This is a genomic window from Enterobacter sp. MGH 16 (assembly GCF_000493175.1).
In the GTDB taxonomy this organism is placed as follows: domain Bacteria; phylum Pseudomonadota; class Gammaproteobacteria; order Enterobacterales; family Enterobacteriaceae; genus Enterobacter; species Enterobacter roggenkampii.
Genome location: NZ_KI535695.1, coordinates 1081944 through 1138158 on the forward strand (window position 1 = coordinate 1081944; position 56215 = coordinate 1138158).

Genomic DNA, 56215 nt, shown 5'->3' on the forward strand with positions numbered 1-56215 from the left:
TAAGGGCGGTGCGCGCGCGCAGATCGTTCAGAAGGTCGAAAAGCAGCTGTTCGATTTGTATAAAGACCCGAACCTGAACGTCAAACCGAAAGAGCTGGAGCAGCGCGGCGGGGCCTACTACTCCGATGCGGCGTGCGAAGTGATAAACGCCATCTACAACGACAAGCAGGCTGAGCACTATGTTAACGTCCCGCATCACGGCCATGTCGACAATATTCCGGCTGACTGGGCCGTTGAAATGACCTGCATCCTGGGGCGCGAGGGGGCTAAACCGCATCCGCGTATCACCCGCTTCGATGACAAGGTCATGGGGCTGATTCATACCATCAAAGGCTTTGAAGTGGCAGCAAGCAACGCGGCGCTGAGCGGGGAACTCAATGACGTGCTGCTGGCCCTGAACCTCAGCCCGCTGGTGCATTCTGACCGCGACGCGGAGCAGCTGGCCAGCGAGATGATCCTGGCGCATGAAAAATGGTTGCCGAACTTTGCCGCCACGATCGAGAAGCTGAAGTTCAAACAGCAATAAGAGGACGCACAATGGAAAACCTGCTGATCGTTAATGCTGATGATTTTGGTCTCTCGAAAGGTCAGAACTACGGCATTATTGAAGCCTGTCGCCGGGGGGTTGTGACCTCTACAACGGCCCTGGTTAACGCTGAGGCGGTTGAACACGCGGCGCAGCTGAGCCGCGAGGTGCCAGAGCTGGGCGTCGGCATGCATTTTGTGCTGACGCTCGGGATGCCGCTTTCGCCAATGCCGGGCCTGACGCGCGACGGCCAGCTGGGTAAATGGATTTGGGAACGGGCGGAGCAGGGTGCTCTGCCGCTCGAAGAGATTGCCCGCGAGCTGGAGTGCCAGTTCAACCGCTTCGTTGATGTGTTTGGTCAGGCGCCGACGCACATCGACAGCCATCACCACGTGCATATGATCCCGGCGATTTTCCCGCTTGTCGCCGGGTTTGCACAGCGCAAAGGCGTGGCGATGCGCGTGGATCGCAATGTGCACGGATTGCCGGACTGCGCTGTTAGATCCACTGAGGGGTTCAGTAGCGCGTTTTACGGAGAAGAGATCAGCGAAGCGCTGTTCCTGAAGGTGCTGGATGATTCCGCTGCCCGCGGTGAAACGTCGGTAGAAGTGATGGCGCATCCTGCCTTTGTCGATAACACCGTGCGTAAAAGTGCCTACTGCTGGCCGCGGCTGGCGGAGCTGGACGTGCTGACGTCGGCCTCGCTGAAATACGCGATTGCCGAATGCGGGTATCGGTTGGGGACGTTCAGGGAGCTGTAAGAGTTGCCGGGTGGCGGCTTCGCCTTACCCGGCCTACGAACGACCTGCTAACTCTTGTAGGCCCGGTAAGGCGAAGCCGCCACCGGGCTTTTTTTACGCCGGAATCTGATCGACCTTGCTGCTTCGCGACCAGACGCGGTGCGCGGCGAGCAAATCAAACAGCTTCGTCATGAAGGCATCGTCAACGTTATCGCCCTCGACAATGCCGTCCTCACCCTGATCGGCCACCTTCAGCTGCGCTTTAAACTGTCGCGCATCGCCGGACAGCGCGATCGGTTTCAGGTGCTTATAGGCTTCCAGCAGATAATAGACGGCGTCGCCGTTGGTCAGCAGACTGGCAAGATCTCCGCCTGGCACAATCACCGCATCGACGGTGAGCGATGGCGCACCGGCAAAGGTCGCCGCGACCGGCAGCACAGAACCATCGTCGGCCGTCACCTCACCCATGCGGGAATAGAGCAGTTTGGCATGCACGCCCTGGGTTTTTAGCGCCTGCATGATCCCCAGCACGTCGCTGGCGCGGGTTTTGTCGTTCAGCAGAATGGCAACCACGCGGCCTTTAATCGAGCCGCCCGGCAACGCATACAGGCTCAGCGACGGATCTTTCTTCACGCCGTTAACCTCTTTCGGCGGAGCGAGGTTACGCTGCTCGTCGGTCAGCGTAATGCCCAGGTTGTCCGCGACGCTCTGGGCAAGCTGAACATCAATATGCGCCAGCTGATCGACCACGCGCTCGCGGATGTAGGTGCGCACCACTTTACTCAGCTCAAAGCTGAAGCCGCCGATGATGTGCTGTTGCTCAATCGGCGTCTGGCTGTTCCAGAACAGGCGAGGGTGGGCGTAATACTCGCCGAACGAGGGGCTGCGCTCGCGAATTTTATTGCCATCGATACGCTCCTGATAGGATTCGAATCCACCGCGTTTCGGTCCGGGAGGCGTTTCACGCGGCCAGTTATCGTTGATGGAGTTCGGCTCATAGTTCGCCGGGTTGGTATCAATATCCTGACGGTGCATCCCGTCGCGCTGGAAGTTGTGGTACGGGCAGGTTGGGCGGTTAATCGGAATTTCGTGGAAGTTCGGCCCGCCCAGACGGCTAATCTGCGTATCGGTATAGGAGAACAGGCGTCCCTGCAGGAGCGGATCGTTGGTGAAGTCCAGCCCCGGCACGATATGCCCCGGGTGGAACGCGGCCTGCTCGTTTTCGGCAAAGAAGTTATCCGGGTTGCGGTTGAGCACCATTTTACCCACCAGCTGCACCGGCACCAGCTCTTCCGGGATCAGCTTCGTCGGGTCCAGAAGGTCGAAATCGAACTTAAATTCGTCCTCTTCCGGGATGAGCTGCAGGCCCAGCTCGTATTCCGGGAAGTCGCCCGCTTCAATGGATTCCCAGAGCTCGCGGCGATGGAAGTCCGGATCGCGCCCGGTCAGCTTCTGCGCCTCGTCCCACACCAGCGAGGCTTTACCCGCCACCGGCTTCCAGTGGAAACGGACAAACGTGGCTTTCCCCTCGGCGTTGATCATTCGGAAGGTATGGATGCCGAACCCCTCCATGGTGCGGTAGCTGCGGGGGATCCCGCGGTCTGACATCGCCCACATCACGTTGTGTAAGGTTTCAGGCTGCAGGGAGACATAGTCCCAGAAGGTGTCGTGCGCACTTTGTCCCTGCGGTATGGCCCAGTGGGGCTCCGGTTTTACCGCATGGACAAAGTCAGGAAATTTATGCGCGTCCTGAATGAAAAACACCGGGGTGTTATTGCCCACCAGATCGAAAATGCCCTCTTCGGTATAAAACTTGGTGGCAAAGCCGCGGATATCACGCACCGTGTCTGCCGAACCTGCGCCACCCTGCACGGTGGAGAAACGCACAAAGACCGGGGTAATTTTATCCGGGTCGGAGAGGAAGTCCGCTTTGGTGATCGCCTTCAGGCTCTTGTAGGGCTGAAAATAGCCGTGCGCAGCGGAACCGCGTGCGTGGACGATGCGTTCCGGTATCCGCTCGTGGTCAAAATGGGTGATTTTTTCCCGCAGAATGAAGTCTTCCAGCAGGGTTGGCCCGCGCGAGCCTGCGCGAAGGGAGTTCTGATCGTCAGCAATGCGCACGCCCTGATTGGTGGTGAGCGCAAAACCTTCGCCGCCTTTACGGTGTGGCTCAAGCGATTTCAGCTTCTCGTTTCCCGTATCCGGGGATTTCATGCTTCCCGGTGCGGTAGGCTGTTCGCCAGGGGCTGATGGGCCCGGCGAGGGGCGGTGAGAGCCGTCAGAAGGGGCGAGAGAGTCCATGCCCGGTTGAGATTCTTCAGTGCCATGAATCGGTGATTGATGTGTTTTATCTTTGTTCGACATTGCACGCTTCTCCTTTATCCATTGCTAAAAACCCTATTAAGGATAGAACAATGTCGTGAGATGGCTCGCGAACTAAGAGTTTTCACATGCCAGCATTAACGAAAGGAGCCATCTCACCCACTCGGAGCGCGACGGAAGGCAGCAGGATCGGCTATCATAGAATTTTCCTGCTTCAAGAATTTGCTTTAGTGAATCCGTCGCTTATGAAACCTCTTCGTCAACAAAACCGCCAGGTTATTAGCTATGTGCCCCGCGTTGAGCCCGCGCCGCCAGACCATGCCCTGAAAGTGGATGGTTTTCGCGATGTGTGGCAGTTACGGGGGAAATTCGTGGCCTTTGTGCTGATCGGCGAGCATTTCCGTCGCTCTCCCACCTTTACGGTGCCGGAGTCCGCACAGCGGTGGGCGATGCAGATCCGCCAGGATGAAGAGGTTGAAGAATAACAGCCATAAAAAAACCGCCTGTTGGCGGTTTTTTTATATCTACAGCGATTAACGATGCGCCAGTTCGGCGTCGTCTTCACTTTCCAGAATCGCTTTGTCGGTCTGCTTCAGCCACTGGCTGGTCAGCGTACCGGCGGTCATGGAGCCGCTGACGTTCAGCGCGGTACGGCCCATGTCGATCAGCGGCTCAACGGAGATCAGCAGCGCGACAAGCGTCACAGGCAGGCCCAGCGCAGGCAGCACAATCAGCGCGGCGAAGGTTGCACCGCCGCCAACACCCGCAACGCCTGCGGAGCTTACGGTAACAATCCCGACCAGCGTGGCGATCCAGACTGGATCCAGCGGGTTAATGCCGACTGTAGGAGCAACCATTACCGCCAGCATCGCCGGATACAGACCCGCACAGCCGTTCTGACCAATAGTGGCACCAAAGGAGGCAGAGAAGCTGGCGATGGATTCAGGCACGCCCAGACGACGAGTCTGTGCTTCAACGTTCAGCGGAATAGACGCGGCGCTGGAACGGCTGGTGAAGGCAAAGGTCAGTACCGGCCAGACCTTACGGAAGTATTTCAGCGGGCTGACGCCGTTCACGCCCAGCAGGATGCCGTGCACCACGAACATAATGCCAAGGCCCAGGTAAGAGGCGACAACGAAGCTGCCCAGCTTAATGATGTCCTGCAGGTTAGAGCCGGCAACCACTTTGGTCATCAGCGCCAGCACGCCGTAAGGGGTGAGCTGCATGACCAGACGAACCAGCTTCATCACCCAGCTTTGCAGGGTATCAATCGCGGTCAGCACGCGTTCGCCTTTTGGCGCATCGTCTTTCAGCAGCTTCAGCGCCGCCACGCCCAGGAACGCGGCGAAAATAACCACGCTGATGATGGAGGTTGGGCTCGCACCGGTCAGGTCAGCAAACGGGTTCTTCGGAATGAAGGAGAGCACCATCTGCGGCACGGTCAGGTCAGCTACTTTACCCACGTAGTTGGTCTGAATCGCAGTCAGACGCGCCGTTTCAGCGGTCCCCTGAACCAGACCCTCTGCGGTCAGGCCAAACAGGTTAGTGACCAGCACACCCACCAGCGCGGCAATCAGCGTGGTGAACAGTAGCGTACCAATGGTCAGGAAACTGATTTTTCCCAACTGGGTCGCGTTATGCAGGCGGGCAACGGCGCTCAGAATAGAGGCGAACACCAGCGGCATAACGATCATCTGCAGCAGCTGAACATAGCCGTTACCGACAATGTTGAACCACTGAATGGAATCTTTCAGTACTGGATTATCGGAGCCATAAATAGCCTGTAATGCCAGACCAAATACGACACCCATGGCCAGACCAACCAGCACCTTTTTCGCCAGGCTCCACTGTTTATGGCGAGCCTGCGCGAGAAGCAATAGCAATACAACGAACACAACGACGTTCGCGATGAGTGGAAAATTCATCCCCGTTCTCCTGATTTATTATCGGGTCGGTTTTTACCGATCCTGTTGGCGGAAGGTTAGCAGAAGTGTGATGTCGCGCTTATATCCAAATGGAATGGGTTATGACAAATGGGATAGTTTTGTTGGTTTACTGTTCAATCTGGTGGTGAATAAAGCGATTGAACTGAAATTGTAGCGAATTAATCATCTGGGAAGACCAGCGGACTGCACTGTTTTCGGGCAACGTTTGCGGCATCCAGACGGCGTAAGCAAACAGCGCCATGCACAAGACGCGCTCAAGCTGGTTCCCTTTCTGCGGTGCCAGGATAGGAAAACGGAAGCGCCAGCGGCAGGGCCACAGCAGAGGTACGCCCGCGGGCGTCAGCATATCGGCCAGAATATGGCTCAGATAGCCCAGCACCATCCCCTGAATGGCATCGGCGGGGACGATCCAGCTTTCGGGCACTTTTAAATAGAAAAGCGTCAGCAGGCCAAACACGGCCAGCAGGCTGTGCGTAAACCCCCGGTGGCCGAACGCGCGGGCGATGGGTTTTGACACCCACTTCAGGCGCTGACCGAGGAAGGACTTGGGATGGTCAATATCGGGCAGCAGACAGGTCAAAACGGCGGAAGGGACGATATGCCACCAGTCCCCCTGTGCCAGCACGGGGGTGAGTTCAGCGTTTTTGGCAAATACTGCGCACGCGATAGAAAAAAGCAGGTGGCCTTCCGCCGTCATGATAAAACCCATAAAACTGTCAATTCATACAGTATAGGGTTTTTGTACAGTAGGCGGAAGAGGTGACGGTGTAACTGTTTGTCACAAACCGGAGGAGGGGCTTAACCGCCCCGCAGGTGATGCGCCGTGAGTTCTGCCAGTGAAATCAGCTTCGCATCGGCAAGGGCAAACCGGGGATCGTGGCGGCCTTCTTCCGCAGGCACCACAATGGAGCGCATCCGCGCGGCTTTAGACGCTATCATGCCGTTAACGGAATCTTCCAGCGCAACGCAGTTGAGGGGATCCACGCCGAGCTTAGCGGCACAGTCGAGATAGACCTGCGGGTGCGGCTTGCTGTAAGGCAATTTCTCAGCGGACGCCAGCGCGTCGAAACTGTCGCGCAGTTCAAACATGATGAGCACTTTTTCCAGCATATGCAGCGGTGACGCCGAGGCCAGGCCGACCTTGAGCCCCTGGGCTTTACACAGCGCGACGGCCTCACGTACGCCGGGCAGCAGCGGCTTGCTCTCTTCTACCAGCGAAATGGCGCGGCTGATAATGCGCGCGGTCACTTCATCACGACCCGGTCCAGCCCACGGCTGTTGGGCAAACCACAGGTCAACCACCATATCGATGCGCAGGCCCAGCGTATCGGGAAGTTCATTACGGCGGCTGATGTCCACGCCCAGGCTGGCCATGACCTCCAGTTCGGCGCGATCCCACAACGGTTCGGAATCGATCAGTAATCCATCCATGTCAAAAATTGCGGCAAGAATTTGGCGCGGTGTCGACATCACAACGTCTCCTTATCCAGGGTGTTCGACAGACGATAAGTGCTAAGCACACTCTGCAATTTAGCATATTGCTTTTAAAGAGCGGGCGAAATTGATGACCAGCAGGTAGACTTAGGCACAAATAACGCGTCTTTATGAAGAGGAACTGATGACGTATCAACAAGCTGGACGCATTGCGGTCTTAAAACGTATTGCTGGCTGGGTGATTTTTATTCCTGCCGTCATTTCTACGCTGATTTCTGTACTCAAATTTATGTACGATCACAGCGAAAAACAGCCGGGTATCAATGCAGTTATGCTTGATTTTGCGCATGTGATGATTGAGATGATGCGTTTTAATACGCCATTCTTGAATGTCTTCTGGTTTAACTCACCGACCCCGGATTTTCAGCATCAGCTGAATATCGGCTTTTGGGTGATCTACGCCCTGATCTTTGTTGCGCTGGCGCTGCAGGCCTCTGGCGCGCGAATGAGCCGTCAGACGCGCTTCTTACGCGAGGGCGTTGAGGACCAGCTCATTCTGGAACAGGCCAAAGGCCCGGAAGGCATGAGCCGGGAGCAGATTGAATCCCGCATTGTTGTGCCGCGCCACACTATTTTCCTGCAAATTTTTCCGCTCTATATCCTTCCCGTGATTATCATTGTGGCAGGATACTTCTTCTTCTCACTGCTCGGTTTTCTGTAACCGATACGGGTGGCGGCAAAGCCACCCGTTCGCGTCTCAGGCGGCAAGCATGCGCTCAAGCGCCCGCTGGGCGTTAACCAGGTGTTCCCCACCAAAAAGTATGGCGCGGTTCATCAGCGTATAAAGCTGATACACCGGTTGACGATCGAGGAAGCCGGGCGGCAGGGGCGAAACCGACTGATACCCGTCGTATATCTGCGGCGGTTGTTCAGGATGCAGCGGCAGCATGGCAAGATCGCACTCACGGTCGCCCCAGTAGCAGGCCGGGTCGAAGATATAGGGGCCGTTGGGCCCCAGCGCGCAGTTATCGGACCACAAATCACCGTGGAGCAGAGACGCCTGAGGCTGGTGGGAGGCCAGGCGCTGCTGCACGTGCTCGACGATGGCATCAATATTGCCAAACTCCAGCCCTTTCTCGGCGGCAAGCTCAAGCTGCCAGCCAATGCGCTGCTCGGCAAAAAACGTCGACCAGCGACGCTGCCAGGCATTGGGCTGTGGCGTGGTGGAGAGATCGTTGTCAAAATCAAGGCCAAACTGCGGCTGGTCGCTCCACTGATGGAGGCGCGCTAGCTGCTGGCCAAGAATGAAAGCGTTATGGGCATCCAGCGGACGGGCGGGGAGATATTCCATGACCAGAAAACTGTAATCGCGGTCGCTACCGACGGCCAGAACCTGCGGGACCGTCACCGTTTTACTGCGCGACAACAGCTCCAGCTGATCGGCTTCGGCGGTAAAAATCGGAAGCAGCTCGCGTTCATCGCATTTTACGAAGAGATCGCGCCCTGCGTAGCGTAAATGCCACGCGGCGTGGATCTCTCCGCCTGGCAGTTCGTTACGCAGTTCAATTTCACCTTCACCCAGCTGCTCACTTAAAAGATGACTGATAGCCTGCCACATGTTGACTCTCCCATGTTGTCTGCCAGATCATAAAGTTAGCGCATTATTGCGGTAAAAAAATACGAACTAACGCACACCTGAGCGGTTTAATTTCATACAGGGCACTTATTGTTCTTTTTTCTGCCAGCTTTCCCAGGTGTCGACGTCAATTTCGGCTGGCTTGTCGGTCCCACTTTCCACCAGGCTGGCGGCCAGCGCATGGACCTCTTCTTTATTCAGCGCGCCGATCAGGCCAAATGTCAGAGTGCCTAAATCATGAATATTGCCTTCGTCATCCGTCAGGGTAAGGAGAAAATTAGCCCGGGTGAAGGCATTGTTGAGCTCATTTAGCTCGGTAAGCGATGCCTCATGAAGGTTGACGGTTACGACATAACGAGTGATGTCACCACTGCTCATAATTCACCTCATTGTTATCATGGAAGTTTTCTTAGCATAGTCGATAGTTTGCGTTTGGCGACTCGGGGATGACGTTCCCCTTCATGCAGATGAAGGGGAACAGACGTTAATTTCGGGACAGGTAATCGACGATTTTTTGCGTATCGGCCAGCGAACAGAGGCGCGTGCCCTGGTTGATGGTGGCGGCGCTACCCGCCGCCACGCCGTAGCGCGTCATCTCCAGCAGTGACGCACCCTGCGCAAGCTTAAGCGTCATCGCACCCACCATGCTGTCACCCGCGCCAACCGTGCTCTGGCTCTTCATCGGCGGTGGAACAACCTGAACGGACGACGTTTCATCGACGGCCAGCGCCCCCTGCGGACCGAGGGAAACCACCACGCGTCGCGCTTTGCCGCTGCGTACCAGCTCCTGCGCGGCGGTGCGCACATCGTCAGGCTGCGTCAGTTCGCGGTTGACCAGCGCGCTTAGCTCTTTCTGGTTGGGTTTGACCAGCTCAAGATTGCCCGGCACTAAGGCCGCATGCAGGGCCTCGCCGCTGCTGTCGACGATGCAGCGGATACCGCGTTGCTGCGCCGCCTGAATCAGCGCGGTTAATTTTTCCGTGCTGACGCCGGGCGGCAGGCTGCCGCTGACCACCAGCAGCGCGCCGCTTTCTATCGTCAGCACTTTCTCTTCAAGCTGACGAAACTCGTCATCGGTGAGTTTCGCGCCCGGCATGACAAACCGGTACTGCTCGCCGCTGGATTCCACGTGAACATGCAGGTTTTGCCGCGTCCAGTCTTTCGCCTCGACGGTCTCTACGGCCACCTGTTCATCTGCCAGCAGGGAGACCAGGTGTTCACCGGTAGCACCGCCTGCGGGGAAAATGGCCGTGGCTTTGCCGCCGAGGTGGGTAATGGCGCGCGCCACGTTGATACCGCCACCGCCGGGCTCAAAGACCGGGGCGCTACAGCGCAATTTACCTTCCGGATAAATCTGCGGCGTCAGGGTGGCGGAATCAAGGGAAGGGGAGAGCGTCAGGGTGTAGATAGGAACCATCATTACCTCCTTTTAGCATGGGTTCCTTTTAGTCTGGCACCATTTGACAGGAAGGCAATGTAAATAACAGTATGATTTTAAATATGAATAGTGAATAAAAGTGAGGCCGGAGACATATAAAATAAAACGCTTTTTGGGATCGTTCTTATTCAAAAAATGAAATAAGAAAACATTGCTATGTTATTTGCGGCTTTTTATAATTTGTTACCTTTCTCTGGACGCCTTGTCATTGATCCTCAAGAAAGATTCCGGGACCGTGTGGTCTCTTTTTTTGTTGTACGGACTCCTTAATAAAATGAAGCTTTTAAAGACAGTGCCCGCTGCACTGATGCTGGCGGGTGGCGTGTTTGCGGCTATGAACGCGACCGCCGATGATTCCGTTTTTACTGTCATGGACGATCCCTCCACCGCGAAAAAACCGTTTGAAGGTAACCTGAACGCGGGGTACCTGGCACAATCCGGTAACACCAAAAGCTCTTCTCTGACGGCGGACAGTACGCTTACCTGGTACGGTAATACCACCGCCTGGTCTCTGTGGGGTAATGCCAGCAATACGTCCGCTAATGACGAACGCTCTTCCGAGAAATATGCGGTAGGCGGACGTAGCCGTTACAACATGACCGACTATGACTACCTGTTTGGTCAGGCAAGCTGGTTAACCGACCGTTACAACGGTTATCGCCAGCGTGATGTGTTCACCGCGGGTTATGGTCGTCAGTTCCTGAACGGTCCGGTACACAGCCTCCGTTTTGAATTTGGTCCCGGTGTGCGTTATGACGAGTACACCAATGGCGATACCAAAACCCAACCGCTCGGTTACGCTTCTGGTACCTATGCCTGGCAGATGACTGATAACACCAAATTTACACAGGGTGTTTCTGTATTTGGTGCCGACGACACGACGCTGAACTCTGAGACGGCGCTCAACGTGGCCATCAACGAACACTTTGGTCTGAAAGTCGCCTACAACGTGACCTGGAACTCTTCACCACCAGAGTCTGCGCCGGATCATACCGACCGCAGAACCACGGTTTCACTGGGTTATAGAATGTAATAAAGACGGGCCGATGATAATGTCGGCCCGTTTATTCTCTCTGATCTTGTGACGTCCCTTCTGATGAGCTCTACTCGCCCCTAACCCCAAATCATCGCCGCCCAACGGAGTAACAGCATTGCGCCGCAGATGGCAATCAGCACCAGCACCATTTTCCAGTGTTTTACGGCAAATCGTTTTGTTGGCATAACCTAATCCTTGTTCGTTGATATCCACAGTCTACCAAACAGGGCCTGAAGATGCCCCTTCGCAGGAACGATTGGGTTATGCCAGCGTAGGGGGCGGTTCAGAACCAGTGGAATCGTTCGGCGAGAATCAACAATAAACCTGTGGCGGAAAGGATGTTCAATATCACAACCGTTCTACTGGATACGTTCATGGTATGCACCTTTGGGTTTAAAGACCTGTTCAAGAGTAGCCCTGCATTTCTAAATTGCGAGCGCCGGGAATATGCAACCTGCAAATTCATGCGAAAGTGCCAGCACATCAATCTGCCAGCAGAGGGTGCAATCTCCCTTTTGTTAGTGTTAACATTGCAAGGCTTGCCGTATATCCGGCGTTGTCTGATTTTCCGGCAGGTGAATGATGACGAACCAATTTGACGATTGTTGGTCAGATGGTGTCGTAATCTATTGTCAAATCACGATTATTTTCTTTGTATATGCTCTTATGTGTGGGGCATCACTGCAAATAAGGATATAAAATGCCTGTAATTACTCTTCCTGATGGCAGCCAACGCCATTTCGACCGCGCAGTTAGCCCAATGGATGTTGCCCTGGACATCGGTCCTGGTCTCGCGAAAGCGACCATCGCCGGCCGTGTCAACGGTGAGCTGGTGGATGCCTCCGATCTGATCGAAAACGATGCGACACTGGCCATCATCACCGCAAAAGATGAAGAAGGTCTGGAGATCATTCGTCACTCATGCGCGCACCTGTTGGGCCATGCCATCAAACAGCTGTGGCCAAACACCAAAATGGCGATCGGTCCGGTTATCGATAATGGTTTCTACTACGACGTTGACCTTGACCATACCCTGACTCAGGAAGATATCGACGCGCTCGAAAAACGTATGCACGAGCTCGCCGAAACGAACTATGACGTCATCAAGAAGAAAGTCAGCTGGCACGAAGCGCGTGAAACCTTCGTGAAGCGCGGCGAGAGCTATAAGGTCTCGATTCTTGACGAAAACATTTCGCATGATGACAAGCCTGGCTTGTACCATCACGAAGAATACGTCGACATGTGCCGTGGACCGCACGTGCCGAACATGCGCTTCTGTCATCACTTTAAGCTGATGAAGATCGCAGGCGCCTACTGGCGCGGCGACAGCAACAACAAGATGTTGCAGCGTATCTATGGTACCGCATGGGCCGATAAAAAAGCCCTGAACGCTTACCTGCTGCGTCTGGAAGAGGCGGCGAAGCGTGACCACCGTAAAATCGGCAAGCAGCTTGACCTGTACCACATGCAGGAAGAAGCGCCGGGTATGGTGTTCTGGCATAACGACGGCTGGACCATCTTCCGTGAACTGGAAACCTTCGTACGCTCCAAGCTGAAAGAGTACCAGTATCAGGAAGTGAAAGGCCCGTTCATGATGGACCGTGTGCTGTGGGAAAAAACCGGCCACTGGGACAACTACAAGGATGCGATGTTCACCACCTCCTCTGAGAACCGTGAATACTGCATCAAGCCAATGAACTGCCCGGGCCACGTTCAGATCTTCAATCAGGGTCTGAAATCCTACCGTGACCTGCCGCTGCGTATGGCGGAGTTCGGTAGCTGCCACCGTAACGAGCCATCAGGTGCGCTGCACGGTCTGATGCGCGTGCGTGGCTTTACGCAGGATGATGCGCATATCTTCTGTACCGAAGATCAGGTCCGTGACGAAGTTAACGCCTGTATTCGTATGGTCTACGATATGTACAGCACTTTTGGCTTCGAGAAGATCGTGGTCAAACTCTCAACGCGTCCGGAAAAACGTATCGGTAGCGATGAGACCTGGGATCGCGCAGAAGCGGATCTCGCCGTGGCGCTGGAAGAGAACGGTATTCCGTTCGAATACCAGCTGGGCGAGGGCGCATTCTACGGTCCGAAAATTGAATTTACCCTGTATGACTGCCTCGATCGCGCATGGCAGTGCGGTACTGTACAGCTGGACTTCTCCCTGCCGCAGCGTTTAAGCGCCTCTTATGTTGGCGAAGACAACGAGCGTCAGGTGCCGGTAATGATTCACCGTGCCATTCTCGGTTCTCTGGAACGCTTCATCGGCATCCTGACCGAAGAGTTCGCCGGCTTCTTCCCAACCTGGCTTGCGCCGGTGCAGGTGGTGGTGATGAACATTACCGATTCTCAGGCAGATTACGTTAAAGAATTGACGCAGAAACTACAAAATGCGGGCATTCGCGTAAAAGCAGACTTGAGAAATGAGAAGATTGGCTTTAAAATCCGCGAGCACACTTTACGTCGTGTCCCGTATATGTTGGTCTGTGGTGATAAAGAGGTGGAAGCAGGCAAAGTTGCCGTTCGCACCCGCCGTGGTAAAGACCTGGGCAGCCTGGACGTAAGTGAAGTGATTGAGAAGCTGCAACAAGAGATTCGCAGCCGCAGTCTTCAACAACTGGAGGAATAAGGTATTAAAGGCGGAAAACGAGTTCAAACGGCACGTCCGAATCGTATCAATGGCGAGATTCGCGCCCAGGAAGTTCGCTTAACAGGTCTGGAAGGCGAGCAGCTGGGGATTGTGAGTCTGAGAGAAGCAATCGAAAAGGCTGAAGAAGCTGGAGTAGATTTAGTTGAAATCAGCCCTAACGCCGAACCGCCAGTTTGTCGTATCATGGACTACGGCAAGTTCCTTTATGAAAAGAGTAAGTCTTCTAAGGAACAGAAGAAGAAGCAAAAAGTTATCCAGGTTAAGGAAATCAAATTCCGTCCTGGTACCGACGATGGCGATTATCAGGTAAAACTCCGCAGCCTGATTCGCTTTCTGGAAGATGGCGATAAGGCCAAGATCACACTGCGTTTCCGCGGTCGTGAGATGGCCCACCAACAGATTGGTATGGAAGTGCTTAACCGCGTCCGTGACGATCTGAGTGAACTGGCAGTAGTCGAATCCTTCCCAACGAAGATCGAAGGCCGCCAGATGATCATGGTGCTCGCTCCTAAGAAGAAACAGTAAGGCCTTCAAGCAGCAAAATCTGTGGAGCCTTCGGGTTTCATAGGTTTTGTTCGCCTATGTTTCGTTTATTTAACAATGCGAAGTGGAAGTTATTAAAATGCCAAAAATTAAGACCGTACGCGGTGCTGCTAAGCGCTTCAAAAAAACCGGTAAAGGTGGTTTTAAGCACAAGCACGCTAACCTGCGTCACATTCTGACTAAGAAAGCTACCAAGCGTAAACGTCACCTGCGTCCAAAAGCCATGGTTTCTAAAGGCGATCTGGGCCTGGTCATCGCGTGCCTGCCGTACGCATAAGTCGTTTCGTTTAACTTTTTTAACTTAGAATAGATACAGGAGAGCACACATGGCTCGCGTAAAACGTGGTGTAATTGCACGTGCACGTCACAAGAAAATTTTGAAACAAGCTAAAGGCTACTACGGTGCGCGTTCACGCGTATACCGCGTTGCCTTCCAGGCTGTTATCAAAGCAGGTCAGTACGCTTACCGTGACCGTCGTCAGCGTAAGCGTCAGTTCCGTCAACTGTGGATTGCGCGTATCAACGCAGCAGCACGTCAGAACGGTATTTCTTACAGCAAATTCATCAACGGCCTGAAAAAAGCCTCTGTTGAAATCGACCGTAAGATCCTGGCTGACATCGCAGTATTCGACAAAGTAGCGTTCACCGCTCTGGTCGAAAAAGCGAAAGCAGCACTGGCATAAGCCAGTTGAGAGAGGGGGCCTGGCTCCCTCTTTTCATATAACCCTGTAAGAAGATTGACATTTACCCGTGCAGGCTTTTCAATAAGGTCTCAACGGTTTTTACCCAACAAGGTAACGCAAGCATGAATGCTGCTATTTTCCGCTTCTTCTTTTACTTTAGCACCTGACTTCAGGAGGCTAGCGCGTGAAAGATGAAACGAAAAACAGCGCCAGATAAGCCTCCCGATGGAGGCTTTTTTTGTGCCTGAATTTGAGAGAATAACTCCACCAAATCGGTGTCTGCACCGACATAATGAGGAAAATCATGTCACATCTCGCAGAGCTGGTTGCCAGTGCAACAGCCGCCATTAATCAGGCCTCAGATGTTGCCGCGTTAGACAATGTCCGCGTCGAATATCTTGGGAAGAAAGGGCACCTGACCCTTCAAATGACAACCCTGCGTGAGCTGCCGCCAGAAGAGCGCCCGGCAGCGGGGGCGGTGATTAACGAAGCCAAAGAGCAGGTACAGCAGGCGCTGAACGCACGCAAAGCCGAGCTGGAAAGCGCGGTGCTGAATGCGCGTCTGGCCGCAGAGACGATCGACGTTTCTCTGCCGGGTCGCCGCATCGAGAACGGCGGTCTGCACCCGGTTACCCGCACCATCGATCGCATTGAAAGTTTCTTCGGTGAGCTCGGCTTTACCGTGGCGACTGGCCCGGAAATCGAAGATGATTACCACAACTTCGATGCTCTGAACATTCCTGGCCATCATCCGGCACGCGCTGACCACGACACTTTCTGGTTCGACGCGACGCGTCTGCTGCGTACCCAGACCTCCGGCGTTCAGATCCGTACCATGAAGGATCAGGCGCCGCCAATCCGTATTATCGCGCCGGGCCGCGTCTATCGTAACGACTACGATCAGACCCACACCCCAATGTTCCACCAGATGGAAGGCCTGATTGTTGATAAAAACATCAGCTTCACCAACCTGAAAGGCACGCTGCACGATTTCCTGAACAACTTCTTTGAGGAAGATCTGCAGGTTCGTTTCCGTCCGTCCTACTTCCCGTTCACCGAACCGTCTGCGGAAGTTGACGTGATGGGCAAAAACGGCAAATGGCTGGAAGTGCTGGGCTGCGGCATGGTGCATCCAAACGTCCTGCGCAACGTGGGTATCGATCCGGAAGTTTACTCCGGCTTCGCCTTCGGTATGGGCATGGAGCGTCTGACCATGCTGCGCTATGGCGTCACCGACTTACGTGCATTCTTCGAAAACGATCTGCGTTTCCTCAAACAGTTTAAATAAGGGCAGGACAGAACAATGAAATTCAGTGAACTGTGGTTACGCGAGTGGGTGAACACCACGCTGGACAGCGACGCGCTTTCTAATCAGATTACCATGGCGGGCCTGGAAGTGGACGGCGTTGAGCCGGTTTCAGGGGCATTCAACGGCGTGGTCGTCGGTGAAGTGGTAGAGTGCGGTCAGCACCCTAACGCGGACAAACTGCGCGTAACAAAAGTAAACGTAGGCGGTGACCGTCTGCTGGATATCGTCTGCGGTGCGCCAAACTGCCGCCAGGGACTGAAAGTGGCCGTGGCGACCGTCGGTGCGGTACTGCCGGGCGATTTCAAAATCAAAGCGGCTAAGCTGCGCGGCGAGCCGTCTGAAGGCATGCTGTGTTCCTTCTCCGAGCTGGGTATTTCCGACGATCACAACGGCATCATTGAGCTGCCGCTGGATGCGCCAATCGGCACCGACATCCGCGAATACCTGAAGCTTGATGACAACACCATCGAAATTAGCGTCACGCCAAACCGCGCTGACTGCTTAGGGATCATCGGCGTGGCGCGCGACGTTGCCGTGCTGAACCAGACCGAGCTGAACGCGCCGGAGATTGCCCCGGTTGAAGCGACCATCAGTGACGTGCTGCCTATCCAGGTTGACGCTGCGGATGCCTGCCCGCGCTATCTCGGTCGCGTGGTGAAAGACATCAACGTGAAAGCGCCAACCCCGCTGTGGATGAAAGAGAAGCTGCGCCGCTGCGGTATCCGCTCTATCGACGCCGTGGTTGACGTGACTAACTACGTTCTGCTGGAACTGGGCCAGCCAATGCACGCCTTCGATAAAGATCGTATCGAAGGCGGTATTGTGGTGCGCATGGCGAAAGAGGGCGAAACCCTGGTTCTGCTGGACGGCACCGAAGCGAAACTGAACGCCGACACCCTGGTGATTGCTGACCACAGCAAAGCGCTGGCAATGGGCGGTATCTTCGGAGGCGAGCATTCGGGCGTCAACGACGAAACGCAAAACGTTCTGCTGGAGTGCGCGTTCTTCAGCCCGCTTTCCATCACCGGTCGCGCACGCCGTCACGGCCTGCACACCGATGCGTCCCACCGCTACGAGCGCGGCGTGGATCCTGCGCTGCAATACAAAGCGATGGAGCGTGCGACTCGCCTGCTGATCGACATCTGCGGCGGCGAAGCGGGCCCGGTTATCGACGTCACCAACGAAGCCACGCTGCCGAAGCGTGCGACCATCACCCTGCGTCGCAGTAAGCTGGATCGCCTGATTGGGCACCACGTTGCCGACGCGCAGGTGACCGATATTCTGAAGCGTCTGGGTTGCGACGTAACCGAAGGTCAGGACGAGTGGAAAGCCGTTGCGCCGTCATGGCGTTTCGACATGGAAATTGAAGAAGATCTGGTGGAAGAAGTGGCCCGTGTTTATGGCTACAACAACATCCCTGACGAGCCTGTGCAGGCAGGTCTGGTGATGGGCACCCACCGTGAAGCCGACCTGTCCCTGAAGCGTGTAAAAACCATGCTGAACGACAAAGGCTATCAGGAAGTGATCACCTACAGCTTTGTTGATCCAAAGCTGCAGCAGCTCATCCACCCGGGTCAGGAAGCGCTGATCCTGCCAAGCCCAATTTCCAGCGAAATGTCCGCGATGCGTCTGTCCCTGTGGACGGGCCTGCTGGGCACTATCGTTTACAACCAGAATCGCCAGCAAAACCGCGTGCGAATTTTCGAAAGCGGTTTGCGCTTTGTACCGGATAATCAGGCAAATTTAGGCATCCGTCAGGATCTCATGCTGGCTGGCGCCATCAGCGGTAACCGTTATGAAGAGCACTGGGACCTGGCAAAAGGCACGGTTGATTTCTACGATATGAAGGGCGATCTGGAAGCGATTCTGGATCTGACCGGTAAATTATCTGAAATTGAATTCCGCGCAGAAGCCATTCCGGCCCTGCATCCAGGCCAGAGCGCCGCCCTCTATTTAGACGGCAAACGCATTGGTTTTATTGGGGTTGTTCACCCTGAGCTGGAGCGTAAACTGGACCTGAATGGCCGTACCATCGTGTTCGAGCTGGAATGGAACCTGGTGGCAGACCGCGTGATTCCTCAGGCTCAGGACGTCTCCCGCTTCCCGGCAAACCGCCGTGATATCGCGGTTGTGGTCGCGGAAAATGTGCCCGCAGCAGATATTTTGGCCGAATGTAAGAAAGTTGGCGTAAATCAGGTAGTTGGCGTAAACTTATTTGACGTGTACCGCGGCAAGGGCGTAGCAGAGGGCTTTAAGAGCCTGGCTATCAGCCTGATCCTTCAGGATACCAGCCGTACACTCGAAGAAGAGGAGATTGCCGCTACCGTCGCCAAATGTGTAGAGGCATTAAAAGAGCGATTCCAGGCATCATTGAGGGATTGAACCTATGGCGCTTACAAAAGCTGAAATGTCAGAATATCTGTTTGATAAGCTTGGGCTTAGCAAACGGGATGCCAAAGAGCTGGTAGAGCTGTTTTTCGAAGAGATCCGTCGTGCTCTGGAAAATGGTGAGCAGGTAAAACTCTCCGGCTTTGGCAATTTTGATTTGCGAGATAAAAACCAACGTCCGGGCCGCAACCCGAAGACGGGGGAAGATATTCCCATTACAGCCCGCCGCGTGGTGACCTTCAGACCCGGCCAGAAGTTAAAAAGCCGTGTCGAAAACGCAACGCCCAAAGCAGAGTAATATGAACTAACTAAAAAGGCCGCCCACGCGGCCTTTTTTCTTTGCGCTCTCAGGCAAACCCGCCGTAAAATCAATTACATCTCTCGCTACGAAAACCGTAAACATGCTTGATTATGTCCATCTCCAGCACCGTTCCGATCGGCGTCACCTGCTTATTCTGGTGCTGCTGCTCATTGTCGCCGCAGGCGTTAGCCTCTGCGCCGGTGACCGGTGGATAGGGCCCGAAAGCTGGTGGGGACCTGACGGACAGCTCTTCGTCTGGCAAATTCGTCTGCCGCGTACCGTCGCGGTGATGCTGGTGGGGGCCGCGCTGGCGCTGTGCGGCACCATTATGCAGGCGTTGTTTGAGAATCCTCTGGCGGAGCCCGGGCTGCTCGGCGTGTCTAACGGTGCGGGCGTGGGGCTGATTGCAGCGGTGATGCTGGGCGGAGGAGAACTCTCCGGCTGGAGCATTAGCCTGAGCGCGATCCTTGGCGCATTACTGATAACGCTCATCCTTCTTCGTTTTGCCAGACGGCACTTATCGACCAGCCGTCTGCTGCTTGCCGGCGTGGCACTGGGGATCATCTGTAGCGCGCTGATGACCTGGGCGGTCTACTTCTCGACCTCTTTTGACCTTCGGCAGCTCATGTACTGGATGATGGGCGGCTTTGGCGGCGTCGACTGGCAGCAGGGCTGGCTGATGGCGCTGCTGGTGCCGGTCATCGTGTGGGCTGCCCTGCAGTCGCAGCCGTTGAATATGCTCGCGCTGGGTGAAACCTCAGCCCGCCAGCTGGGCATGCCGATTGGGTTCTGGCGTAATGTGCTGGTCATCGCCATTGGCTGGCTGGTCGGCGTCAGCGTGGCTCTGGCGGGCGCGATTGGCTTTATCGGTCTGGTGATTCCGCATATGCTTCGACTGTGCGGAATCACGGACCATCGAACCTTGCTTCCGGCCTCGGCGGTTGCCGGGGCCGTCACGCTGCTGGTGGCCGACATCATCGCCAGGCTTGCCCTGACGGCCGCAGAGCTGCCCATTGGCGTGGTGACCGCCACGCTGGGCGCGCCGGTCTTTATCTGGCTACTATTAAAAGCTGGACGTTAAATCGACAACCTGAGGAAATGCTATGCAGTCAGATATCCTGAATACTGAAGTGACCACCATTGATGGCGATAAAACCACGCTGGAAGGCTACAAAGGCAACGTGTTGCTGATCGTCAACGTGGCATCCAAATGCGGCCTGACGCCGCAGTACGAGCAGCTGGAAAACATTCAGAAGGCCTGGGAGAAAGACGGTTTTACCGTGCTGGGCTTCCCCTGCAACCAGTTTCTGGGGCAGGAGCCGGGCAGCGAAGAGGAGATTAAAACCTTCTGCAGCACTACCTACGGCGTAACGTTCCCACTGTTCAGCAAAATCGATGTCAACGGTGAAGACCGCCATCCGCTGTATGCGAAGCTGATCGCTGCCGCACCGAAAGCCGTCGCGCCGGAAGGCAGCGGTTTTTATGAACGCATGGCCAGCAAAGGCCGCGCGCCGCTTTATCCGGACGATATTCTGTGGAACTTTGAAAAATTCCTGATAGGTCGCGACGGTCAGGTCGTACAGCGTTTTTCACCGGATATGACCCCTGAAGATCCGATCGTCATGGAATCGATCAAGCTGGCGCTGGCGAAATAATGTCGCTGCTGATGCAGCTCACGGACGTTGCCGAGAAGGGACGTCTGGAGCCGATAACCGGCGCCGTCAATGCGGGAGAAATCCTGCATCTTGTCGGGCCAAACGGCGCAGGAAAGAGCACGCTGCTGGCACGGATGGCAGGCATGACTGCCGGAGAAGGGCAGATAATGTTGCTGGAGCATACGCTGGCCGAGTGGTCGCCGGTCTCGCTGGCGCATCGGCGCAGCTATCTCGTGCAGCAGCAGGTGCCCCCCTTTGCGATGCCGGTCTGGCACTATCTGATGCTGCATTTGCACAACAAACATTCTACGGCACTGCTGACGGACGTGGCCGCGGCGCTGGGGCTGGAGGATAAACTCTCCCGGCATGTCAGCCAGCTATCCGGCGGCGAATGGCAGCGGGTGCGTCTGGCGGCTGTCATTGTTCAGATCCACCCGTCCGGTAATCCTCATGGGCGGATGCTGCTTCTTGATGAACCGATGAGCGGTCTGGATGTGGCGCAGCAGGCGGCCCTGGATACCCTGCTAAGTGCGCTCAGCCGAAAAGGCATCGCCGTGGTGATGAGCAGTCATGACCTCAACCACACCTTGCGTCATGCCCACCGGGTGTGGCTGCTGTCGCAGGGGAAGATGATCGCCAGCGGTACGCGGGATCAGGTTCTTACGCCGCCCTATCTTGCCCGCGCGTACAACATGTCGTTCCGCAGGCTGGATATTGAGGGCCATAAGATGCTGATTTCGACCGGGCAGGAGTAAGCGTTTCTTGCCTGCGAGCACAATTGCACGCTAAATTACGAAAAGAACAAAAAAAGCAGAGGATTCGTCTGAAAATGCGATTCTGGTTTCTCCTGATGGCCGCACTTTTTCTTGCGGGATGCAGTAGCCATCGTGCACCGCCGCCTAACCCACGGCTTTCAGATTCGATCACCGTCATTGCCAGCCTCAACGATCAGCTGAGCAACTGGCGCGGCACGCCTTATCGCTACGGCGGCATGAGCCGTGGCGGTGTAGATTGCTCCGGCTTCGTTCTGATGACGTTTCGCGACAAGTTTGATTTACAGCTGCCGCGTGAAACGCGTAAACAGGCAGAAATCGGCACGGAAATTGATAAAGACGACCTCCTGCCCGGGGACCTGGTTTTCTTCAAAACCGGATCGGGGGAAAGCGGACTTCATGTGGGCATTTATGATACTGACAACCAGTTCATTCACGCCTCGACGAGCCGCGGCGTGATGCGCTCTTCTCTTGATAATGTTTACTGGCGTAAAAATTTCTGGCAGGCACGACGTATATAATCTTCGTCGTATACCTCTCTTATCACGGCATGGTAGCGAATAAACATGCCGTTTTTTCTCAAATAAGATGATTAAAGTTAAATTTACCTAAAATTAGCGAATCCCTCATGTATCTGTTTTATCTAAAACTGGCTATTATTTTGCAACCAGGATAAGATTATTTTAGATTCAGGGAAAAATCTGAAAATTAATACGGAACTAATGAAATTAATCTTATTAAAATCAAGACAGTGGAATTGTGTCGGCAATTGCTCCAGGATGTCCTCTCTCATCTTTAATGCGGGGCGAGTGCAATGATAATTACGCTAGATAATGCTTACCAGTCTGAACTGCTGCTTTTGCCTGCCCGTAATAGCGCAGGGGAGCTTAAAGGTTTAGAAATTCTGGTTAACTTTACTGGCGTCGACAGCGATGTGCGGATCCCCACTGAGCTTGTTATCCCACGACTTTCAGCGGCTGAAGAGTTAGCGCTGTTTAAAGAAAAACTTCAATTGCTTGATACCTGCAAACTGTTTTTTATTCAGCATCAGTTAATTGCATGGATCAATATTACACCTGCAATAGTTGAATTTTTATTAAGTAATAGAAACGCTGTTTCAATTCTTGAGCGTTATCCGTTTCTTGAGTTTACTGTTAATGAGAATTATCCAGGTTTAAATAACGGAAAGGACAATCTTCAGCTGGCGAGAATGGCAATCCATTTCCCATTGGTGCTGGCAAACTTTGGTGCAGGCGCTGCATCGCTCAAGGCGGTCTACGATGGATTATTTAAACGGGTTATTCTCGATAAAGGCTTCATTCAGCAGCGTGCTTCAGAGCTCTCTTTTGAGCCATTTATGCGCGCCATCCTCTGGCAAATCACGCCGCACTGCCAGTCTGTGATTGTCTCGGGCATTGACGACCACGGTCTGTTGCAGCGCGTGTTGTCCTTTAATTTTGGCGCCATGCAGGGAACACTCTGGCCTGCCGTCTCGGCGGAACACGTCACTACGCTGGTTCAGCAGCGATAACCCTTGCTTTCGCCCGTGTTTAAGTCCGGGTAAACCCTCTACACTAAAAGCAGGAGGACTTATGACCCTGTCTTTTACTGCTCACTGGCATGACGAGTTGCCGGGATTTTATACTGCACTCAAACCCACACCGTTACAAAATTCACGCCTTATCTGGCATAACGATCGGCTGGCAGAAGAGCTGGCCATTCCGCCTGAGCTGTTTCAGCGTTCAGGGAGCGCTGGCGTCTGGGGAGGCGAAACGCTGCTCGCCGGTATGCAACCCCTAGCTCAGGTCTATAGCGGGCATCAGTTTGGCGTCTGGGCTGGGCAACTGGGCGACGGCAGGGGGATCCTGCTCGGTGAACAACAGCTTCCCAACGGGGAGACGGTTGACTGGCACCTTAAAGGTGCGGGCCTGACGCCCTATTCGCGGATGGGCGACGGGCGTGCGGTTCTGCGTTCAACGATTCGCGAATGCCTGGGCTCCGAAGCGATGCATGCCCTCGGTATCCCCACCACCCGTGCGCTGTCGATCGTGACCAGCGACACGCCGGTTGCGCGCGAAACCGTGGAAAAGGGCGCAATGCTGATGCGCATTGCGCAAAGCCATTTGCGCTTCGGTCATTTTGAGCACTTTTACTATCGCCGCGAGCCGGACAAGGTGCGCCAGCTGGCTGACTTTGCCATTCGTCACCACTGGGCGCATTTGCAGGACGACGCGGATCAATACGTTCTCTGGTTCAGGGACGTGGTGGCCCGTACCGCAGCCCTGATTGCCCGCTGGCAAACGGTAGGTTTTGCCCATGGCGTCATGAATACGGACAACATGTCGCTTCTTGGGTTGACCTTTGACTACGGCCCGTTTGGTTTCCTGGATGATTATCAGCCAGGGTACATCTGTAACCACTCCGACTATCAGGGGCGCTACAGTTATGACAATCAGCCCGCGGTGGGCCTGTGGAACCTGCAGCGGCTTGCGCAAACCCTGTCGCCGTTCATCGACGTTGATGCCCTGAATGATGCGCTCGACAGCTATCAGGCGATCTTACTGCGAGAGTATGGCTCGCTGATGCGCAACAAGCTGGGGCTAGTCACGCAGGAGAAGGGCGATAACGACATCCTCAATGGCCTGTTTGCCCTGATGGCGCGCGAGGGCAGCGATTACACGCGCACCTTCCGGATGCTGGGCCAGACGGAGCAGCACAGTGCCGCCTCGCCGCTGCGCGATGAGTTTATTGACAGACAGGCGTTTGACGACTGGTTTGCATCGTACCGCGCGCGGCTGCAGCAGGAGCAGGTGGATGATGCGACCCGCCAGGCGCAGATGAACGCTACGAACCCTGCGATGGTGTTGCGCAACTGGCTGGCGCAGCGGGCGATTGAGCAGGCCGAGCAGGGCGAGTACGACGAGTTACACCGTCTGCACGTGGCGTTGCGCACGCCGTTTGCCGACCGGGATGATGATTACGTCAGCCGCCCGCCTGAGTGGGGCAAGCGGCTGGAGGTCAGTTGCTCAAGCTAGTGTCTGGCCGGAGTCGGCGTCATCAGAATCCGGACCGGTCAGGGGGCGAGAAACACCTGCGGCACGGCGTGAGCCGGATGCCTGCCGACGTGAACCTGTGCGCCGTACCAGCGCGCCAGCGCATCGGCCTGCAAAACGGTTTCCGGCTCTCCCTGGGACACGATCCTGCCGCTGTGCAGGAGCAGGATGCGATCCGCCCACAGCGCTGCCAGGTTGAGGTCGTGCAGCACCGCGCACACGTGCAGATGTCCCCGGCTGGTCAGGGATTTCAGCAGGCGCAGCAGATGCTGCTGGTGATAGAGATCCAGCGCGGACGTCGGTTCATCAAGAAACAGCCAGCCGCGCGGCGCACCGTCGCACCAGAGCTGAGCCAGCGCGCGGGCGAGCTGAACGCGCTGCTGCTCGCCGCCGGAGAGCGCGGCAAACTGCCTGCCCGCCAGCGGTAAACAACCGGTGATGGCCATCACCTCCTCGATCACCGACGCTTCTGGCGTGCGGGTCCAGGGCGCACGCCCCATACCGACCACCGCCTCAACCGGCCAGTCAAATCCGAGCTGCGTGCTCTGGCGCATCACCGCCCGGTAGCGGGAGAGCCTTTCCGGCTGCCAGGCCGCAAGCGGTGTGCCCGCCAGGCTGCACCGTCCCCCAGCAGGTTTAAGATAGCCGGTAAGCAGCCGCAACAGCGTCGATTTCCCGGCGCCGTTGGGGCCAATCAACGCCACCAGCTCGCCCTGAGATAAGGTCAGCGACACGTCGTTAATCAGCGTGCGTTGCCCGGCGCGAAAAACAAGGTTTTCTGCACAATAGCGTTCAGCCATGCGCACCTCCACGACGAAAGATCAGCCACAGGAACCACGGCGCGCCGAGAAGGCTGGTCAATAAGCCAACCGGCATTTCCGCCGGAGCGACCACGTTGCGCGCCAGCGTGTCGGCCACCAGCAGGAGCAGCGCACCGGCCAGCACCGAGCCGGGGAGCGTGGCCCGGTGGTCGGCTCCCAGCCACATGCGCACCAGGTGCGGCACCACCAGGCCAACAAAACCGATCACGCCGCTGATCGCAACGGCGGCAGCCACCAGCAGGGCGCTGCACAGCAGCAGGATCCGCTGCACGGCGGCCACCTCCACGCCGAGATAGTGCGCCTCTTCGTCGCCCAGCTGCAGCAGGTTGAGGGGCCCTGCCAGACGCCAGATAACCAGCACGGTGGGGATCATCAGCGACGCGACGGCCAGCAGCGTCGACCACTGCGCCTGGCCGAGGCTGCCCATTCCCCAGAGTGAAAGCTGGCGAAGCTGGGCATCATTGCTGAGCCATGACAGCACGCCGACGGCCGCACCGCACAGGGCGTTGATAGCAATGCCTACCAGCAGCAGGCGCGACAGGGAAGCGTCACGCTGACGGCTGAGCAGGAAAATCACGAAGGTGGCGGCCAGCGCGCCGAGAAACGCCGCCAGCATCGGGGCATACAGCATCACCAGTGCAGGCAACGAGAGCGGAAGCACCACCCACAGCGCGACGGCAAGTGCCGCGCCGCTGCTGATGCCGAGCAGGCCCGGGTCCGCCAGCGGGTTGCGGAACAGCCCCTGCATCACGCAGCCCGCGAGCGCCAGCGAACCGCCGATCGCCAGCGCTAGCAGCACGCGTGGCAGGCGGATCGTCAGCCAGATCTGACGCAGGGCCTCGTCGGTGCCGTTCCAAAGCAGGCTGATCGGCAGGCGCAGCGCGCCAATACCGCTGGCCGTCAGCGTCGTGACGACCAGCAGCGCGGCCAGCATCCACAATGACAGGGCGACTCGCCGGGACATCAGGGCAGTTGCTCCGCTTTGGTACGCAGCTGCCGGATGGCTTCCGGCGTTCGCACGCTAAAGCCCAGCAGCGCCATATCATCAATCGCCAGCACCTGCTTATTGCGTCCTGCCGGGGTTTGCGCCAGCCCGGGCAGCGTCCACAGATTCGCTTCCCCGCCCAGGGCGTTGATGCCGTCCTGCGAAATCACCACCAGATCGGGCCGGCTGGCAATCACCCCTTCCTGAGACAGCGGCTGATAGCGGGTGAACCCCTGCATCGCATTCTGCAGCCCCGCCGCGCGAATGGCCGCGTCCGCGCCGGTCTGTTGTCCGGCAGCCATCGCGGTCATCCCGCCGTGGTTGAGAATAAACAGCACCCGCTTGTTGAGCGGCGATGTGGGCAGGGTTGACAGCGCCTGACGCAGCTTGCCGCGCAGGGCTTCCCCCTCGGCCTCGCGATGCGTCGCTTCCGCCACGATCCGCACCTTTTCGTCAATGACGCTCAAATCGTTAGCGGCTGGAACCGCGATAACCCGGACGTGGCTTTGCTCAACCTGCTTTAGCGCCAGAGACGGCTGCGCCTGGGCGCTGGCCAGCACCAGCGTGGGGCGCATGGACAAGATCCCTTCCGCGTTGAGCTGGCGCAGATAGCCCACGTCCGGCAGCACGTTCGCCGCCTGCGGCCACTGGCTGGTGCTGTCGCGGGCCACCAGGGAAGACGACGCGCCGAGGGCGTAGACAATCTCGGTGACGTCGCCGCCGAGCGTGACGATTTTCTCCTGCGGCGCAGCAAACGCCAGCAGGGGCAGGGCGCTGAACAGGACAAGCCACCGTTTCATGCGGCCAGCCCTTTCGCCGTCAGGGCGTCTATCTGGCTGCGCCACTGGCTTTGCTCCGGCTCGCCTTCGGTGCGCTGGCCGTACAGCTGGGCGATTTGCGTCCCGTCGGCGGCAAACAGCTCCAGGCTGGTGACATGCCCGTCAGCGGTTGGTTTGCGCGTGACCCACGTCTCCGCAATGGCGTCTTCAAGCAGGTGCAGGGTAAAGGTTGAGTTGAAGATGTTCAGCCAGCCTTTCATCGGCGCCAGCTTTTCCACCACGCCGGTGAAAATCTGTACGCAGCCGCGGTTGCCGACGAAGACCATGATTTCATTGCCGTCCCGGCGCGCCGTCTCCAGCAGTTGCGCCAGCGCGCTGTTCTCTACCCGACAGGCCAGATCGTCCCCCACCAGGCGAAACGCCTGCTGGCGGCTGAGGTTATGGCGTTTGAGGAGACCGTAGAACTGGTGCACGTCGGTCATGGCGCGCCACTCTTTGTCCACGAGGTCGGCTTGCGCATTTTCCGCGTGAGCAGGCGCGTCGGGCGCCTTCAACGCCAGCGGTGGATTATCGGCAAAGATAAAACGGGTCAGCACGTCGCCCCAGGCGGAAAGGTCGGTGTTGTCCGTGGCGTAGACCTTCAGCAGGGCATCGCCCTGGTGGTCGAAGAACTGAATGCTCTGCCGCTCGCCGCGGGCGGTGGCTTCACTGATGTGAAACGCGCTTGCCCACTGGTTGAGGAACAGGCGCAGATCCAGCGCGCGCGGGTTCAGCACCAGCCCGGCATGGCCGTTCAGGTGCTGGTTGGTGAAGCTTCCGACCTGCTCGTGAACGGCGTAGTTGTTGCGGCAGATGCATTTGGTTTCGCCCACCGCCTCCAGCGCGCCCAGGATCTCGCGGATCTCACCGCGCAGTCGCCAGGCGTCGTGACCCACGCGGGCAAAGGTCAACTCTGCTTCGCTGATGTTCATTAACCCTGCGATGTCGCGCGCGTACTTACCCGGATTGTCTTCTTTCAGCTCAAGCCAGCGCGTGTAGTGATTCATTTTCTTATCCTTCTGAAGAGTTGCCCCGACGGGAATTACCACTGATAGCTTACGAAAATCTTGCCGTTACGGCCGTCCTGCGGAATGCCCTGAGGTGACCAGTATTCTTTGTCAAAGGCGTTGCCGAGCACCAGCGTCGTGGTCACGCCTTTGAGCTGCTCCTGACCCTTATAGCTGACGTAGAAGTCATTGACCGCGTAGCCCGGCTGCTTGCTGTAGCTGCTGCTGATATGCGTTGAGCGATCGACAAAGGTGCCAATCCAGCCGACGGAAAAACCGCTCTGCGCCACCGGAATGTCCAGCTTGCTGGTGACGGTATCCGGGTTGATGCTGGAGATGTACTCGCCCGTATCGGTGTCTTTCCCGCGCGTGCGGTTATAGGCCAGGTCGAGGTTGAAGAGGTCGGCAGAGTATTTTGCCATCATGTCCCAGCCCCAGATTTTGGCGTTCGGAACGTTATAAGACATGGTGGTCGCGGCGGCAAAATTGACGGTGGTGGAGATATAGTCTTTAGCTTTGGTATCGAAATAGCTGGCTTTAAACTCCAGCGCATCGTTAGCAAGCAGCAGATCGTCAAAGCGCAGACCGAACCCAAACTCCTGCGTTTCGTTGGTTTCCGGGCGCAGGTTCGGGTTTGGCACCCAGTAGTTGGTATAGAAGCGGCCAATAGAGAAGTGTTTGGCGTCGTTGTACATCTCGCCCATGGTGGGCGCGCGGAACGCCTGCGCGTATGAGCCAAACAGCATCAGCCAGTCGGTCGGGCTGACGGTCAACCCGGCGCGGGAGGACCATTTATCGGCATCCACGTCGTCGTAGCCATTGCTGCTGCCGCGGTAGTTGTCATAGCGCGTACCGCCCAGCAGGGTGACCGGCAGATCGCGCAGGGTGATCTCATCCTGCAGCCAGCCGGAGCTGAAGTCGATTTTCGCCTCCGGGAAGCCGGTGGTCGCGCCGCCCGGATGCTGCTCCTGACGGTAGTATTCCCCTCCGTAGGTCAGCAGATGTGCTGCTAAAGTGTCGCTGAACAGGCGGGTGCGGTTTTCCACCTTGCCGCCTTTGGTGGTCTGTTTGCGGAACTCACCGCTGTTGTCGATATTCTGGGCATTAATGCGCGCTTCGGACCAGTAGACCTTCGCGTCGGCGTTCAGCCAGTCGTTACCTTCCGGGGCGATGCGGTAGCCCACCTGCGCGTCACGCTGGATGGTGGAGCGATCGGTCATCGGGTTACTGCTGTCCGTCCCCGTGGTTTGCGGGTTTTTTGGTTCCTGCGCATCGTTGTTGTAGTAGCGCAGGGCGCCGCTGAGGGTCTGGGCCGGGTCGATTTTCCAGCTGCCTTTCGCCAGCATGTTATTGATGGATTCGTCGTTAGGGGCGGTTGCTCCGTCGCTCTGGCGAATATCACCGCGATCCCGGCTGGACCAGGCCACCAGACCGTCCAGGGTGTCGGTGCGGCCGTAGGCGCTGGCCCCCATGCCGAGACTGTGATCGCCCGTCGCGCCCGTCCCAAACACGCGGTAGCCGCTGTTTTTACCCGTTTCCAGCAGGTCTTTTGCATCGACGGTGTCATAGGAAATCACGCCGCCCAGCGCGCCGCTGCCGTACAGCAGGGCCGACGGGCCGCGAACCACTTCGATACGTTTAATCAGCGCCGGATCGAGGAACGTGCTGTTCAGGTGGCCGGTGTCGGTGCCCTGACGCACGCCGTCAACCAGCACCAGCACGCCGCGACGATCGTAGCCGCGCAGGTTCACGTCCTGCCCGTTGGTGCGCCCGGTGCCGTCCAGCATCAGGCCGGGAACGTTACGCAGCAGGTCGGCCGCCGAGCTGGCGGTTTGTTTCTCCGGGGCGGTGGCATCAATCACGCTCACCATCATGGGGGCTTCAAAGGCGCTGCGGGCGTTGCCCGTGGCGGTGACGGTCATTTCATCTGCGGCAGCAAACGCGACGCCCGGCAGGCTGCTGACAATCGCCAGCGCCAGAAGTGACGGGCGTAAAGACGCGGAAGGCAGGTGTGGCATAGCAACTCTCCATAAAGAATCGAAAGCGCTGGCTGCCTGGGGATCACCTGGGTGGCTGGCGAAGTTTTTGGTTTATTTTGTGAGGATCAGTTTTCCGGCATGGGTCTGGCGCAGCAGATAGCGCTGGCCGTCATGCTCGATAATGACCCGCCCCGCATCGCCGAGCAGGGTTTTGCTGTCAATCCGACGCTCGGTAGGGGCTGGTGCTGTGTCTGTTTTTGCTGGCGTTGCCGCGCTGTTATCCGTACGTGACATAATATTTATAAATAACAATCAATGTAACAATGATAATCATTATCAATAAACTGCAAATTTACGGCAAGCGTTTTTGTGAAAAAAGGGTGAGAGGATCAATCTTGTGCAATGAAAAGCCCGGTGGCGGCTTCGCCTTACCGGGCCTACAACGGCAAGAATCGTAGGCCGGGTAAGCGAAGCCGCCCCCCGGCAGGATGTTAAAAGCGCGTGTCCACGGCTGCAGCAAGCTTCTCCAGCAGCAGCTCGCTGTCTTCCCAGCTCAGGCACGGGTCGGTGATCGACTGGCCGTATACCATCTGCTGGCCAGCAACGATTTTCTGCGTGCCTTCTTTGATAAAGCTCTCCGCCATAATCCCTGCAACGGCGGTTGAACCGCTGCGGATCTGCTGGCAGATCTCATCGCAGACGTCCAGCTGGCGGCGATGCTGCTTCTGGCAGTTGCCGTGGCTGAAGTCCACCACCAGATGTTCCGGCAGGTCGAATTCCGCCAGCGTTTCACAGGCCGCAGCAATATCTTGTGCATGATAATTGGGCTTCTTCCCGCCGCGCATGATGATGTGCCCGTACGGGTTACCGCTGGTCTGGTAGATGGTCATATGACCGCTCTTGTCCGGCGACAGGAACATGTGGCTGGCACGGGCCGCGCGGATGGCATCAACCGCAATACGCGTATTGCCATCGGTCCCGTTTTTAAAGCCGACCGGACAGGAGAGGGCGGAGGCCATCTCGCGGTGGATTTGGCTCTCGGTGGTGCGTGCGCCAATCGCGCCCCAGCTGATCAGATCGGCGATAAACTGCCCGGTCACCATATCAAGAAACTCGGTGGCGGTCGGCACGCCCAGCTCGTTGACCTGCAAAAGCAGCTTCCGCGCCAGCTCGATGCCGTGGTTCACGCGATAGCTGCCGTTGAGGTCAGGGTCGGAAATCAGTCCTTTCCAGCCCACCACGGTCCGCGGTTTTTCAAAGTAGGTTCGCATCACAATCTCAAGGCGATGCTGGTACTTATCCCGCAGGCCCTGAAGCCGTTTTGCATAATCCATCGCGGCATCCAGATCGTGGATGGAGCAGGGACCAATCACTACCAGAAGACGCTTGTCTTCACCATTGAGGATTTTTTCAATGCGGCGGCGGGAGGCCGTCACGTGTTCCGCAACGGCCGCGGAAACAGGATGCCGCTGGGCCAGTTCAGCCGGCGTGACCAGGCTGTCAATGCGCGCAGTGCGGAGTTCATCGGTTTTATTCATGGAATGTCTCAGAAAATTTTTGCTTCATCGGCAGACTACCGGGAAGTGATGGGCATCACCTTAAACCAATCCCTGCTGATTTCAAGTTCGGGGCGACACCGCCCCGTGGTTGCCGATGATGATACCTGAATCTGAGCTAATGTACTAGCATATTAGTACATGCGGCGATTAAGCCCCATGATGTCGAGAATTTTGGTGGCAATTTCTTCCACAGAGTAGTTGGTGCTGTTCAGCCACGGGATCTGATTTTTGCGGTACAGGGCTTCCACTTCGGAGACCTCCATCCGGCACTGGCGCATGGAGGCGTAGCGGCTGTTCTCGCGGCGCTCTTCGCGGATGGCGGCAAGGCGCTCCGGATTAATGGTCAGCCCGAACAGCTTGTGCTGCAGCGGCTTCAGGGCGGCGGGCAGCACCAGGTTATCCATATCGTCAGCGATGAACGGGTAGTTGGCGGCGCGAATGCCGAACTGCATCGCCAGGTAAAGGCTGGTCGGCGTTTTGCCGCAGCGCGACACGCCAAGCAGGATAACCTGCGCCTGGTCGAGATTACGCAGCGAGATGCCGTCGTCGTGCGCGAGGGTGTAATCGATGGCGGCGATACGGGCATCGTACTTGGTCAGGTTGCCGGGGTTCAGCCCGTGGGTTCGGTGGGCGATAGGCGTTGGGTCGAGCTTCAGCTCGCTTTGCAGCGGAGCCACCAGCGCCTGCACGATATCCTGGCAGAAGCCTTCACTCTGCAGAATGATGGCGCGGATCTCGGGGATCACGATGGAGTAGAACACCAGCGGGCGAACGCCGGTCTGCTGGTAAATGGCGTCGATCTGGTCCTTCACCGCTTTGGCGCGGCTCTCATTTTCGACAAACGGCAGCGTGATGCTGTTGATCGATACGGGAAACTGCGACATCACCGCGTGGCCCAGCACCTCGGCGGTGATCGCCGTACCATCAGAAATATAAAAAACGTGACGATCGACAGCACTATCCATTTTATCCACCCTGAATATCAGACGTAATTGTCTGAAAGCATAAATTAAAAAAGTAATTTACACAGCAAAGAACTTATCCTAATTATGAATGAAACGCTGTTTTTGATTTTCCTGAAAAGTGGATTTCATTTTTCAAATAGCGACTTTATTTTTGGGGTTTCTGGCTGAATATAGAGGAATCATCGGGTTAATCGTTGATGGGAAAGTATCCGAAAAGTTGAAAATTTAAATTGCTTACACGATTCACCGTTTTTTTAGCGGAAATAATTATGCCAGTATAAATACGTAGTCAGGTGTTTCTTACTCCGATCAAATATCACAAAAGGATTGTTTCGATGTCCAACAATGGCTCGTCACCGCTGGTGCTTTGGTATAACCAACTCGGCATGAATGATGTAGACAGAGTTGGGGGCAAAAATGCCTCCCTGGGTGAAATGATTACAAACCTGTCGGGTATGGGTGTCTCCGTACCGAACGGGTTTGCCACCACCGCCGATGCCTTTAACCTGTTTTTAGACCAGAGCGGTGTTAACCAGCGCATTTACGACCTGCTGGATAAAACGGATATTGATGACGTGACCGAGCTTGCCAAAGCCGGGGCGCAGATCCGCCAGTGGATCATCGACACACCTTTCCAGCCGGAACTGGAAAAAGCCATTCACGACGCGTACAACCAGCTCTCCGCTGATGACGCGCAGGCCTCCTTTGCCGTGCGCTCCTCTGCCACCGCAGAAGACATGCCGGACGCCTCGTTTGCCGGGCAGCAGGAAACCTTCCTGAACGTCCAGGGTTACGATGCGGTGCTGGTGGCGGTGAAGCACGTGTTTGCTTCCCTGTTCAACGACCGCGCCATCTCCTATCGCGTGCATCAGGGCTATGACCATCGCGGCGTGGCGCTCTCCGCTGGCGTGCAGCGCATGGTGCGCTCGGACGTGGGCTCATCCGGCGTGATGTTCTCCATTGATACTGAATCCGGCTTCGACCAGGTGGTGTTCATCACCTCCGCGTGGGGGCTGGGTGAGATGGTCGTGCAGGGTGCGGTAAACCCTGACGAATTCTACGTTCACAAGCCTACGCTGGCCGCTGGCCGTCCGGCGGTGGTGCGCCGCACCATGGGCTCGAAAAAAATCCGCATGATCTATGCCCCGACCCAGGAACATGGCAAGCAGGTTAAAATTGAAGACGTACCGCAGGAGCAGCGCGACCGCTTCTCCCTGACCGACGCCGAAGTGCAGGAGCTGGCGAAGCAGGCGGTGCAGATTGAAAAACACTACGGCCGTCCGATGGATATCGAATGGGCGAAAGACGGGAACACCGGCAAGCTGTTTATCGTGCAGGCGCGTCCGGAAACCGTTCGCTCACGCGGCCAGGTGATGGAGCGTTACACGCTGCACGCCCAGGGCAAAATCGTGGCGGAAGGCCGTGCTATCGGTCACCGCATCGGTGCCGGTCCGGTGAAGGTGATCCACGACATCAGCGAGATGAACCGCATTGAGCCCGGCGACGTGCTGGTGACCGACATGACCGACCCGGACTGGGAACCGATCATGAAGAAAGCGGCGGCTATCGTTACCAACCGCGGCGGCCGTACCTGTCACGCGGCGATCATCGCCCGCGAGCTGGGGATTCCTGCGGTTGTCGGCTGCGGTGATGCTACCGAGCGCATGAAGGACGGACAGAACGTGACCGTTTCCTGTGCCGAAGGTGATACCGGCTACGTGTATGCCGATATTCTCGAATTCAGCGTGAAGAGCTCCAGCGTGGATACCATGCCGGACCTGCCGCTGAAGATCATGATGAACGTCGGTAACCCTGACCGCGCGTTTGACTTCGCCTGCCTGCCGAACGAAGGCGTAGGCCTGGCGCGTCTGGAATTTATCATCAACCGTATGATCGGCGTTCACCCGCGTGCGCTGCTGGAGTTTGACGACCAGGAGCCGAAGCTGCAGAACGAAATTCGCGAGATGATGAAAGGCTACGACTCGCCGAAAGAGTTCTACGTCGGCCGTCTGACCGAAGGGATCGCGACGCTGGGTGCCGCTTTCTATCCGAAACGCGTGATTGTGCGTCTGTCTGACTTTAAGTCTAACGAATACGCCAACCTGGTGGGCGGCGAGCGCTACGAGCCGGAAGAAGAGAACCCGATGCTGGGCTTCCGCGGGGCCGGACGCTACGTGTCCGACAGCTTCCGCGACTGCTTCGCGCTGGAGTGTGAGGCGGTGAAGCGCGTGCGCAACGACATGGGGCTGACCAACGTCGAAATCATGATCCCGTTCGTGCGTACCGTCGATCAGGCGAAAGCGGTTGTTGACGAGCTGGCGCGTCAGGGTCTGAAGCGCGGCGAGAACGGGCTGAAGATCATCATGATGTGCGAAATCCCGTCCAACGCCCTGCTGGCCGAGCAGTTCCTGGAGCACTTCGACGGCTTCTCTATCGGCTCGAACGACATGACGCAGCTGACGCTGGGTCTTGACCGCGACTCCGGCGTGGTCTCCGAGCTGTTCGATGAGCGCAACGAGGCGGTAAAAGCATTGCTCTCCCTGTCCATCCGCGCGGCGAAGAAGCAGGGTAAATACGTCGGGATTTGTGGTCAGGGGCCATCCGACCATGAAGACTTTGCCGCCTGGCTCATGGAGGAGGGGATCGATAGCCTGTCCCTGAACCCGGATACCGTGGTGCAAACCTGGCTGAGCCTGGCGGAACTGAACAAGTAACGCCACGCTGACCCGAAAAGGCGAGGATATTATTCCTCGCCTTTTTTATTTCCGCCCGAATATGCTCCCCATCACAAATAAAGTAAAAAACTAAATATCATAATTTGCCTGTCAATTTAGACAATTGTTAGCGCGCAAACCGTTGCTAATACTTGAGCCTTACATGCGCATTTCCCTTCAGATGATGCGCAACTGGTTGAAATACGTTTTAACCTGATAAAAAGGCAAATAACAATGACACTCTCCTCTGTATTGCGTACCAAAGATAAAATAGGTTATGGCTTAGGTGATATGGCCAGCGCGCTGGTCTGGCAAACGGCAACGTTATTTCTCGCCTATTTCTATACGGACGTTTTTGGGCTGCCCGCCGCAATCATGGGCACCATGTTTTTAGTGGTGCGCGTGGTCGATGCGTTTGTCGACCCGTGCATTGGCGCGCTGGTGGATCGCACTCAAACGCGCCACGGCCGTTTCCGTCCCTGGCTGCTGTGGTTCGCCATTCCGTTTGGCGTGAGCTGCCTCATTACTTTCTATGTACCGGACGTGGGGCCGACGGCGAAAATTATTTATGCCTGCCTGACCTATGCGATCCTAAGCCTGATTTACTCCGCGATTAACGTGCCTTACTGCGCCATGCCCGGCGCGCTGACGCTGGATCCGCGCGAGCGTCACTCCCTGCAGTCGTGGCGCTTTGGCCTGTCGTTTATCGGCGGGTTGATTGTGACGGTGATTGCCCTGCCGCTGGTCTCACTGTTAGGCCAGGGCAACGTGCAGAAAGGCTATTTCTACGCCATGAGCCTGATGGGGCTGCTGGGCATTGTGCTGTTTTTCTGCTGCTTCCTGATGACCCGCGAGCGTTATTCTCCGCGCAGTGATACTTCCGGCTCGATGCTCACCGATTTAAAACTGCTGGCCGGAAACAGCCAGTGGCGCATTGTTTTCCTGTTTAATATTTTGCTGTTAACGGCGGTGGTAACGCGCGGTTCCGCCACCATGTATTACGTGAACTATGTGCTGTTGCGCCCGGAACTGGTTTTTGCCTTTATTGTTTCCGGAATGGTCGCCTCCTTAAGCGGCGCACTATTATCTGAACGGCTGCTGGGGAAATTTGACCGCGTGCGCGCCTACCAGTGGACCATTATTTCCTTCGTCATTTTCGGGGCGCTGATTTTCTTCCTGCCGCCTTCGCAGGTGTGGCTGATTTTTGGCCTCAACATTGTCTTTAGCTTTGTGCAAAACCTCACCACGCCGCTGCAGTGGACCATGTTCTCCGATGTGGTCGATTACGAAGAGCATCGCAGCGGCCGCCGCCTGGACGGGCTGGTTTTCTCTACCGCGCTGTTTGCCATCAAATTTGGGCTGGCGCTGGGTGGGGCGGTCGTCGGCTGGGTGCTTGGCATGGTGGATTACGCCCCGGGACAGGCAGCCCAGGCGCCGCACGTGCTCTCTACGATCAACGCCCTGTTCACCCTTATCCCTTGCGCGCTGTTCCTCTGCATGGTCGCGCTGCTTTCAATCTACAAGCTTAACAGTCGGCTGGTGGATTCCATCGCCCGGGAGCTGGCCAGCAAGCGTGAGGTGACACCCGAAGCAGGGCCGCTCAGCCCGGCAACCCCTTCCGCACTACAGGAGTAAAACATGAAAGCTATCTATAAGGACGCGGGACGTCCCGTGCACGAGCGCGTCGCCGATTTACTGGCGCGTATGACCCCGGAAGAGAAGTTCGCCCAGATGCATGCGTACTGGCTGATCCTCGATGAAAACGGCAACCACCGCGAGCGCAGCGACCTCAGCGACGAATTCGCCGGCGTGAGCGAGCAGGCTGCACTGAGCGAACGGCTGAAGCTGGGCGTCGGGCAGATCACCCGTCCGCTGGGTACCCATATCGTTGACGCGAAAACCGGCGTGCGCGCCGCTAACCGCCTGCAGCGCATGATGATGGAGGAGACGCGCCTCGGCATTCCGGCCCTGTTCCATGAAGAGTGCCTGGTGGGGCTGCTGTGCAAAGACGCCACGCTGTTCCCGTCGTCGCTGAACTACGGTTCGACCTGGGATCCGGAACTGGTGCAGCGCGCGGCACAGCAGATCGGCAAAGAGGCGCGATCCGTCGGCTGCCAGCAGGGGCTGGCGCCGGTGCTGGACGTTTCCCGCGACGTGCGCTGGGGGCGAACCGAAGAGACCTTCGGGGAAGATCCGTGGCTGGTGGGGGTGATGGCGACCGCCTACGTGAAAGGCTTACAGGGCGATAAGCGCGATCTGCTGGCGACGCTCAAGCACTACGTGGGCCACTCGTTCAGCGAAGGGGCGCGCAACCATGCGCCGGTACATCTGGGCTTTAGCGAACTGAACGACACCTTCCTGCTACCGTTTGAAATGGCGGTGAAGCTGGCCAATGCCGGGTCGGTGATGCCGGCCTACCACGATATCGACAATCAGCCGGGGCACAGCGACAGCTTCCTGCTGACCACCGTCCTGCGCGAACAGTGGGGCTTCGACGGCATTATTGTGGCGGACTACGGCGGCGTCAGCCTGCTGCACCAGCATCACGGCATTTCCCACGATGCGGCCGAATCCGCCGCGCTGGCGTTCAACGCCGGGCTGGACGTCGAGCTGCCGAAAGATGACTGCGCGCGGCATCTGGCAGACGCCGTTGAGCGCGGGCTGATCTCTATGGCCAAAGTGGATGAGATTGTGGGCCGTGTGCTGACCGAAAAATTCCGTCTCGGTCTGTTTGAACAGCCGTATGCGGATGAAAACGGTATCGTTCTGCAAAATGAGACGACCCGCCAGGTCGCGCGGGAGGTGGCGACGAAATCGGTCACGCTGCTGGAAAACAACGGTATTTTACCGCTCGGCGGTAAGCCCCGCGTGGCGGTGGTGGGGCCGACGGCAGACGATCCGCTGGCGTTGCTCAGCGGCTACAGCTTCCCGGTACATCTGATCATCAGCGATATGGTTGAAGAGACCTCGCAGGTAACGACCCCGCGCGCGGCGCTGGAACACTACCTCGGCGCGTCTCAGGTCCGTTACGCCAAAGGGTGTCACATCATTGAGAAACGGATGGCGGGTGCGCCGGTCTTCCCGGGCGACAGCGGCGGTAAACCGATGCAGCAGTCTCCCGTATCGCAAAGCACCGCGCTGATCCCCGAGGCGGTCAACGCCGCGCAGGAGAGTGACGTGGTGGTGGCCTGCGTGGGCGATCTCGCCGGGCTGTTCCAGAGCGGTACCGTGGGGGAAGGTTCCGACACCGACTCCCTGAATCTGCCGGGCGTGCAGCAGCAGCTGCTGGAGGCGCTGGTGGCGACGGGCAAACCGGTGATTGTCGTGATGACCGGCGGGCGTCCTTACACTCTTCAGGGCCTGGAGGACAAGGTGGCCGCGCTGATCGTGGCGTGGGCACCGGGGCAGGAAGGGGGCTGGGCGATCGCGGACGTGCTAACGGGACGGGCAGAGCCGCAGGGGCGTCTGGTGGTGAGCGTGCCGAAAAGCGCCGGGGCCATGCCGTATTACTACAATCACAAGCTCAAAAGCGGGGGCACGCCGTTTGCGTTCCACTTCGGTTCACGTTATCCGTTTGGCTTCGGCCTCGGCTGGACGACGTTTCGCTGGAATGCTGCCCGCGTCGCTGCAAGCAGCGTGCCGGTCGACGGCGAGGTGACGCTGAGCGTGGATATCACCAATACCGGGGAACGCAGCGGCAGCGAGGTGGTGCAGGTTTACGTCAGGGATAAGGTCGCCACCCAGGTTCGGCCACTCCAGGAGCTGAAGGCGTTCCAGCGCGTCACGCTCTCGCCGGGCGAAACCGCCACGCTCAGCTTTACGCTGCCGGTGGAGATGTTCAACTTCACCCGTCGCGATGGGAAACGCATCGTTGAGCCGGGCGAGTTTGAACTGCAGGTTGGCGCATCGTCGGCGGATATCCGCCAGGTGGTGACGGTCAATGTGACCGGGGAAACGCGGGTGCTGCCTGCCGAGTGGCGGATGCTCAGTACCTGTGAGGTTACGCGCGCGTAGTCAGGATAAAAAAAAGCCCATCGTGGGAGATGGGCAAAGACTACACACAGCAATTCGTTGTTTCACTCAGGGGATTTCCATGCTTATAAATCAAGGTGTTGATTTATAACCGTGTGCTAATAGTAGGCATGTCCGCTTTTAGCGTCGATCGGATTCGTCTCAATAGTTAAAGAGATATAAAGAATTCTTGAGGTTATGAGCAGATTTAGTGCAGAAATTGCGGGTCTGACCAGTGTGCAACGAATAAATACTTTAGCAGCGTTAAAGTATTGGGTGGGGGAATGTAGGCCGGGTAAGCGTTAGCGCCACCCGGCAAAAACTTAATGCGTGTTCTTCTCTTCCAGCTCTTCCAGTTCGCTCAAAATCACGTCCGGGTCGGTTCCCGGCGGCGGAATTTCATGCACCCAGGCGGAGAACAGACGCCAGGTAACGGCGAGCAGCACCGGGCCGATAAACAGGCCAATCATGCCGAAGGCAATCAAGCCGCCAATCACCCCGGAGAGGATCAGGATCAGCGGCAGGTCTGCGCCCATGCGGATGAGAATCGGGCGAATGACGTTATCCATGGTGCCGACCACGCAGCTCCAGACCAGCAGCACCGTTCCCCACGTGGTATCTCCCGTCCAGTAGAGCCAGATAATGCAGGGCACCAGCACCAGCAGCGGCCCCAGTTGTGCAAGACAGGTCATCAGCATGACAACGGTGAATATCGTGGCATACGGTACGCCGGAAATCGCCAGACCAATACCGCCCAGCACCGCCTGCACCAGCGCGGTGACCACCACGCCCAGCGCCACCGCGCGTACGGCCTGCGCCGCCAGCAGTACCGCAGCGTCACCGCGTTTGCCCGCCAGGCGGGTGGCAAAGTGACGAACGCCCAAAGCCACCTGCTCACCGCGCCAGTAAAGCAGGGCGCTGAAGAGCAGCATCAGGGTACAGTGCATCATAAAGCGGCCAATATGCGCCGCCTGACCCACAAACCAGGTGGTGGTGGTGCCAATATACGGGCGCACTTTTGCCATCAGCGCGCTGCCGCCCATCTCCAGCAGGCTGTGCCAGCCGCTGTAGAGCTTGGCGCCCACGACCGGAATGCTGTTCAGCCAGGCGAGATCCGGCAGCGTGAGATCGCCGCTGGTCACGGCGCGGATCACCGGGCCGCTGGAGTCGACGAGACTGTTGACCAGCAGCGCAATGGGAATAATAAACAGCAGGAACAGCAGCAGCGTCATGACCAGCACCGCTAACCCGCGGCGGCCGAACAGCAGCTTCTGCAAGCGCAGCAGCAGAGGCCACGTGGCAACGACGACGGTCGCGGCCCAGGCGAAGCCAAGAATAAAGGGTTGAACAATCCACAGACACGCAATGATCATGAGGGCCAGGAACAGCACCGACAGCAAAATTTGCGCAACATCCCTGGGCTGGCGAAGATTGACCATAAATGAAACTTTCCTTAAAAGAACGCCAGCGCGGCTGGCGGGAACGGAAAACCGCATCTCTTTAATCATTAATGATCTCAGCGGTTTTTGACAGGCGGATTTTGCCCGTAATTCTACGAAGCACATAAGAAAAAAATGTGATAAAACTTTCCGGACACAACGCAAACGATTTCACATTACTCTAATTAGGGTCGACAGTCATGATCCCACAGATTTCCCAGGCACCCGGCGTCGTTCAGCTGGTGCTTAATTTTTTGCAGGCACTGGAGCAACAGGGTTTTACAGGTGATACCGCCACGAACTATGCCGACAGGCTGACGATGGCAACCGATAACAGTATTTACCAGCTTCTTCCCGATGCCGTCGTTTTCCCTCGTTCTACGGCCGACGTGGCGCTGATTGCCCGACTCGCCACGCAGGAACGCTTTGCCTCGCTGGTCTTTACGCCGCGCGGCGGCGGCACCGGGACCAACGGTCAGGCGCTGAACCAGGGCATCATTGTTGATATGTCGCGCTATATGAACCGCATCATTGAGATCAACCCGGAAGAGGGGTGGGTGCGGGTCGAAGCGGGCGTTATCAAAGATCAGCTTAACCAGTACCTCAAGCCTTACGGCTACTTTTTTGCCCCGGAACTTTCCACCAGTAACCGCGCGACCCTCGGCGGGATGATCAACACGGATGCCTCCGGTCAGGGCTCGCTGGTCTACGGCAAAACCTCCGATCATGTGCTGGGCGTGCGGGCCGTTCTGATGGGCGGCGATATTCTCGATACGCAGCCGATGCCGGTCGAACTGGCGGAAACGCTGGGTAAAGATAACACCGCCAGCGGACGCATCTACCGTACCGTGCTGGAGCGCTGCCGCGACAACCGCCAGCTTATTCTCGACAAATTCCCCAAACTGAACCGCTTCTTAACGGGCTACGACCTGCGCCACGTCTTTAACGACGACCTGACCCAGTTCGATTTAACCCGCGTGCTCACCGGTTCCGAAGGGACGCTGGCGTTTATCACCGAGGCGCGGCTGGATATCACCCGCCTGCCGAAGGTGCGTCGTCTGGTGAACGTCAAATATGACTCTTTCGACTCCGCGCTGCGCAATGCGCCGTTTATGGTGGAGGCGAAAGCGCTGTCGGTTGAGACGGTCGACTCCAAAGTGCTCAACCTGGCCCGGGAAGATATTGTCTGGCACTCCGTCAGCGATCTCATTACCGACGTGCCGGATAAAGAGATGCTCGGCCTCAATATCGTGGAATTTGCCGGCGACGATGCGACGCTGATTGAGAGCCAGGTCACCACGCTCTGCCAGCGGCTGGATGAGCTGATTGCGCAGGGCGAAGGCGGCGTGATCGGCTGGCAGCTCTGTAACGATCTGGCCGGGATTGAGCGTATCTATGCGATGCGTAAAAAAGCCGTGGGCCTGCTCGGCAATGCGAAAGGGGCGGCGAAGCCGATTCCCTTTGCCGAAGATACCTGCGTGCCGCCTGAGCATCTGGCGGATTATATCGTCGAGTTTCGCGCCCTGCTGGACAGCCACGGCCTGAGCTACGGCATGTTCGGCCACGTCGATGCCGGGGTACTGCACGTGCGTCCGGCGCTGGATATGTGCGACCCGCAGCAGGAGATCCTGATGAAGCAGATCTCCGACGATGTGGTGGCCTTAACCGCCAAATATGGCGGTCTGCTCTGGGGAGAGCACGGGAAAGGATTCCGCGCGGAATACAGCCCGGCATTCTTCGGCGAACAGCTCTATGCGGAGCTGCGCAAGGTGAAGGCGGCTTTCGACCCGCATAACCGCCTCAACCCGGGCAAAATCTGCCCGCCTGAAGGCGTGGACGCGCCAATGATGCAGGTGGATGCCGTTAAGCGCGGCACGTACGACAGACAGATCCCGATTGCGGTGCGCTCTTCCTGGCGCGGCGCGATGGAGTGTAACGGCAACGGCCTGTGCTTTAACTTTGATGTGAAAAGCCCGATGTGTCCGTCGATGAAAATCACCAGCAACCGCATTCATTCGCCGAAAGGGAGGGCGACGCTGGTGCGCGAGTGGCTGCGTCTGCTGGCGGACCGTGGCGTCGATCCTCTCAGGCTGGAGCAGGAGCTGCCGGAAAAACGGGCCAGCCTGCGCGCGCTGATTGAGCGCACCCGCAACAGCTGGCATGCCAACAAGGGCGAGTATGATTTCTCCCATGAGGTGAAAGAGGCGATGTCCGGCTGTCTGGCCTGTAAAGCCTGCTCTACCCAGTGCCCGATTAAAATCGACGTCCCTGAATTCCGCTCGCGCTTCCTGCAGCTTTACCACACGCGCTATCTGCGTCCGGTGCGCGACCATCTGGTGGCGACGGTAGAGAGCTATGCGCCGCTGATGGCGCGCGCGCCGAAGACCTTCAACTTCTTTATCAACCAGCCGCTGGTGCGCAAGCTTTCCGAAAAGCATATCGGCATGGTCGATCTGCCGCTGCTGTCGGTGCCGTCTCTGCAGCGCCAGCTCGTCGGGCATCGTTCGGCGAACATGACCCTGGAGCAGCTGGAGGCGCTCACGCCTGAGCAAAAAGCGAAGGTGGTGCTGGTGGTGCAGGATCCGTTTACCAGCTACTACGATGCCCAGGTGGTTGCGGACTTTATCCGCCTGTCGGAAAAGCTGGGCTATCAGCCGGTTGTGCTGCCGTTCTCGCCCAACGGCAAGGCGCAGCACATTAAAGGCTTCCTGACGCGCTTTGCGAAGACCGCGCAGAAAACATCTGACTTCTTAAACCGCGTGGCGCAACTCGGGATACCGATGGTCGGCGTCGACCCGGCGCTGGTGCTGTGCTACCGCGATGAATACAGGCAGACGCTGGGCGATAAGCGCGGTGATTTCCACGTCATGCTGGTGCACGAGTGGCTGCCGACGGCCCTGGAAGACAAAGCGGTTCAGGACGTCAGCGGTGAGCCGTGGTACCTGTTCGGACACTGCACGGAAGTCACCGCGCTGCCTGGCGCCCCCGCGCAGTGGGCGTCCGTCTTTGCCCGCTTCGGCGCGAAGCTGGAGAGCGTTAGCGTGGGCTGCTGCGGTATGGCCGGCACGTACGGACACGAAGTGAAAAACCACGCCAACTCGCTCGGCATTTATGAGCTGTCCTGGCATCAGGCGATGCAGCGCTTGCCGCGAAACCGCTGTCTGGCGACGGGATACTCCTGCCGCAGCCAGGTGAAACGGGTAGAGGGTAACGGCGTACGCCACCCATTGCAGGCTTTACTGGAGATAATTGGATGATCTGGAAACGTGCCGTGACGCTGCAGGCGCTGAACGCCATGGGCGAGGGGAATATGGTGGGGCTGCTGGATATCCAGTTCACCCGCATTGGCGACGATGACATTGAGGCCACCATGCCTGTCGATCGTCGCACCCACCAGCCGTTTGGTTTATTGCACGGCGGGGCGTCCGTCGTGCTGGCCGAAACCCTGGGCTCGGTGGCGGGATATCTCTGTACCGAAGGGGAGCAGAAGGTGGTCGGACTCGAGGTGAATGCTAATCATATCCGCTCGGTACGCAGCGGGCGCGTGCGCGGCGTGTGCCGCGCGCTGCACGCCGGTAGTCGCCACCAGGTGTGGCAGATTGACATTCTCGACGAGCAGGATCGCCTGTGCTGCTCTTCAAGGTTGACGACAGCGGTCGTGTAAAGTTTTCAGATGTTTTGCCTTTGGTCAAAAACTAGCCAGTGGGTTGTGATATACTGGTCAGGTTTTGTACATAAGCGAGGACATCATGGATACTGAAATAACCCCAACACAGCTGGCAATTGAATATTTACGTCGCGATAAGAGCAATCTGTCCCCGGCGCAGTACCTGAAAAAGCTGAAACAGCTTGAGCTGGAATTTACAGATTTGATGGCGCTCTCTTCGAATGAGCTGAAAGAAGAGATCTACTTTGCCTGGCGGTTGGGCGTTCACGTCCATTGAGAGAGTAATGTTGAAAAGGCCGCAACTGCGGCCTTTTTTGTGCCTGAGATTCAGTATTTAGCGGGGAGCTTGTTGATTTTGATAAGCCTGCCTTCTTCCATTTCGATAAATCCGCCGGTTTTCAAATCCGCCAGAATGCGCATCACGCCGCTGCGGGAGAGGTGGGTTTTCTCCCTGATATACTTCTCCGCCGTCACGCTGAGCCGATAACCCTCCTCTTCCTCCGTCAGCTTCATCAACTGCTGGCGAATCATCTCATACGCCGTTGGCGCGCCCTGCGGCATCACGTTGTTATAGAGACGGCTATACACATACATGAGCTGTTGAGAGAGCAGTCCCCAAAGCGCTTTCTCTTTAATAATGGCATTCACCCTTTCTGTGGTGACCGTCCCGATTAGGCAGGGGCTGACGGTCTTAAGATAATCACTAAAATAGATATCAGTGAGGTTAGCGAGGCCGAAAACAGCAGGGCTACGGGCCGTAGACAGCATCATGTTATCGCTTCTTCTGTAGACGGCGATGGTTCCTTCAAGAATTAAATAGCACATGCCCTGACCATTGACCTGCAGGTCCAGCCGCTCGCCGCGGGCGGTATGTCGCGTTGTGCAATCAGGTAACAGGTGTGAAATAAGCGCTTGCGCGTGGGGAGAACCCCGCTGAGACTTTTCTGGAAGGGACATGGTTGCCGACAGCCTTAAAAAAAACCTGGCTAATTATAGCGCTTCTCTTTGGGACGGGTAAGCGAGTTGCTTGTTATTGCATGATACCGTACGCGATTGCCGGGTGGCGGTTACGGCACCCGGCATTTTCCTCAGACGTTCGCCGCACTTATCAGCCGCGACTTCATGGACTGATACGCCGATGCGGCATAGTCCTCTGCCCAGCGCTGGTCCTCAATCGCCTCCAGCTGCACCGCGCAGTACTTCGTTTCCGGGGTTTTGGAGATGGGATCGAGGTTATCCTGGGTTAGCTCGTTGCAGGCGCCAATCCACCACTGATAGGTCATATAAACGGCCCCGGCGTTGATGCGCTCGCTGATGCTGGCGCGGGAAATTACTTTCCCCCGGCGGGAGCGCACCCAGACCAGCTGTCCGTCGGCAATGCCCAGCTTGTCCGCATCGGCAGGGTTCATTTGCACCCGGCCCGGCTCGTCGGCCAGGCTTTGCAGCGCGGCGCAGTTCCCGGTCATGGAGCGGCAGGAGTAGTGTCCCACCTCGCGTACCGTACACAGCACCAGCGGGAAATCCGCATCCGGGGTTTCCGCCGGCGCGCGCCACGGTGCGGCAAAGAGTTGCCCTTTACCGCTCGGCGTGTCGAACTGATTGTCTTTGTACAGGTACGGCGTACCGGGGTGATCCAGCGTCGGGCACGGCCATTGAACGTGACCCATCTCGCCCATTTTTTCATACGTCACGCCGTAGAAGAGCGGGCACAGCTCGCGCATCTCGTCCCAGATTTGCTGGTTGGAATCATAATGCATCGGATAGCCCATCTCGGTGGCGAGCAGGCTGATGATCTCCCAGTCGCGCTTCACGTTGCCGCTGGCTTCAATGGCTTTGCCAAAACGCTGGAAGCCGCGATCGGCACAGGTAAAGACGCCGCCGTGTTCACCCCATGAGGTAGCCGGGAGCAGAACGTCCGCCACCTCTGCCGTTTTGGTCATAAAGATGTCCTGAACCACGACAAACTCGAGCGCCTCAAAACCGCTGCGCACCAGGCCGAGATCGGCTTCGGTCTGGAGCGGATCTTCTCCCATGATGTAATAGGCTTTGACCTTGCCTTCCAGCGCAAGATGCGGCACTTCGGTAATGCGCGTCCCGACGCGATCGTCCATTTTATTGACATCAATTCCCCAGGCATCGGCGAACTTCTGCCGGACCGCCGGGTCGGTCACATCCTGATAGCCGGGGAACATATTCGGCAGTACGCCCATATCGCAGGCACCCTGGACGTTGTTCTGACCGCGCACCGGTCCGACGCCGACGGCGGGGCGACCGAGATTCCCGGTCAGCAGCGCCAGGCTGGAAAGCCCTTTGACCACATCAACGGCCTGACCAAACTGGGTCACGCCCATTCCCCACATCACGGTAGCGGAAGGAGCCGCCGCAAAGGTGCGCATCGCCTGGCGGACGTCACGGGCGGGGATGCCGGTAAGATGTTCAACCTTCTCAGGCGCATAGTCTTTTACCGTTTGCCGGTAGGCCTCAAGCCCTTCCGTAAAGCGCGCCACGTAGCTTTTGTCGTACAGCTCCTCTTCCAGCAGCACATAGCCAAAGGCGTTCACCAGCGCCATGTTGCTGCCGTTATTCAGCTGAAGATGTTGGTCGGCAATACGCGCCGTTTCAATACGGCGCGGATCGCAGACGATAATTTTTGCGCCGTTTTCACGCGCTTTCAGCACGCGGCGGGCAACGATAGGGTGGGAGTCCGCGCAGTTATAGCCAAACACCAGCAGGCATTTTGAGTTTTCAATATCGTTAATGGCGTTGCTCATCGCGCCGTTGCCGAGCGTTTCCTGTAAACCCGCCACGGACGGGCCATGACAGACGCGCGCGCAGCAGTCCACGTTGTTGGTGTTCAGCACCGCGCGGGCAAACTTTTGCATCACGTAGTTGGTTTCATTGCCGGTGCCGCGAGAGGAGCCGGTGGTCATGATCGACCGCGGCCCGTGCTGCGCTTTAATGCTGCTGAGCCTGTGGGCGGTGTAGCGGATCGCCTCTTCCCAGGTAACGGGGGTGAAGGCTTCGCCTTTGCGGTAGCGGATCATGGGCTGGGTAAGGCGGGGGGTGAGAAGACGGGTGTCGTTGAGGAAGTCCCAGCCGTAAAACCCTTTCAGACATAAGGTGCCCTGGTTTGTGACCCCCTCTGCCGCTTCGGCACGGATGATACGGTTATTTTCAACAACAAGGTTCAATTTACAGCCTGCACCGCAGTACGGGCAGACGCTGGCGATCTTTTTCATCAATAACAGACCTGTTAAGAAATGAAGCAAAGTTAACTGGAAAAACCAGTCCCGTATGCGGAGATAAGCAGGAAGCGTGCCAGGTTGGCTTTGCGTGTATTACAGGGTGTTATGGGGGAGGGCGCGTGTCATCGTCAGGCCGATCGTCAGTTTTGACGATGACACGTTAGGGGGCGCGGCGAGCAGGAACTCAGAGATCGTCCATGGTGTAACCCACCACGATTTCCAGCGTCTTACGAATCACATCCGCCTGAACCACGTCGTTGGTGGATTCCAGCGTCTGAATGAGCCAGAGGATGATCGCTTTATTGGAAAGATGACCTTCGGAGGCCAGAACACAGCGTACTGCAGTAGAAAAAATAGCGGACTCTTCAGCAAAACGATCGCCTGCATGGCGGAAATACTCCGCCAGCGCACTGTCTAAAAAAGCAGAGTGATATTCGGGTTGAAGCTGAATATTTTGTCTCATTTGTTCTCACCGTAGCTGTTAAATTGCAGTCAATGTATTTTTTTGGGATCGGACGGTTTTCCACTTCCAAATAACGGCACTACATTGTCTCGGTTATCGTTGAGAGATCCCTCTCTTTTTGATCGTCCTTGCGCGGTTCTGCGACGTGTAAAGGCGATGCTGTTTGAGCCGATCTCGGCAATCACCACCGCAAGTGTCTCCCGCCGCTGGGGATCCTTTTCATGTTCTTTCATGACCCGCAGACGCTGTAGCAAGCCTTCAGTTGTCACCGGTCCCCGCTCTTTCAGAAGACAGAGAACGGCTTCACCGATAAGCTGGTCTATCAGTCGGTCTGCGTTACTGCGATTCATATCCTTACCGTTCGAAGAGCAGACCAAGCAGCATGTGGTAATGCTCTTCCTCTTCCGGCCCATCGGCCTTTTCGAGGCGGCTGAGCAATTTTGTACAAAGCGATTTGCGATTAAGGTTTCGCCCGTCGCTGAGAATTTCAACAACCACCTGGCCCAGCGTTTCCTGTTGGGTCGGAAGCGCGGCTTTTTCGAAGTACTGTGCGATTGCTGCTGCGGAATCTGCGACGTAACCTTTCTGCTGCATGTTTCGCTCCTGTAAAATTTTGTAATCAGTAACGTTACATTTAAGGTATACACAATTTCCAAATCTGTACATCTAAAATGTACAGATTTTTAGATTTTTTACGATATATTTTATAAATCATTTATTTTTCATTACGTTGTGTTGGCGTTGTGATGGGGGGTGAGTGCAGGATATATTGTACAAAAAGCGCAGGTGCTGGTAAGTTGTACAGCCGAGTCAAACGGTCTCATTAACTGCCGTAAATGGTTGAGATGTAAATTATTTGTCAGGCAATTAATGTGCTATAAATGAACATTCCCCACGTCTTTTGTGGCCAAAACCCTAACCTCCCAGGAATAGCATGCTCACAACCATCATTTACCGCAGTCATATCTGCGAGGACGTTCCAGTGAAAGCGCTGGAAGCAATGGTCGCTGCTGCAAATCGTAAAAATCGGCAATCCAATGTCACGGGGATCCTGCTGTTTAACGGCACACATTTTTTTCAACTGCTGGAAGGGCCGGTGGAGCACGTTTCGGCTATCTATGAGCAGATCTGCAACGACCCGCGCCACCATAACGTAGTCGAGTTGATGCGCGATCACGGCCCTGTCCGGCGTTTTGGCAACGTGGGTATGGAGCTTTTTGATTTGCGCCACTTCGACAGGGACGAGGTACTGCAGCAGGTGCTCGATAAGGGGACGACACGCTACCAGCTGACGTATAACGACCGCCCTCTGCAGTTTTTCCGCACCTTTGTCGAGGCCACGGAAAAAGCGAACTATTTTGAACTGCCGCCTGCGGACTCATGGGAATTCGTTCGCGAAGAGACGCGCTTGTCCGCGCAGCCGGAGGTGGTCGCGAAAGGGGCGGATTGCAGCTTCGCGTTCCAGCCGATAGTCGATCCGTTTATGCAGCAGGTTGTCTCCTGGGAGGCGCTTCTCCGCACCCCGTCCGGCGACTCGCCGGGGGCCTATTTCGCCAGCCTTCCGCAGGAGGAAGTGTACACCTCTGATTTGCAGAGCAAGCAGGTGGCTCTGTCTATGGCCAGCGCGCTGGGGTTACAGGACCAGACGTTATCCCTGAACCTGCTGCCTATGACGCTGGTTAACATTCCCAACGCCGTGGATTTTCTGCTCACCGCGATTGAAGCAAACGGTTTTGTACCTGAGCAAATCGTGGTGGAGTTCACCGAGAGCGAAGCCATTTCCCGTTTTGATGAATTCACGGATTCGGTCAGGCAGTTAAAAAGCGCGGGTATCAGCGTGACGATCGATCACTTTGGTGCCGGTTTTGCCGGGCTGCAGCTGCTGGCCCACTTCCAGCCTGACAGAATTAAGATTAATCGCGATCTGGTCGCGAACGTGCATAAAAGTGGCCCCCGACAGGCCATCATTCAGGCGATCATCAAATGCTGTTCCTCGCTTGAAATCCAGTTCTGCGCGGTGGGGGTAGAGAAGGCAGAAGAGTGGATGTGGCTGGAATCTGCGGGAATTTCCCAGTTCCAGGGGCATCTTTTTGCCAGCCCCCGGCACGGCGGGATTCCAGCCATTGCCTGGCCGGAGAAAAAGTTCGAATTGTGATAAAGCTGTACACAATCTGGCAGACGTTACTGTACGAACGGTAAATTTTATACAACAATGTATTAACAGGTGGATGGGGTGGTAAGCCATTCACCCGTTCAAAATGCGGTCTTAGTTATACAAATGGTTTGTACAATCTGATAAGGTTGGTGCAGTTAGGTATGGAAGTTCTGAGCGTGAGGGAGTTAATGGCCTATTACAGTATCGGCGAAGTGGCCGAACGATGCGGTATCAACCCCGTTACGCTGCGTGCCTGGCAGCGCCGTTATGGATTGTTGAAGCCGCAGCGCAGCGAAGGGGGCCATCGTCAGTTTGACGATGAAGATATCCTGCGTATAGAAGAGATCAAACGCCTGATGAAGAGCGGCGTTTCGGTCGGGAAAGTAAAAGCCTTGCTGGAAAACAAGGAAGTGTTGACTCAGGGCAACTGGGTCTCGTTCCAGGAAGAGATGATGACCGTTCTGCGCTACGCCAGCCCGGCAAAGCTGCGCGCCAAAATTGGTGAGTTCCGCCGCGATCACCCGATAGATTCCCTGATTGACAATATCATTTCTCCCGTCCGGCAGCGGATGAACCAGGACCAAAATACCGTGCGACACATGGCGAGCCTGTTAGACGGAGTCCTGATTGAATTCGCGATTGCAAGCCTGGCGGAGTCCCGTAAGAAAGCCGGTAAAGACGCTCTCCTGATCGGCTGGGAGTGCGATGACCGCACCCATCTGTGGCTCGAAGCCGCGCGCTTAGCGCAGAAGGGCTGGCACATTGACGTCCTGGCAGAACCGATTGATTCGCCGCGTCCTGAACTGTTCCCGGGGCAAAAAATCTTCGTCTGGACGGGGAAATCGCCAACGCCTCGACAGCAGGAACAGCTCGACCACTGGCGTGAACAGGGGTTTGCTGTCTCATTTCATCATTAAGTGTAAGAGGCCTTGAGGGCCTTTTTTTATTTTTGTCACTTTCCATGCAAAAGCTATCTCAAAAATAGGCATTTCCAATGCATATTTTACGTTTCTCCTCTCCTGCCCAAATGCCACAACGAAATGCATTATTAATCAATGTATTGAACAATTAAATCCATCCTGCCTGCATCCTGCCACAGGGTCTATGCTTAATAAAAGTAGGCAAAAAGGGCGGTTTAGCCGAATGCCCCTGCTGACAGAGGGTTGAAGTGATAATCGTTATCACTAACATGGTGTTATGCCCTGATGGCTTATCAGATGAGGTGGACCTATGGAACTGCATTCAGAAATCTTTAATCCTGCCGATTTTGCCTGGCGCGGGTTAACGCTCACGCCAGCGGCGGCGGCACATATTCACGAGCTGGTGGCGAAAAAGCCCGAGATCCTCGGCGTGCGTTTAGGTGTCAAACAGACCGGCTGCGCAGGTTTCGGTTACGTGCTTGATACCGTCACCGAACCCGAGAAAGATGACCTGGTGTTCGAGACCGACGGCGCAAAACTGTACGTCGCGCTGCAGGCCATGCCCTTTATCGACGGCACCGAAGTGGACTACGTCCGCGAAGGCTTAAACCAGTTATTCAAATTTCATAACCCGAAAGCCCAGAACGAATGCGGCTGCGGCGAAAGCTTTGGGGTATAGGCGGAACTATGTCTCGTAATACTGAAGCAACGAGTGAAGTAAATACCTGGAGCGGCGGGCACCTCAACTATAAAGAGGGGTTCTTCACCCAGCTGCAGACCGATGAGCTGGCAAAAGGCATCAATGAAGATGTCGTGCGGGCGATCTCGGCGAAACGTAACGAGCCCGAGTGGATGCTGGAGTTTCGCCTGAGCGCCTACCGCGCCTGGCTGGAGATGGAAGAGCCGCACTGGCTGAAAGCGCATTATGACAAGCTGAACTATCAGGACTACAGCTACTACTCCGCGCCCTCCTGCGGCAGCTGCGATGACACCTGCGCCTCGCAGCCCGGCGCGGTGCAGCAAACCGGCGCGGAGAACAGTTTCCTGAGCAAAGAGGTAGAAGAAGCCTTCAACCAGCTGGGCGTACCGGTGCGCGAAGGGAAAGAGGTGGCGGTGGACGCTATCTTTGACTCGGTCTCGGTGGCCACCACCTACCGCGAGAAGCTGGCAGAGCAGGGGATCATTTTCTGCTCCTTCGGCGAAGCGATTCACGATCATCCTGAACTGGTGAAAAAGTACATCGGAACCGTGGTGCCCTCTAACGACAACTTCTTTGCGGCGCTTAACGCGGCGGTGGCCTCGGACGGCACCTTTATTTACGTGCCGAAAGGCGTGCGCTGTCCGATGGAGCTTTCCACCTATTTCCGCATTAATGCCGAAAAAACCGGCCAGTTCGAACGTACCATTCTGGTCGCGGATGAAGGCAGCTACGTCAGCTATATCGAAGGGTGTTCCGCCCCGGTCCGCGACAGCTATCAGCTGCACGCGGCGGTGGTGGAGGTCATCATCCATAAAGACGCCGAGGTGAAATACTCGACGGTGCAAAACTGGTTCCCGGGCGACGGCAATACCGGCGGCATCCTGAACTTCGTGACCAAGCGTGCGCTGTGCGAAGGCGAAAACAGCAAGATGTCGTGGACCCAGTCCGAAACCGGTTCGGCCATCACCTGGAAATACCCGAGCTGCATCCTGCGCGGGGATAACTCCATCGGCGAGTTTTACTCGGTGGCGCTTACCAGCGGCCATCAGCAGGCGGACACCGGCACCAAGATGATCCACATCGGTAAAAACACCAGATCGACCATCATCTCGAAAGGGATTTCCGCCGGACACAGTCAGAACAGCTATCGCGGGCTGGTGAAAATCATGCCGACGGCGACCAATGCGCGAAACTTCACCCAGTGTGACTCGATGCTGATTGGCGCTGACTGCGGGGCGCATACCTTCCCATACGTCGAATGCCGTAATAACACGGCCCAGCTGGAGCACGAGGCGACCACGTCACGGATTGGGGAAGATCAGCTCTTCTACTGCCTGCAGCGCGGGATCAGCGAAGAGGATGCCATCTCGATGATCGTAAACGGCTTCTGTAAGGACGTGTTCTCTGAACTGCCGCTGGAATTTGCCGTTGAAGCCCAGAAACTCCTCGCCATCAGTCTTGAACACAGCGTCGGTTAAGGAAAGCACATGTTAAGCATTAAAGATTTACAGGTCAGCGTAGAAGATAAAGCCATCCTGCGTGGCCTCAATTTTGACGTCAAGCCGGGCGAAGTCCACGCCATCATGGGGCCGAACGGTTCCGGGAAAAGTACGCTTTCTGCGACGCTGGCAGGACGCGAAGATTATGAGGTGACCCACGGCTCGGTCGAATTTAACGGCAAAGATCTGCTGGAGATGTCGCCGGAAGACCGCGCGGGCGAGGGCATCTTTATGGCGTTCCAGTATCCGGTAGAAATCCCCGGCGTCAGCAACCAGTTCTTCCTGCAAACCGCGCTCAACGCGGTGCGGAAATACCGGGGGCTGGAGGCGCTCGACCGCTTCGACTTCCAGGATTTAATGGAAGAGAAAATCAAGCTGCTGAAAATGCCGGAAGATCTGCTGACCCGCTCGGTGAACGTCGGTTTTTCCGGCGGTGAGAAAAAGCGTAACGACATTCTGCAGATGGCGGTGCTGGAGCCCGAGCTGTGCATTCTGGATGAGACCGACTCCGGTCTGGATATTGACGCCCTGAAGATTGTCGCCGACGGGGTGAACGCCCTGCGCGACGGCAAGCGCTCGTTTATTATCGTCACCCACTACCAGCGCATTCTGGACTACATCAAGCCGGATTACGTCCACGTGCTTTACCAGGGACGCATTGTGAAATCCGGTGATTTCACGCTGGTTAAACAACTGGAGGAGCAGGGTTATGGCTGGCTTACCGAACAGCAGTAATGCGCTCCAGCAGTGGCACCGGCTGTTTGAGGCGCAGGGTAATACGCGCTCCGAGCAGGCGCAGCAGCATCTGCAGCAGATGCTGCGTCTTGGCCTGCCGACGCGCAAGCATGAGAACTGGAAATACACCCCGCTCGATGGCTTGCTGAACGCTGAGTTTGTTACCCGTCTGGCGGATCTCACGCCTGCGCAGCGTGACGCGCTGGCAGTGGGCGTTGATGCCGTGCGCCTGGTGTTTGTCGACGGTCAGTTCCGCCCTGAGCTGAGCGACACGCTCCAGGAGAGCGGATTTGAGATTGAGATAAACGACGATCGCCAGCGCCTGAACGCCCCGGTTCAGCCTGAGGTCTTTCTGCACCTGACCGAAAGCCTGGCCCGCAGCGTGACGCATATCGGCGTGAAGCGTAACCAGCGTCCGGCCAAACCGCTGCTGCTGATGCACATCACTCAGGGTCTGGACGGCGCCGAAATCAATACCGCGCACTATCGCCACCATCTTGAGCTGGCGGAGGGGGCGGAGGCTACGGTCATCGAACATTACGTCAGCCTCAATGAGACGCGTCACTTTACCGGGTCGCGACTGACGATGAACGTGGCGGCGAATGCCCAGCTACACCACATCAAGCTGGCGTTTGAGAATGCGCAGAGCCACCACTTTGCCCATAACGACATTGTCCTGGGACAGGATGCCGCCGCGTACAGCCACAGCTTCCTGCTCGGCGGGGCGGTGCTGCGCCACAACACCAGCACGCAGCTTAACGGTGAAAACACCACGCTGCGCATCAACAGCCTGGCGATGCCGGTTAAATCAGAAGTGTGTGACACGCGCACCTGGCTGGAGCACAACAAAGGCTACTGCAACAGCCGCCAGCTGCATAAAACCATCGTGAGCGATAAAGGGCGTGCGGTGTTTAACGGCCTGATTAACGTGGCGCAGCACGCCATTAAAACCGACGGGCAGATGACCAACAACAATCTGCTGTTAGGTCGCCTGGCAGAGGTGGACACCAAGCCGCAGCTGGAGATCTACGCCGACGACGTGAAATGCAGCCACGGTGCGACGGTCGGGCGAATCGACGACGAGCAGATGTTCTACCTGCGCTCTCGCGGCATCGACCAGCAGGCGGCGCAGAAAATGATTATCTACGCGTTTGCCGCCGAACTGACGGAAGCGCTGCACGATGGTCAGTTAAAACTGCAGGTGCTGGATCGGATCGGTCAGCGCCTGCCTGGAGGCGAAGCATGAGTTTTCCCGTCGAAAAAGTACGGGCAGATTTCCCGGTTCTGACCCGTGAAGTAAACGGTCTGCCGCTGGCCTATCTGGACAGCGCGGCCAGCGCGCAGAAGCCGAATCAGGTGGTGGATGCCGAAGCCGAGTTCTATCGCCACGGCTATGCCGCCGTGCATCGCGGTATCCATACCCTGAGCGCCGAGGCGACCCAGCGGATGGAAAACGTGCGCACGCAGCTTGCCGCCTTCCTTAACGCCCGCTCGCCGGAAGAACTGGTCTTTGTTCGCGGGACCACCGAAGGGATCAACCTTGTCGCTAACAGCTGGGGCAACGCGCAGGTCCACGCGGGGGATAACATCATCATCACCCAGATGGAGCACCACGCCAATATCGTGCCGTGGCAGATGCTCTGCGAGCGCGTAGGGGCGCAGCTGCGGGTGATCCCGCTAAACGCTGACGGGACGCTTCAGCTTGAGCAGCTTGACCTCTTGCTGGATGACCGCACGCGGCTGGTGGCGGTTACCCAGGTCTCCAACGTGCTGGGGACAGAAAACCCGGTGGCAGAGATCGTCGAGAAGGCCCATCAGGCGGGCGCAAAGGTCCTGATTGACGGCGCGCAGGCGGTGATGCACCACGCGGTTGACGTCCAGGCGCTGGAGTGTGATTTCTACGTCTTTTCAGGCCACAAGCTCTACGGGCCGACCGGGATTGGCGTGCTGTATGTGAAAGAAGAGATCCTGCAGGCGATGCCGCCGTGGGAAGGGGGCGGGTCGATGATCGCCACCGTCAGCCTGACGGAAGGCACAACCTACGCGCGCGCCCCGTGGCGTTTTGAGGCGGGCACGCCCAACACCGGCGGCATTATCGGG

The 56215-nt window shown here is 56.8% G+C and carries 55 protein-coding genes, 1 other RNA gene and 1 other annotated feature (2 of these 57 only partly in view); of the genes, 32 read left to right on the top strand and 24 right to left on the bottom strand.

Going from position 1 to position 56215, the window contains the following annotated elements:
* Positions 1 to 526, top strand: the final stretch of a protein-coding gene (locus L362_RS17455) for a 6-phospho-beta-glucosidase (RefSeq protein ID WP_023343930.1). It extends 830 nt beyond the left edge of the window; only the last 526 of its 1356 coding nucleotides appear in the window; its start codon lies off the left edge, out of view; its stop codon occupies positions 524 to 526.
* Between the two features lie 11 nt (positions 527 to 537).
* A complete protein-coding gene (gene chbG, locus L362_RS17450) occupies positions 538 to 1287 on the top strand; it encodes a chitin disaccharide deacetylase (protein WP_023343931.1) in 750 nt (249 codons plus the stop codon).
* 93 nt (positions 1288 to 1380) lie between these two features.
* On the opposite strand, the gene katE is transcribed toward chbG, so the two are convergent.
* A complete protein-coding gene (katE, locus tag L362_RS17445; protein ID WP_023343932.1) occupies positions 1381 to 3630 on the bottom strand; it encodes a catalase HPII in 2250 nt (749 codons plus the stop codon).
* A gap of 167 nt (positions 3631 to 3797) precedes the next feature.
* On the opposite strand from katE, the gene cedA reads away from it, so the two are divergent.
* Positions 3798 to 4073 carry a cell division activator CedA gene (cedA, locus tag L362_RS0122845; RefSeq protein ID WP_255344119.1) on the top strand — a complete coding sequence of 92 codons (276 nt, stop codon included), beginning with the start codon at positions 3798 to 3800 and terminating at the stop codon, positions 4071 to 4073.
* 48 nt (positions 4074 to 4121) lie between these two features.
* On the opposite strand, the gene tcyP is transcribed toward cedA, so the two are convergent.
* The 3 genes from tcyP to hxpB form a co-directional block, all read right to left on the bottom strand.
* Positions 4122 to 5513 carry a cystine/sulfocysteine:cation symporter gene (gene tcyP, locus L362_RS17440; RefSeq protein WP_008500667.1) on the bottom strand — a complete coding sequence of 464 codons (1392 nt, stop codon included), beginning with the start codon at positions 5511 to 5513 and terminating at the stop codon, positions 4122 to 4124.
* A 127-nt stretch (positions 5514 to 5640) separates the two neighbouring features.
* On the bottom strand, positions 5641 to 6231 hold the full coding sequence (locus L362_RS17435) for a metal-dependent hydrolase (RefSeq protein WP_014883483.1): 591 nt from the start codon (positions 6229 to 6231) through the stop codon (positions 5641 to 5643).
* A 101-nt stretch (positions 6232 to 6332) separates the two neighbouring features.
* Positions 6333 to 7004, bottom strand: coding sequence for a hexitol phosphatase HxpB (gene hxpB, locus L362_RS17430; RefSeq protein ID WP_023343934.1), 672 nt, complete (start codon positions 7002 to 7004; stop codon positions 6333 to 6335).
* 148 nt (positions 7005 to 7152) lie between these two features.
* Here hxpB and L362_RS17425 point away from each other — a divergent pair, with 148 nt between their 5' ends.
* On the top strand, positions 7153 to 7689 hold the full coding sequence (locus L362_RS17425; protein ID WP_008500663.1) for a YniB family protein: 537 nt from the start codon (positions 7153 to 7155) through the stop codon (positions 7687 to 7689).
* Between the two features lie 36 nt (positions 7690 to 7725).
* Here L362_RS17425 and L362_RS17420 read toward each other — a convergent pair whose 3' ends face one another.
* From L362_RS17420 to pfkB, 3 genes are all read right to left on the bottom strand, one after another.
* Positions 7726 to 8586, bottom strand: a complete 861-nt coding sequence (locus tag L362_RS17420; RefSeq protein WP_008500662.1) for a fructosamine kinase family protein — start codon at positions 8584 to 8586, stop codon at positions 7726 to 7728.
* A 105-nt stretch (positions 8587 to 8691) separates the two neighbouring features.
* Entirely contained in the window at positions 8692 to 8982 is a 291-nt protein-coding gene (ghoS, locus tag L362_RS17415; RefSeq protein ID WP_023343935.1) for a type V toxin-antitoxin system endoribonuclease antitoxin GhoS, read from the bottom strand.
* 106 nt (positions 8983 to 9088) lie between these two features.
* Entirely contained in the window at positions 9089 to 10021 is a 933-nt protein-coding gene (gene pfkB, locus L362_RS17410; protein WP_023343936.1) for a 6-phosphofructokinase II, read from the bottom strand.
* A gap of 295 nt (positions 10022 to 10316) precedes the next feature.
* Between pfkB and L362_RS17405 the strand changes: the two genes are divergently transcribed.
* Positions 10317 to 11075, top strand: a complete 759-nt coding sequence (locus L362_RS17405) for a DUF481 domain-containing protein (protein ID WP_021241081.1) — start codon at positions 10317 to 10319, stop codon at positions 11073 to 11075.
* An 80-nt stretch (positions 11076 to 11155) separates the two neighbouring features.
* Here L362_RS17405 and yniD read toward each other — a convergent pair whose 3' ends face one another.
* Both yniD and yncL read right to left on the bottom strand, forming a co-directional pair.
* Positions 11156 to 11263 (bottom strand): small membrane protein YniD, encoded by a 108-nt coding sequence (gene yniD, locus L362_RS24580; RefSeq protein ID WP_008500658.1) that lies wholly within the window; start codon positions 11261 to 11263, stop codon positions 11156 to 11158.
* A 98-nt stretch (positions 11264 to 11361) separates the two neighbouring features.
* The gene (yncL, locus tag L362_RS25075) at positions 11362 to 11562 is read right to left on the bottom strand and encodes a stress response membrane protein YncL (RefSeq protein ID WP_084635613.1); all 201 of its coding nucleotides are present in this window, start codon (positions 11560 to 11562) and stop codon (positions 11362 to 11364) included.
* Positions 11563 to 11778: 216 nt separating this feature from the next.
* On the opposite strand from yncL, the gene thrS reads away from it, so the two are divergent.
* From thrS to selO, 14 genes are all read left to right on the top strand, one after another.
* Positions 11779 to 13707 carry a threonine--tRNA ligase gene (gene thrS, locus L362_RS17400; protein ID WP_008500657.1) on the top strand — a complete coding sequence of 643 codons (1929 nt, stop codon included), beginning with the start codon at positions 11779 to 11781 and terminating at the stop codon, positions 13705 to 13707.
* A 3-nt stretch (positions 13708 to 13710) separates the two neighbouring features.
* Positions 13711 to 14253: a translation initiation factor IF-3 gene (gene infC, locus L362_RS0122855; protein WP_023616141.1), complete on the top strand. Its 543-nt coding sequence runs from the start codon at positions 13711 to 13713 to the stop codon at positions 14251 to 14253.
* A 97-nt stretch (positions 14254 to 14350) separates the two neighbouring features.
* Positions 14351 to 14548, top strand: coding sequence for a 50S ribosomal protein L35 (rpmI, locus tag L362_RS17395; RefSeq protein ID WP_001124225.1), 198 nt, complete (start codon positions 14351 to 14353; stop codon positions 14546 to 14548).
* 49 nt (positions 14549 to 14597) lie between these two features.
* Positions 14598 to 14954, top strand: a complete 357-nt coding sequence (gene rplT, locus L362_RS17390; RefSeq protein WP_000124850.1) for a 50S ribosomal protein L20 — start codon at positions 14598 to 14600, stop codon at positions 14952 to 14954.
* Positions 14955 to 15071: 117 nt separating this feature from the next.
* Positions 15072 to 15196 (top strand) — a sequence feature (Phe leader region).
* Positions 15077 to 15121 carry a pheST operon leader peptide PheM gene (gene pheM, locus L362_RS24590; RefSeq protein ID WP_001386830.1) on the top strand — a complete coding sequence of 15 codons (45 nt, stop codon included), beginning with the start codon at positions 15077 to 15079 and terminating at the stop codon, positions 15119 to 15121. (Overlaps the previous feature by 45 nt.)
* A 62-nt stretch (positions 15197 to 15258) precedes the next feature.
* Positions 15259 to 16242 (top strand): phenylalanine--tRNA ligase subunit alpha, encoded by a 984-nt coding sequence (pheS, locus tag L362_RS17385; protein WP_021241084.1) that lies wholly within the window; start codon positions 15259 to 15261, stop codon positions 16240 to 16242.
* A 15-nt stretch (positions 16243 to 16257) separates the two neighbouring features.
* The gene (pheT, locus tag L362_RS17380) at positions 16258 to 18645 is read left to right on the top strand and encodes a phenylalanine--tRNA ligase subunit beta (protein WP_023343937.1); all 2388 of its coding nucleotides are present in this window, start codon (positions 16258 to 16260) and stop codon (positions 18643 to 18645) included.
* Positions 18646 to 18649: 4 nt separating this feature from the next.
* Positions 18650 to 18949 carry an integration host factor subunit alpha gene (ihfA, locus tag L362_RS17375; RefSeq protein WP_003857805.1) on the top strand — a complete coding sequence of 100 codons (300 nt, stop codon included), beginning with the start codon at positions 18650 to 18652 and terminating at the stop codon, positions 18947 to 18949.
* Positions 18950 to 19052: 103 nt separating this feature from the next.
* Positions 19053 to 20033: a vitamin B12 ABC transporter permease BtuC gene (btuC, locus tag L362_RS17370; protein WP_023343938.1), complete on the top strand. Its 981-nt coding sequence runs from the start codon at positions 19053 to 19055 to the stop codon at positions 20031 to 20033.
* 22 nt (positions 20034 to 20055) lie between these two features.
* Entirely contained in the window at positions 20056 to 20607 is a 552-nt protein-coding gene (locus tag L362_RS17365; RefSeq protein ID WP_021241087.1) for a glutathione peroxidase, read from the top strand.
* Complete coding sequence (btuD, locus tag L362_RS17360) at positions 20607 to 21362, top strand: vitamin B12 ABC transporter ATP-binding protein BtuD (RefSeq protein ID WP_023343939.1); 756 nt, start codon at positions 20607 to 20609, stop codon at positions 21360 to 21362. The genes L362_RS17365 and btuD overlap by 1 nt, the downstream gene beginning before the upstream one ends.
* 74 nt (positions 21363 to 21436) lie before the next feature.
* Positions 21437 to 21901, top strand: a complete 465-nt coding sequence (locus tag L362_RS17355) for an NlpC/P60 family protein (protein WP_008500650.1) — start codon at positions 21437 to 21439, stop codon at positions 21899 to 21901.
* Positions 21902 to 22194: 293 nt separating this feature from the next.
* Positions 22195 to 22911 carry an EAL domain-containing protein gene (locus L362_RS17350; protein WP_023343940.1) on the top strand — a complete coding sequence of 239 codons (717 nt, stop codon included), beginning with the start codon at positions 22195 to 22197 and terminating at the stop codon, positions 22909 to 22911.
* Positions 22912 to 22972: 61 nt separating this feature from the next.
* Entirely contained in the window at positions 22973 to 24415 is a 1443-nt protein-coding gene (gene selO / locus L362_RS17345) for a protein adenylyltransferase SelO (RefSeq protein ID WP_023343941.1), read from the top strand.
* A 38-nt stretch (positions 24416 to 24453) separates the two neighbouring features.
* Here selO and L362_RS17340 read toward each other — a convergent pair whose 3' ends face one another.
* The 8 genes from L362_RS17340 to ppsR all read right to left on the bottom strand — a co-directional run bounded on the left by L362_RS17340 (position 24454) and on the right by ppsR (position 32567).
* On the bottom strand, positions 24454 to 25233 hold the full coding sequence (locus L362_RS17340) for a heme ABC transporter ATP-binding protein (RefSeq protein WP_023343942.1): 780 nt from the start codon (positions 25231 to 25233) through the stop codon (positions 24454 to 24456).
* Positions 25226 to 26218 (bottom strand): FecCD family ABC transporter permease, encoded by a 993-nt coding sequence (locus L362_RS17335; RefSeq protein WP_023343943.1) that lies wholly within the window; start codon positions 26216 to 26218, stop codon positions 25226 to 25228. Before L362_RS17335 ends, L362_RS17340 begins: the two co-directional genes overlap by 8 nt.
* Positions 26218 to 27039, bottom strand: a complete 822-nt coding sequence (locus L362_RS17330; protein ID WP_023343944.1) for a heme/hemin ABC transporter substrate-binding protein — start codon at positions 27037 to 27039, stop codon at positions 26218 to 26220. The genes L362_RS17335 and L362_RS17330 overlap by 1 nt, the downstream gene beginning before the upstream one ends.
* Positions 27036 to 28064 carry a hematinate-forming heme oxygenase ChuS gene (gene chuS / locus L362_RS17325; RefSeq protein WP_023343945.1) on the bottom strand — a complete coding sequence of 343 codons (1029 nt, stop codon included), beginning with the start codon at positions 28062 to 28064 and terminating at the stop codon, positions 27036 to 27038. Before chuS ends, L362_RS17330 begins: the two co-directional genes overlap by 4 nt.
* A gap of 35 nt (positions 28065 to 28099) precedes the next feature.
* A complete protein-coding gene (locus L362_RS17320; RefSeq protein ID WP_023343946.1) occupies positions 28100 to 30082 on the bottom strand; it encodes a TonB-dependent hemoglobin/transferrin/lactoferrin family receptor in 1983 nt (660 codons plus the stop codon).
* Positions 30083 to 30154: 72 nt separating this feature from the next.
* Positions 30155 to 30337, bottom strand: a complete 183-nt coding sequence (gene hemP / locus L362_RS0122860; RefSeq protein ID WP_021241095.1) for a hemin uptake protein HemP — start codon at positions 30335 to 30337, stop codon at positions 30155 to 30157.
* 197 nt (positions 30338 to 30534) lie between these two features.
* Entirely contained in the window at positions 30535 to 31581 is a 1047-nt protein-coding gene (aroH, locus tag L362_RS17315; RefSeq protein WP_008500645.1) for a 3-deoxy-7-phosphoheptulonate synthase AroH, read from the bottom strand.
* 152 nt (positions 31582 to 31733) lie between these two features.
* Positions 31734 to 32567 (bottom strand): posphoenolpyruvate synthetase regulatory kinase/phosphorylase PpsR, encoded by an 834-nt coding sequence (gene ppsR, locus L362_RS17310; RefSeq protein WP_008500644.1) that lies wholly within the window; start codon positions 32565 to 32567, stop codon positions 31734 to 31736.
* Positions 32568 to 32902: 335 nt separating this feature from the next.
* Here ppsR and ppsA point away from each other — a divergent pair, with 335 nt between their 5' ends.
* The 3 genes from ppsA to L362_RS17295 all read left to right on the top strand — a co-directional run bounded on the left by ppsA (position 32903) and on the right by L362_RS17295 (position 39295).
* Positions 32903 to 35281, top strand: a complete 2379-nt coding sequence (gene ppsA / locus L362_RS17305) for a phosphoenolpyruvate synthase (RefSeq protein ID WP_023343947.1) — start codon at positions 32903 to 32905, stop codon at positions 35279 to 35281.
* Between the two features lie 234 nt (positions 35282 to 35515).
* Complete coding sequence (locus L362_RS17300; RefSeq protein ID WP_023343948.1) at positions 35516 to 36916, top strand: MFS transporter; 1401 nt, start codon at positions 35516 to 35518, stop codon at positions 36914 to 36916.
* A 3-nt stretch (positions 36917 to 36919) separates the two neighbouring features.
* Positions 36920 to 39295: a glycoside hydrolase family 3 N-terminal domain-containing protein gene (locus L362_RS17295; protein WP_023343949.1), complete on the top strand. Its 2376-nt coding sequence runs from the start codon at positions 36920 to 36922 to the stop codon at positions 39293 to 39295.
* 5 nt (positions 39296 to 39300) lie between these two features.
* Here L362_RS17295 and rprA read toward each other — a convergent pair.
* Together rprA and ydiK are read right to left on the bottom strand one after the other, a co-directional pair.
* An RNA gene (gene rprA, locus L362_RS23730) (antisense sRNA RprA) lies at positions 39301 to 39408 on the bottom strand.
* Between the two features lie 207 nt (positions 39409 to 39615).
* The gene (ydiK, locus tag L362_RS17290) at positions 39616 to 40731 is read right to left on the bottom strand and encodes an AI-2E family transporter YdiK (RefSeq protein ID WP_021241100.1); all 1116 of its coding nucleotides are present in this window, start codon (positions 40729 to 40731) and stop codon (positions 39616 to 39618) included.
* 200 nt (positions 40732 to 40931) lie between these two features.
* Between ydiK and L362_RS17285 the strand changes: the two genes are divergently transcribed.
* The 3 genes from L362_RS17285 (at position 40932) to L362_RS17275 (ending at position 44675) form a co-directional block, all read left to right on the top strand.
* Positions 40932 to 43988, top strand: coding sequence for a D-2-hydroxyglutarate dehydrogenase YdiJ (locus L362_RS17285; RefSeq protein ID WP_023343950.1), 3057 nt, complete (start codon positions 40932 to 40934; stop codon positions 43986 to 43988).
* Positions 43985 to 44395, top strand: coding sequence for a 1,4-dihydroxy-2-naphthoyl-CoA hydrolase (menI, locus tag L362_RS17280; RefSeq protein ID WP_021241102.1), 411 nt, complete (start codon positions 43985 to 43987; stop codon positions 44393 to 44395). Before L362_RS17285 ends, menI begins: the two co-directional genes overlap by 4 nt.
* An 85-nt stretch (positions 44396 to 44480) precedes the next feature.
* Positions 44481 to 44675, top strand: coding sequence for a YdiH family protein (locus L362_RS17275; RefSeq protein WP_023343951.1), 195 nt, complete (start codon positions 44481 to 44483; stop codon positions 44673 to 44675).
* Between the two features lie 50 nt (positions 44676 to 44725).
* On the opposite strand, the gene L362_RS17270 is transcribed toward L362_RS17275, so the two are convergent.
* The 5 genes from L362_RS17270 to ycgZ form a co-directional block, all read right to left on the bottom strand.
* Positions 44726 to 45355: a helix-turn-helix domain-containing protein gene (locus tag L362_RS17270; RefSeq protein WP_023343952.1), complete on the bottom strand. Its 630-nt coding sequence runs from the start codon at positions 45353 to 45355 to the stop codon at positions 44726 to 44728.
* Between the two features lie 131 nt (positions 45356 to 45486).
* Complete coding sequence (gene fdhF, locus L362_RS17265) at positions 45487 to 47637, bottom strand: formate dehydrogenase subunit alpha (RefSeq protein ID WP_023343953.1); 2151 nt, start codon at positions 47635 to 47637, stop codon at positions 45487 to 45489.
* Between the two features lie 190 nt (positions 47638 to 47827).
* Complete coding sequence (locus tag L362_RS17260; RefSeq protein WP_008500635.1) at positions 47828 to 48106, bottom strand: biofilm/acid-resistance regulator YmgB/AriR; 279 nt, start codon at positions 48104 to 48106, stop codon at positions 47828 to 47830.
* Positions 48107 to 48135: 29 nt separating this feature from the next.
* Complete coding sequence (locus L362_RS0122865) at positions 48136 to 48456, bottom strand: hypothetical protein (protein ID WP_032637695.1); 321 nt, start codon at positions 48454 to 48456, stop codon at positions 48136 to 48138.
* A gap of 4 nt (positions 48457 to 48460) precedes the next feature.
* Positions 48461 to 48700 (bottom strand): regulatory protein YcgZ, encoded by a 240-nt coding sequence (ycgZ, locus tag L362_RS17255; RefSeq protein ID WP_008500634.1) that lies wholly within the window; start codon positions 48698 to 48700, stop codon positions 48461 to 48463.
* A gap of 340 nt (positions 48701 to 49040) precedes the next feature.
* Between ycgZ and L362_RS17250 the strand changes: the two genes are divergently transcribed.
* The 7 genes from L362_RS17250 to sufS form a co-directional block, all read left to right on the top strand.
* Complete coding sequence (locus tag L362_RS17250; protein WP_023292651.1) at positions 49041 to 50261, top strand: diguanylate phosphodiesterase; 1221 nt, start codon at positions 49041 to 49043, stop codon at positions 50259 to 50261.
* 188 nt (positions 50262 to 50449) lie between these two features.
* Positions 50450 to 51178 carry a MerR family transcriptional regulator gene (locus L362_RS17245; protein ID WP_008500632.1) on the top strand — a complete coding sequence of 243 codons (729 nt, stop codon included), beginning with the start codon at positions 50450 to 50452 and terminating at the stop codon, positions 51176 to 51178.
* Between the two features lie 313 nt (positions 51179 to 51491).
* Positions 51492 to 51860 (top strand): Fe-S cluster assembly scaffold SufA, encoded by a 369-nt coding sequence (gene sufA / locus L362_RS17240; protein ID WP_023343954.1) that lies wholly within the window; start codon positions 51492 to 51494, stop codon positions 51858 to 51860.
* An 8-nt stretch (positions 51861 to 51868) separates the two neighbouring features.
* Positions 51869 to 53359 (top strand): Fe-S cluster assembly protein SufB, encoded by a 1491-nt coding sequence (gene sufB, locus L362_RS17235; protein ID WP_008500630.1) that lies wholly within the window; start codon positions 51869 to 51871, stop codon positions 53357 to 53359.
* Between the two features lie 9 nt (positions 53360 to 53368).
* A complete protein-coding gene (sufC, locus tag L362_RS17230; RefSeq protein WP_008500629.1) occupies positions 53369 to 54115 on the top strand; it encodes a Fe-S cluster assembly ATPase SufC in 747 nt (248 codons plus the stop codon).
* A complete protein-coding gene (gene sufD / locus L362_RS17225) occupies positions 54090 to 55361 on the top strand; it encodes a Fe-S cluster assembly protein SufD (protein ID WP_008500628.1) in 1272 nt (423 codons plus the stop codon). The genes sufC and sufD overlap by 26 nt, the downstream gene beginning before the upstream one ends.
* A protein-coding gene (gene sufS, locus L362_RS17220) for a cysteine desulfurase SufS (protein WP_023343955.1) crosses the window boundary here: on the top strand, positions 55358 to 56215 show its 5' portion. The gene runs 363 nt beyond the window's last position; the window shows 858 of its 1221 coding nt (coding positions 1–858); it begins with the start codon at positions 55358 to 55360; the stop codon falls past the right edge of the window. Before sufD ends, sufS begins: the two co-directional genes overlap by 4 nt.

Bases quoted from the DNA above. Each gene is read 5' to 3' on its own strand.
- hxpB (WP_023343934.1), bottom strand. From the start codon at position 7,004: ATGTCGACACCGCGCCAAATTCTTGCCGCAATTTTTGACATGGATGGA.
- L362_RS17365 (WP_021241087.1), top strand. From the start codon at position 20,056: ATGCAGTCAGATATCCTGAATACTGAAGTGACCACCATTGATGGCGAT.
- L362_RS17260 (WP_008500635.1), bottom strand. From the start codon at position 48,106: ATGAGACAAAATATTCAGCTTCAACCCGAATATCACTCTGCTTTTTTA.
- L362_RS17320 (WP_023343946.1), bottom strand. From the start codon at position 30,082: ATGCCACACCTGCCTTCCGCGTCTTTACGCCCGTCACTTCTGGCGCTG.
- ihfA (WP_003857805.1), top strand. From the start codon at position 18,650: ATGGCGCTTACAAAAGCTGAAATGTCAGAATATCTGTTTGATAAGCTT.
- sufC (WP_008500629.1), top strand. From the start codon at position 53,369: ATGTTAAGCATTAAAGATTTACAGGTCAGCGTAGAAGATAAAGCCATC.
- L362_RS17295 (WP_023343949.1), top strand. From the start codon at position 36,920: ATGAAAGCTATCTATAAGGACGCGGGACGTCCCGTGCACGAGCGCGTC.
- sufD (WP_008500628.1), top strand. From the start codon at position 54,090: ATGGCTGGCTTACCGAACAGCAGTAATGCGCTCCAGCAGTGGCACCGG.
- ppsA (WP_023343947.1), top strand. From the start codon at position 32,903: ATGTCCAACAATGGCTCGTCACCGCTGGTGCTTTGGTATAACCAACTC.
- rpmI (WP_001124225.1), top strand. From the start codon at position 14,351: ATGCCAAAAATTAAGACCGTACGCGGTGCTGCTAAGCGCTTCAAAAAA.
- btuC (WP_023343938.1), top strand. From the start codon at position 19,053: ATGCTTGATTATGTCCATCTCCAGCACCGTTCCGATCGGCGTCACCTG.
- L362_RS17420 (WP_008500662.1), bottom strand. From the start codon at position 8,586: ATGTGGCAGGCTATCAGTCATCTTTTAAGTGAGCAGCTGGGTGAAGGT.
- hemP (WP_021241095.1), bottom strand. From the start codon at position 30,337: ATGTCACGTACGGATAACAGCGCGGCAACGCCAGCAAAAACAGACACA.
- L362_RS17405 (WP_021241081.1), top strand. From the start codon at position 10,317: ATGAAGCTTTTAAAGACAGTGCCCGCTGCACTGATGCTGGCGGGTGGC.
- selO (WP_023343941.1), top strand. From the start codon at position 22,973: ATGACCCTGTCTTTTACTGCTCACTGGCATGACGAGTTGCCGGGATTT.
- ghoS (WP_023343935.1), bottom strand. From the start codon at position 8,982: ATGAGCAGTGGTGACATCACTCGTTATGTCGTAACCGTCAACCTTCAT.
- L362_RS17340 (WP_023343942.1), bottom strand. From the start codon at position 25,233: ATGGCTGAACGCTATTGTGCAGAAAACCTTGTTTTTCGCGCCGGGCAA.
- L362_RS17285 (WP_023343950.1), top strand. From the start codon at position 40,932: ATGATCCCACAGATTTCCCAGGCACCCGGCGTCGTTCAGCTGGTGCTT.
- L362_RS17270 (WP_023343952.1), bottom strand. From the start codon at position 45,355: ATGTCCCTTCCAGAAAAGTCTCAGCGGGGTTCTCCCCACGCGCAAGCG.
- ycgZ (WP_008500634.1), bottom strand. From the start codon at position 48,700: ATGCAGCAGAAAGGTTACGTCGCAGATTCCGCAGCAGCAATCGCACAG.
- chuS (WP_023343945.1), bottom strand. From the start codon at position 28,064: ATGAATCACTACACGCGCTGGCTTGAGCTGAAAGAAGACAATCCGGGT.
- L362_RS17350 (WP_023343940.1), top strand. From the start codon at position 22,195: ATGATAATTACGCTAGATAATGCTTACCAGTCTGAACTGCTGCTTTTG.
- btuD (WP_023343939.1), top strand. From the start codon at position 20,607: ATGTCGCTGCTGATGCAGCTCACGGACGTTGCCGAGAAGGGACGTCTG.
- L362_RS17335 (WP_023343943.1), bottom strand. From the start codon at position 26,218: ATGTCCCGGCGAGTCGCCCTGTCATTGTGGATGCTGGCCGCGCTGCTG.
- L362_RS17355 (WP_008500650.1), top strand. From the start codon at position 21,437: ATGCGATTCTGGTTTCTCCTGATGGCCGCACTTTTTCTTGCGGGATGC.
- sufA (WP_023343954.1), top strand. From the start codon at position 51,492: ATGGAACTGCATTCAGAAATCTTTAATCCTGCCGATTTTGCCTGGCGC.
- rplT (WP_000124850.1), top strand. From the start codon at position 14,598: ATGGCTCGCGTAAAACGTGGTGTAATTGCACGTGCACGTCACAAGAAA.
- L362_RS17435 (WP_014883483.1), bottom strand. From the start codon at position 6,231: ATGACGGCGGAAGGCCACCTGCTTTTTTCTATCGCGTGCGCAGTATTT.
- ppsR (WP_008500644.1), bottom strand. From the start codon at position 32,567: ATGGATAGTGCTGTCGATCGTCACGTTTTTTATATTTCTGATGGTACG.
- pfkB (WP_023343936.1), bottom strand. From the start codon at position 10,021: ATGGTTCCTATCTACACCCTGACGCTCTCCCCTTCCCTTGATTCCGCC.
- L362_RS17330 (WP_023343944.1), bottom strand. From the start codon at position 27,039: ATGAAACGGTGGCTTGTCCTGTTCAGCGCCCTGCCCCTGCTGGCGTTT.
- katE (WP_023343932.1), bottom strand. From the start codon at position 3,630: ATGTCGAACAAAGATAAAACACATCAATCACCGATTCATGGCACTGAA.
- L362_RS0122865 (WP_032637695.1), bottom strand. From the start codon at position 48,456: ATGAATCGCAGTAACGCAGACCGACTGATAGACCAGCTTATCGGTGAA.
- aroH (WP_008500645.1), bottom strand. From the start codon at position 31,581: ATGAATAAAACCGATGAACTCCGCACTGCGCGCATTGACAGCCTGGTC.
- yncL (WP_084635613.1), bottom strand. From the start codon at position 11,562: ATGTGCTGGCACTTTCGCATGAATTTGCAGGTTGCATATTCCCGGCGC.
- pheS (WP_021241084.1), top strand. From the start codon at position 15,259: ATGTCACATCTCGCAGAGCTGGTTGCCAGTGCAACAGCCGCCATTAAT.
- L362_RS17300 (WP_023343948.1), top strand. From the start codon at position 35,516: ATGACACTCTCCTCTGTATTGCGTACCAAAGATAAAATAGGTTATGGC.
- chbG (WP_023343931.1), top strand. From the start codon at position 538: ATGGAAAACCTGCTGATCGTTAATGCTGATGATTTTGGTCTCTCGAAA.
- L362_RS17245 (WP_008500632.1), top strand. From the start codon at position 50,450: ATGGCCTATTACAGTATCGGCGAAGTGGCCGAACGATGCGGTATCAAC.
- ydiK (WP_021241100.1), bottom strand. From the start codon at position 40,731: ATGGTCAATCTTCGCCAGCCCAGGGATGTTGCGCAAATTTTGCTGTCG.
- sufB (WP_008500630.1), top strand. From the start codon at position 51,869: ATGTCTCGTAATACTGAAGCAACGAGTGAAGTAAATACCTGGAGCGGC.
- L362_RS17250 (WP_023292651.1), top strand. From the start codon at position 49,041: ATGCTCACAACCATCATTTACCGCAGTCATATCTGCGAGGACGTTCCA.
- yniD (WP_008500658.1), bottom strand. From the start codon at position 11,263: ATGCCAACAAAACGATTTGCCGTAAAACACTGGAAAATGGTGCTGGTG.
- fdhF (WP_023343953.1), bottom strand. From the start codon at position 47,637: ATGAAAAAGATCGCCAGCGTCTGCCCGTACTGCGGTGCAGGCTGTAAA.
- L362_RS17425 (WP_008500663.1), top strand. From the start codon at position 7,153: ATGACGTATCAACAAGCTGGACGCATTGCGGTCTTAAAACGTATTGCT.
- menI (WP_021241102.1), top strand. From the start codon at position 43,985: ATGATCTGGAAACGTGCCGTGACGCTGCAGGCGCTGAACGCCATGGGC.
- thrS (WP_008500657.1), top strand. From the start codon at position 11,779: ATGCCTGTAATTACTCTTCCTGATGGCAGCCAACGCCATTTCGACCGC.
- tcyP (WP_008500667.1), bottom strand. From the start codon at position 5,513: ATGAATTTTCCACTCATCGCGAACGTCGTTGTGTTCGTTGTATTGCTA.
- pheT (WP_023343937.1), top strand. From the start codon at position 16,258: ATGAAATTCAGTGAACTGTGGTTACGCGAGTGGGTGAACACCACGCTG.
- L362_RS17275 (WP_023343951.1), top strand. From the start codon at position 44,481: ATGGATACTGAAATAACCCCAACACAGCTGGCAATTGAATATTTACGT.